The sequence below is a fragment of the Aureimonas sp. Leaf454 genome (assembly GCF_001424685.1).
In the GTDB taxonomy this organism is placed as follows: domain Bacteria; phylum Pseudomonadota; class Alphaproteobacteria; order Rhizobiales; family Rhizobiaceae; genus Plantimonas.
Window position 1 is genome coordinate 1 of sequence record NZ_LMQT01000004.1, and the last position, 56,812, is coordinate 56,812.

Sequence of the window (56,812 nt, forward strand, 5' to 3'; positions counted from 1 at the left end):
CCCGGTTTCGAGGGGCCGGGCATCGCGGTGGAGATCTGGTCGCTCGATCCCGCCGGCTTCGGCCGCTTCGTCGCCGGCATCCCGCAGCCCCTCGGCATCGGCAAGCTCGTGCTGGACGACGGGCGCGAGATCTCCGGCTTCGTCTGCGAGCCCGCAGCCCTCGCCGGATCCGTGGAGGTGACGCAATTCGGCGGATGGCGCGCCTATGTCGCCTCCCGCGCCAGGGCGGCCTGACCACCACGGCCGCGCCGTGCCGTGCCGGGCTGCGCTGCCGCGGCGCGGGGCTGGCGCGGGGTGAGACGACGTCCCAGGAGGCGCGAGCGCGACGGACGGGCGGGTTTCCCCCGGCGGACCGCCTCGCCGCCCCTGTTCAGGCTGCGCCAAGCCGCTACAACCTCTGGCATGGCCCGCCGTCCCACCTCTACCCCGCCCCCCTCCAAGCGCACCACCGCCGAGATGATCCGCGAGGCCCTGTCCGACCGGATCGTCCACGGCATCCTGCGGCCCGGCGAGGCGCTGGACGAGACGAGCCTCGCCCTGGAGTTCGGCGTGTCGCGCACGCCGATCCGCGAAGCGCTGCGGCAGCTGGAGACGATCGGCCTCGCCGCGTCCCGGCCGCATAGGGGCGCGATCGTCGCCAATCTCACGCCGGACGAACTCGACGAGGCCTTCGTCGTCATGGCGGAGCTGGAAGCGCTCTGCGCGCGGCTCTGCGCGGCGTCGATGACCGGCGAGGAGAAGGCGGCGCTCGCCGCGCTGCACGAGACGGGGGCCGTTTGCGTCGCCGAGAACGACATCGACGGTTTCCGCGACCACAACGAACGGTTCCACAATGCGATCTATCGCGGGTCCGGCAACGGTTTCCTCGAGGAAACGACGCTCGGCGTGCGGCGGCGCCTCGCTCCCTTCCGCAAGATGCAGTTCGAGCTGGAGCGGCGCATCGAGGGCTCCCAGGCCGAGCACGACAGGATCGTGCGCGCCATCGTCGAGGCCGACGGCGAGACCGCCGCCACGGCCATGCGCGATCACATCCTGATCGTGCGCGACAAGGTGGACGAAGTCGCCGCCCCCGATCCCGCCGCCCCCGAACCCGCAACGCCGGATGCCGCGCCCGGCATCCCCGCCCCCGACGTTTTCGCGAAGGCCGGGCGTTGACGCCGCGCCGCCTTTCCCTCGGCCGGCCTCTCCTCTAGGTTCCCGCTCGGCTCGAGGGAGGGCATCATGACTGCGACAGGTCCGAAGCTTTCGGTGAACGTCAACGCGATCGCCATGTTGCGCAACCGCCGGGACCTGCCCTGGCCCGATCCCGCGCGCCTGTCGCGCATCGCGCTGGAGGCCGGCGCGCACGGCATCACCGTCCATCCCCGGCCGGACCAGCGCCATGTCCGCTTCTCCGACCTTCCCGTCCTCTCGCGCCTCGTCGCCGAGCATGGCGAGGGCGCGGAGTTCAACATCGAGGGCTATCCCTCGCCGGACTTCCTCGATCTCGTCCTCGCCAACCGGCCCCATCAGGTGACGCTGGTGCCGGACGATCCGACGCAGTCGACCTCCGACCACGGCTTCGACTTCGCCGCCCGGCGCGCGTTCCTGACCGAGACCGTCGCGCGGCTGAAGGATGCGGGCCTGCGCGTGTCGCTCTTCGCCGACCCGACGCCGGACGGGCTGGAGATCGCCGCGCAGACGGGCGCGGACCGCGTGGAATTCTACACCGGTCCCTATGGCGCGACGCATTCGGACGACGGCGCGGCGGCGCGGGCGCTGGACGCTCTGGGACGGGCGGGCGACCGGGCGGTCGATCTCGGCCTCGGCGTCAATGTCGGGCACGACCTGACGCTCTCGAACCTTCCGCCGCTCGTGGAGCGCATGCCCTATGCGGCGGAGGCCTCGATCGGCCATGCCCTGACGGCCGACGCGCTGGAACTCGGGCTCGCCGGGGCGGTCCGCGCCTATGTCGAGGCGATGCGGGTCCGCTGAGGGTCCGCGCGGCTCACGCCGCGTCGAGCAGCGCCTCGGCGGTCTGCGTGTCGGTGGCGAGCGCCGATACGAGGCCGGAGCGCACCGCGCCGAGGATCGCGCCGACCTTGGCCGCGCCCATCGCGACGCCGATGACGAGCGGCGCGCGGCGGAGCTGGTCCGTCGACATCGCGATCATGCGCCGCTCGCCCTCCCAGGCCTTGGGCCGTCCGGCCGCGTCGAAATAATGCCGGATGACGTCGCCGGCGGCGTCCGCGAGCGCCTGCTCGTCGGGCGTCGCGGCGCTGGCGGAGGGCGCGTTCTCCGCGTGGGGCAGCCCGATGCCGACGACGGCCGCCTCGACCCGGTCCCACAGGGCGACACTGGCGGCAATGGTCGGGTCCTCGAGAAGCGCCTCGCGCGCGGCGGCGGAGGGCAGGTAGGGCGCGTGGATGAAGTGCGGCAGGCCGCCCATCCCCTCCGCCGCCATGCGCACGAACTCGTTGACCTGGAAATGCGGTGCGTGCTGCTGCATGCCGCCCGTCGCGGGGACGACGAGCGTGCCGGGAAGGCCCGGCAACCCCGCCTCCACCACCGCCCGCACCGCCCGGCCCCAGCCGATGGCGAGCACCGAGCCGGGTCTGAGACCGGCCTGGCGCAGGAGATCGCCGACCGGCGCGGAGAGGGCGTCGAGCCGTCCGCCGCTCGGCGTCTCCACCACGGCCGCCGCCTTCAGCGTCAGCCGCTCCTTGAGATCGCGCACGAGATCGCCGGGCGTGGCGAGGTCGCGAACCTCGATCCGCACGATGCCCTCGGTCCTGGCACGCTGCAGCAGGCGCGAGATCGTGGCCGCGGACAGGCCCATTCGCTTGGCGATCTCGACCTGGCTCAACTCCGCCTCGTAATGAAGCTTCGCCACCGTGTGCAGCAGGGTCCGGGACGCGGTTTGGTCGGCAGGTGGAAAGGCCAGCGTGTTATTCCTTCCAGAAAGCTTTTGCAGACTAAGGCGTTCGGGAACCGTCTTCAACCGCTTTCCGCGTCCCTTCCGGCGGTCGCGCGCCGTTCGGAAACTCAGGTAAACTTACGAAGTATGAAGATGTCGCAGGTCAATTGCCACGTTAACCATGCCCGTTGAGACATGCGTTACCGCTTCGACAATAGCATCACCTTATGTTTCTCACGCTTTCTCGCCTTGCCGCAGAGCATTCGATCGCGAGCGTCGTCGTGGCGCTCGCCATCTGTCTGGTCGCCGGCTCCCTCCTCGGTGAGCTCCTGCGCCGCTCGCGGCGGGTGGCCGGCCCGTCGCGGGCGGTCTGGCTGGCCGGCACGGCGATCGTCGCCGGGCTCGGCGTCTGGACGACGCATTTCGTCGCCGTCCTCGGCTACCGGCCGGACCTGCCGATCCGATACGGCCTGCAGCTCACCGCCGTCTCGGCGCTGATCGGCGTCGTCGCCGTCGGCGTGCCCCTGGCCGCCACCGTCTGCTTCCGGGACCGGCGAGCCGCCGCCGCCCTGGGGGCCCTGGCGGGTCTGGGCATCGGCGCCATGCACTTCACCGGCATGACCGCGCTCGACGGATGCGTCCAGGTCCAGTCGCCGGAAACCGCGATCCTCGCCTGCCTCGTCGGAGCCGTGATCCTCGGCGCCGGCCGCGGCGTCGCGCGGTTCGCCAATTCGAACCGGATGACCTGCCTTCTCTTCACCGCGGCGGTCTGCGGCACGCATTTCACCGCCATTTCCGGCCTGACGCTCACGGGCCGTGCCGGCTCGGACGGCAGGGCCGCCGATCACACGGTCCTTGGCCTTCTCGTTCTTCTCGGAGCGGTCGTGATCTTCGTCGGGGCGCTGATGGCCCTTCTCAGCGCCCGTCGCTTCGACGCGCAGGAGCGGGCCCATGCCACGATCCTCTCGACGGCGCTTCAGAACATGTCGAACGGCCTCGTCTTCGTCGACGGCGCCGGTCGGCTGGAGCTCTTCAACGAGCGCTTCCGCGAGATGTTCGCGATCCCGAGCGAGGATCTGCGGATCGGGATGTCGGTGCACCAGCTCATCGGCGCCATGGCCAAGGCGGGGAACTGGACGGGGGAGACGCGGTCCTCGTGTCGTCAGCGCATGCTGGGGCACCTGCGCTCGAACCCGCAGGACGCGGCCGATCATGTCCTGCCGGACGGCCGGATCGCGGCGGTCGACAGCAATCCGGTCCAGGGCGGCGGGGTCGTCATCACCTTCGACGACGTGACCGCCGCGCGCTCGGCGCAGCGCGAGCTGAGCCATCTCGCCTTTCACGACGCGCTGACCGGTCTCGGCAACCGCCGCGCCTTCGGCCAGCGTCTCGCGCAGGCCTTCGCGTCGGGCGCTTCGGTTCATCTCCTCGTGCTCGACCTCGATCGCTTCAAGATCGTGAACGACACCTACGGACACGCGGTCGGCGACCAGCTCCTGGTGCAGGCGGCCGAGCGGCTCGTCGCGGTCGTGGGCACGGAGGGCTTCGTCGGTCGTCTGGGCGGCGACGAGATGGCGGTGATCTCGATCGGCGACCTTCGGGCCGCGAGCGAGATGTCGCGCGACATCGTGGAAGCGGCCGCGACGCCCTTCCGGATCGGCGATCTCACCACGACGATCGGCTGCAGCATCGGCATCGCGGCCGGCGCGGACTGCCAGTCCTCCGACGAATGGATGCAACGCGCCGACATCGCGCTCTACGAGGCCAAGCGCCAGGGTCGCGGTCGGTTCGCGATCTATCGCTCCGGGATGCAGGAGGCCGCGGCCAAGCGCCATCGGATGATCCTCGACCTTCGCAGCGCCCTCGGGAACGGCGAGCTCCATCTCGCCTACCAGCCCGTCGTCTCGCTCGGCTCGAACGAGATCGTCGGCTACGAGGCGCTGCTGCGCTGGGACCATCCCGACCTCGGGTCCATCTCGCCGTCCGTCTTCGTGCCGCTCGCCGAGGAATCCGACCAGATCGTCACGATCGGCGCCTGGGTGCTCGAGGAGGCCTGCCGCACGGCGGCGGGCTGGAGCGACGGTCGCCATGTCGCGGTCAACGTGTCGACGGCGCAGTTCCGTTCGCCGCTCCTGCGCGCGCACATCGTCGGCGCGCTCGCCCGCAGCGGGTTGCCCGCGCACCGTCTGGAGATCGAGCTGACGGAAACCGCGCTCGTGGAGGACGGCGCGCAGATCGCCCATCTCCTGTCCGATCTGCGCCGGCTCGGCATCAAGATCGCCATGGACGATTTCGGAACCGGCTATTCCTCGCTCGCCCATATGCGCGACTTTCCCGTCGACCGCATCAAGATCGACCGCAGCTTCGTCGCCTCGGCCGAGGGCGATCGCCATTCGCTGGCGGTGATCAAGGCCGTCCTCCTGATGGGGCGCGATCTCGACATCGAGACGCTGGCCGAGGGCGTGGAGACCGAGAGCCAGTTGTCGCTCCTGCGCGATCTCGGATGCGGCTCGGTGCAGGGCTACCTGCTCGGGCGGCCGGCGCGGCTGGACGGCGCGCGCGCCGCGGCGGGGCCGGCCCGCGCATCCGCCTGACGGATCTTCGGCATCACTCGCAGCGGATCGTCGGCTTGGCGGTGTAGGAGCCGGAGGCGAAGACGCCGCTGGTCTTGGTCGCCGTCAGGTTGAAGGCGAGGTTGTAGACGCCGTAGAGGAGGACGCGCGAGCTGATCCCGAGGGACGTGCCGCTGTCGAAACTCGCGGCGAAGCCGACATCGGCGCCGACCGTCGCCGGCGCGGTGTCGAAGCCGGAGGGCGGCACGACGCTGACGGTGAAGCAGTTGATGAGAAGGTTCAGCGAGCAGAGAAGCGTCGGAACGATGATGCCGCCGCTGTCGGTCTCGACGCGTGCCCGCGCCGGGATGCCACCGGGATTGCCCGAGGACAGGGTCTTCAGCGCGCCGTTGGGCGTCAGCGTGCCCGCGTTCACGACCGTGATGGTGCACCGCCCGTACCCGGCCGCCGCAGCGCCGGACAGGGGAGCCGAGACCGCGAGCGCCAGAGCGAGGGCGCATCCGGCGAGCCGATGGCGGCCGTGCCGGGCCCCCTCCTGCCCGGCGACGCGGACGAGACCGCTAGTTCGCCGTTCCAGCGCGGCCATCATCCGACCATCCCTCTTTCATCCAGAGCCCGGCATCGCGCGTTTCGCCCTCCTTGGCCGGCGCTCCGCCGGACGGCAGGCCCATCTTCAGAAGCGAGAGCTCCATCTTCAGACGCTCCACCTCCAGCTCGTAGAGACGGGCGCAGTCGAGGCGCGAGGTCTGGCGGCCGAGGGGAATGACGACCCGCGCATAGGTCGCCACGTTGGAGGAGGACCGGAGATTGCCCTTGATCGCGCCGACGTCGAGATAGGTCCCGGTGCCCCCGACCGCGGAACGGCAGGTCGTGCCGTCGGCGGCATGGACCTCGTCCTGGCCCTGCGGCAGCGTGACGCCCGGCAGGTTGAAGGCGTTGTCGCCCCGGTCGACATAGAGGATGTCCTCGGCCCCGGCCGGACCGGCGAGGACGGCCAGCATCAGGAGCGACGACGCCCCAAGAACTTTCCACATACTTGCGTCCTTATCTGGGTCTGCTGGTTGGGGAAGGGAATGCTTTCCGTGCAGACGCGCACCTTGCGGTCGGCGACGCCGGCGAAGGGAACGACCACGGTCACCTTCCGCGAGGCCCCGGCGGCCAGGGTGAAGTCGGCCGGGCGGACGTCGGCCCTCACCTCGTGGAAGTCCTGGTCGTAGACCTTGATCTCCACGCGGATGCGCTGGTCGTAGGGATTGCTCGGATAGACCCGGAGGGCGAAGCCTTCGGTGAAGCTGTCGACGACGCCGCGCATCGGCGACATGGACTGGGCCCCCGCCGTCCCGGTCGTGGCGGCGAGCGCGAGCGTGGCGAGCAGTCCCGCCCGCGTCGCCGCGTCGAACCCGCTCCGATCCGTCACGGCTCGCACCGCACGGTCACGACGGCCGAGTAGGAACCGGTGACGAAGCTGTTGATGCCGCTCTTGGTGCCCGTGAGGTTGACGTTGATCGTGCCGGTGCCGGGCGAGGAGATCGTCGAGGGAAGACTGGTGTCGCTGACGGTGGAGACGCCGGACAGACTGTAGGAAGGCGTCCAGGTCGTCGCCGTCACGTCGCCCGTGGGCTGGATGAGGCTCGATGCCGCGTCGACGCCCAGGACCACGCCGCCGGTCGTCGTCACCGCGACCGTCCCGGCCGTGCCGCCGCCGTTCTTGGAGCTCAGCGTCTGGAGATTGCTCGACGGCGTCATGATGGCCGAGCCGTTCGTCACGGACAGGCTGCACGTCGCCGCGACGTTCCCGGTGAAGTTGATCGTTCCGACGGCGGCGGACGCGACCGCGCAGGAACCCATGGTGAAGGCGGCAGCCGCCAAGACTCGTCGCACGAAACTCTCCTGCTGTTGCTGTGAAGTGCAAAGACAAGATGCCCTTACGATATTGTGCGAACCTGTCTACGAGAGCATAAGCGTCGGAATTATCACGTGAATTTCTTCCATCCTGCGGAGGGCTTAGGATATCCTCATTCGGATATCCTATAGATTTGTCAGAGAGCATGGACTGATTGAACCGGTGGAATCACTCAATGAATACTTTGTATGGCAGTGTGTTGTGGTGGCGATCGGCTCGATAATCTTGGTCCCGCGACCGCAACAGGACTTGATCGCGATTGCATGGTTGGCCATCTATTGTGGTTCCAAACAGGGAGAGCGGAACCGGTGTCGCCAGCCTTCGAGGTCAAGCCCCTTTACGAACAGGTGACGGACGAGTTCGTGAGGCGCATCGTCTCGCGGGAGTGGAATGCGGGCTCGGTGATCCCGAACGAGGCGGATCTGGCGCGCGATCTCGGCGTCAGTCTCGGCACGGTGCGCAAGGCCTTCGGCGCCTTGTGCGACATGCAGATGGTGATGCGCGTTCCCGGCAAGGGAACGACCGTCGTCAACCAGTCCGAGAACAACAGCAATCACCGTTTCATCAACACGCGCGACGGCGAGGGGCGGCCGGTTCTCGGCACGCTCGCGGTCTGCGATCCCCGGATCGTCCAGGCGACGGCGGAGATGTCGGCGCTCTTTGGTTGTCCGATCGGCTCGCAGGTCCTGCGGTTCACGAGGACGCGCGCCTACAGGGACCGGATCTTCACGACCGAGATCGTCCATCTCCCGCTGTCTCCCAAGGACGATCTCACCATGGCCGAGCGCGCCAAGGCCCTCTGGTACGACTACGACATCACCGTCGAGAAGGCCGAGCGGATCTCCGTCACGCCCGCCGATGCCGACGATGCGCGGGAGCTCGACGTCGCGCCCGGCACCTCGCTGTTCCGCTCGACGCGCCTCATCTACGGTTACCGCGGGCGCGTTCTGGAACACCGGACCGGCAGCATCCATCTCGGCGATGACCTCAGCTTCGTGATCGGCCCGTCCGACAACCGCCTCAGCTTCGCGCAGCGCGGCGCAGCCCCGGGATTTTGAGATCGCCGCGGGCGACGCCGGCCGGGAACCGGCGTTCCCGATCGAGCCGATCCGCTCCGCGTGGAGCGCAGCAAGAGACGCGGCCTCACGTTTTGTTGCGCGATATTCCCGAGATCCGTCAACGCTTTGGGGGATGTCGAGCGTGGCGGGCCCGCCCTTGCGCGCGCCGTCGCGGCCCATGGCGTCACAAGATCGCCCATCTCCGGCGGCCCTGTCGCGCTCGTCCTCGAAATGGAGACGTGAACGTGCAGACCATCACCTGGAGAGACGCCGACTTCACCGTGGAGCCCGGCACCATCCGAACCAGCCGCTATGACGTTGCCGTCGAGAAGGAGCATGTGGAGCGCTGGCGGGACGATCCGGACGGACGGTTCCTCGTCGTGCCGCCCGCCCACGAGCGTGCGCCCGCGCGCCTCGAGAAGTTCTATCCGAGCCTCTGACGGAGCCGGCCTCCAACGACGAGGCCGCACCTGGAAAAGCCTTCGTCTCGAAATGACGGGACGAAGGCTTTTCCCCGCCCGGCGGTCCTTTCGCTCCTCACTTCACCTGCCGCTTCTCCAGCTTTCGCGCCAGCGTGCGCCGATGCATGCCCAGACGCCGCGCGGCTTCCGAGATGTTGAACTCGGTGGCGACCAGCACCTCGTGGATGTGCTCCCATTCCAGCGTCTTGATCGAGGTCGGCCGCTCCGTCAGCGGCACGGCCACGTCGCCCTCGGCCTTGGAGAAGGCGGCCTCGATGTCGTCGGTGTTGGAGGGCTTGGCGAGATAATGGCAGGCCCCGAGCTTGATCGCCTCGACCGCGGTGGCGATGCTCGCGAAGCCCGTGAGCACGACGATGAGGGTTGTCCGGTCGTGCGCGTGGAGCGTGCGCACGCAGTCGAGCCCGGACGTGGTGGCGAGCTTCAGGTCGACCACGGCGTAGCCCGGCGTGCGGCGCGCGAGAAGCGCCTCGAGCGCGCCTTGCGTCGGAGCGATCTCGACCGCATAGCCCCGCCGCTCGAAGGAGCGTTTCAGCGAGGCCGCGAAGACGGCGTCGTCGTCGACGACGACGAGAAAGCGCGGCTCATCCATGCCCGTCCGTCCCTTCCCGTCCCTCTGTGCCCGACCGGTTCGGCCCCTCGGCTTCGCCGTCGTCGTCGTCGATCGCAAGGGTTGCGAGCGGCAGGCGGATCTCGATCTCGGCCCCGCCGCGCGCAGGATTGCGCGCCGCGACCGTTCCGCCGAGCTTGCGCACGACGTTGAAGACCAGGAACAGGCCGAGACCGCCGGCCCGGCGCTCCTTGGTCGAGCGGTAGGGGCGTCCGATCTCGGCGAGGATCTCCGGCGGAAAGCCCGGTCCGGCATCCGACACCGTGAGGACGAGCACGTCCTCGTCCTGCGCCGCGATGAAGGCGATCGCATCCGGCGACACGTCGAAGGCGTTGTCGAGAACGTTGAAGACGCCCTGGCGCAGGGTCGATTCCGCGACGATCGAGATGTTCTCCGCGACGCGGTTCTCGTAGCGCAGACCCGCCTGCGGCCGCGTCGCGCCCCAGTCGGCGGTCAGACCGTCGAGAAAGGCGTGAAGCGTCGTCACGGCCGCCGACTCGCCCCGCGCCTCGCCGGCCGAAAGCAGGACGCCCGTCACGATCGACTTGCAGCGCGCGACCTCGCTCCGCATCGCGTCGATCTCGGCGCAGAGTTCGGGATCGTTGGTCAGAAGCGGCATCCGCCGCCAGTCCCCGAGGATGATCGAGAGCGTCGACAGGGGCGTGCCGAGTTCGTGCGCCGCGCCGGAGGCGAGCAGGCCCATCCGCACGATGTGGTCCTCCTCCGCCGCGCGCTGGCGCAGGAAGGCGAGCCGCTCGTCGCGCTCGCGCGCGTTGCGGTTGATCCGCGTCACGAAGACGACGAGGAGGACGGCGTTGAGGACGAAGCAGATCGTCATGCCGAGCGTCTGCGGATCGACGAGATGCGCGGCGTCGGCCGAGAGCAGGTCGAGCGGGCGGTAGAGCTGCGTCAGGCCGGCGAAGCAGAGGATCGCGAGCGCGACGAGCGCGCCGGTCCAGCGGGCTTCCAGGAGCACCGCCCCCACCGTCACCTGCAGGAGATAGAGCGGCGCGAAGGGATTGTCGGCGCCGCCGCTGAGATGGAGCTGCAGCGTGAGCGCGAGGACGTCGAGGACGAGCGAGACGAAGAGCTCGCCGTTCTCCACGCGCTCGCGCCGGGTGAGGCGCACGAGGCTGACGAGGTTCAGCGTCACGAGCCCCGCGATGACGCCCGCCATCGGCGCGAGCGGCAGATCCGAGCCGTAGCCGTAGCGCACGACGAGGATCGAGAGCACCTGTCCCGCCACCGCGAACCAGCGCAGCTGGATGAGGAGCAGGAGGTTCTTGCGGCCGGCCTGATCGATCGGCGCCGGGGTCGCGGTCCGGTGATGCGTCGGACGCACGAGCCGTCCGAGCCGCACATGCCATCCCGCGAAGGTCCGCGCCATGCTCAACGATGCCCCCTCCCCGCCCGGCTCCGCCGCCACTCGTCCCGCACGGCATAGGCCATTCCCCCGGCCAGCAGCAGAGCGAGCCCGTACCAGGTGAGCGCGTAGACGAGGTGGTGGTTCCGGAAGGCGACGACGGTGAGGCCGCCGACGGGCAGGCCGCCCGGCACCGGCGTCGCGTCGGCATCGACGAAATAGGGCGCGACCGCCTCGCCCGGCAGCACGCTCGCCGCGATGGCGGCGACGTCGCGCGACGTCCAGCGCCCGGCCGCGGGATCGTTGGCGCGCAGGAACCCGCCGCCGGGTTCGGTGAGGCGCAGGAGGCCGGTGACCGTCGTCTCGCCCGTCGTCCGGCCGAGGGGCCGCGTCGCGGGATCGCGCCGGTCGTTCGGAACGAAGCCGCGATTGACGAGGAGCAGCGTTCCGTCCGCACGCCGCAGCGGCGTCAGCACCCACCATCCCGCGCCGAGCGCGGTGACCGCCTGGACCAGCGTTTCGCGCTCGTGCAGGAACGTGCCGGTGGCGACGACGCGGCGATAGGCGTCGCTCGGGCGGGGTGTCCATCCCGTCGCGCCCGGCGCCGGCTCGGGCGCGGCGGAGAGGTTCGCCGAAACCCGCGCGATGAGGTCTTCCTTCCAGGCGAGCCGCTCGACCTGCCAGGTGCCGAGGCCGATCAGCGCCGCGAAGACGACGGCGGCGGCGAGGCCGAGGAGGATGCGAACCCCAAGGGACCGCGGCGCCCGTTCGCGAGCCGCCGCATCCGGCGGCGTCGGCGGCGAGGGGAATCTCCTGCCGCCGTCGTCCATCAGTTCGGCTGGCCCGGCATCGCATGGCCTTCCATGCCCGGCATCGCGTGGCCGTCCATCGCCCCGCCCGGCATCGCTCCGCCCGGCATCGCTCCGTCCTGCATCGCTCCGTCCTGCATCGCTCCGTCCTGCATCGTGTGCCCACGCATCGAGGCGCCGGGCGTCGCTTCGCCGGTCGTGTCCTGCATCTCCATGCCGATGCCGTTGCCGGGCATCGGCATCATGTTGGTGTTGAGATGGTACATGACCCAGAGCGAGCCCGCGATCGTGATGACGACGAGAACCACGGTGAAGATGAGGGCCAGCATGTTCCAGCCCCCTTCCGACTTCGTGTTCATGTGCAGGAAGTAGACCATGTGGACCACCATCTGCACGGCGGCCAGGCCCATGACGAGAAAGGCGGTCAGGCGCGGGCTCTCGAAGACCTCGCCCATGACGAGCGCGAAGGGGATCACGGTCAGGATCACCGCCAGCACGAAGCCGGTGACGTAGCCCTTCATCGAGCCGTGGCCGACCTGGTGTTCGTCGTGGAGGACGTGGACCTCGGCATGGCCGGCGGGCGTTGTCGCGGTTTGTCCGCTCATCACAGCACTCCGAGGAGATAGACGAAGGAGAAGACGCCGATCCAGATCACGTCGAGGAAGTGCCAGAAGAGCGAGAGGCAGAGGAGACGGCGCCGGTTCTCCGGCCGCAGCCCCGTCTTCGCCACCTGCACCATGAGGACGACGAGCCAGACGATGCCGAAGGTGACGTGGAGCCCGTGCGTGCCGACCAGCGTGAAGAAGGCGGACAGGAAGGCCGAGCGCTGCGGCCCCGCGCCCTCGGCGATGAGATGGGAGAACTCGTAGAGCTCCAGCCCGAGAAACGCCGCGCCGAAGAGGCCGGTGACGCCGAGCCAGATCAGCGTGCCGCGCCGGTTCGCCTTGTCCATCTCCAGCATGGCGAAGCCGTAGGTGATGGACGAGAAGAGCAGCATCGCCGTGTTGACGGCGACCAGCGGCAGGTCGAAGAGGTCGGCCGGCGTCGGGCCGGCCGCATAGGAGCGTCCGTAGACGCCGTAGACCGCGAAGAGGACCGCGAAGATGAGGCAGTCGCTCATCAGGTAGATCCAGAAGCCGAGCATGGTGCCGCCTTCGGCGTGCCCGTCCTCCTGCGCGACGTAGAACCTCAGCTCCTCGTCGGACGTGTTCGCGACCGTCGTCGATGCGCTCGCCATGGTCTCAGGCTCCCGCCATCAGGGCGCGCGTGCGCCGGTCTTCCTCGGCCACCACGTCCTCGACCGGGATGTGGAAGTCGCGGTCGTCGTTGAAGCTGTGGGCGATGGCGGTGACGACGATGGCGAGGAAGGCGAGCGCCGCCAGCCACCAGATGTACCAGATCATCGCGAAGCCGCAGACCACGCTGAGACCCGCCAGCACCACGCCCGCGCCGGTGTTCCTCGGCATGTGGACGGCGCGGAACCCCTCCAGCGGACGCTTGTAGCCGCGCTTCTTCATGTCCGACCACGCGTCGTGGTCGTGCACCATCGGCGTGAAGGCGAAGTTGTAGGCTGGCGGCGGGGACGAGGTCGACCATTCCAGCGTGCGCCCGTCCCAGGGATCGCCCGTCGTATCCTCCAGCTGGTCGCGGCGCACGAAGGCCATGACGATCGAGAGGATGAAGGACACGATCCCGCACAGGACGAGGAAGGCGCCGAAGGCCGCGATCACGAACCAGATCTGCAGCGAGGGATCCTCGAACTGCTGCACCCGGCGCGTCACGCCCATCAGGCCGAGGATGTAGAGCGGGGCGAAGGCGAACCAGAACCCGGTCAGCCAGAACCAGAAGCTCGTCTTGCCCCAGAACGGGTCGAGCTTGAAGCCGAAGGCCTTGGGGAACCAGTAGACCGTGCCGGCGAACATGCCGAACAGGACGCCGCCGATGATCACGTTGTGGAAGTGGGCGACGAGGAAGAGCGAGTTGTGCAGCACGAAGTCGGCCGGCGGAACCGCGAGGAGCACGCCCGTCATGCCGCCGATCGTGAAGGTCACCATGAAGCCGATCGTCCAGAGCATCGGCACCTCGAAGCGGATGCGGCCGCGATACATGGTGAACAGCCAGTTGAAGATCTTGGCGCCCGTCGGGATTGAGATGATCATCGTCGTGATGCCGAAGAACGAGTTCACGGACGCGCCGGACCCCATCGTGAAGAAGTGGTGCAGCCAGACGAGGTAGGAGAGGATGGTGATGACGACGGTCGCGTAGACCATCGAGGCGTAGCCGAAGAGGCGCTTGCCGGAGAAGGTCGAGACGACCTCCGAGAACACGCCGAAGGCCGGCAGGATCAGGATGTAGACCTCGGGGTGACCCCAGATCCAGATGAGGTTCACGTACATCATCGGATTGCCGCCGAGATCGTTCGTGAAGAAGTTCGTGCCGACATAGCGGTCGAGCGACAGGAGCGCCATCACCGCGGTGAGCACGGGAAAGGCCGCGACGATGAGGACGTTCGTGCAGAGCGATGTCCAGGTGAAGACCGGCATCTTCATCATGGACATGCCGGGCGCGCGCATCTTCACGATGGTCACGATGAGGTTGATGCCCGACAGGAGCGTGCCGACGCCCGCGATCTGCAACGCCCAGATGTAATAGTCGACGCCGACGCCCGGCGAGTAGGCCGCTCCCGAGAGCGGGGGATAGGCGAGCCAGCCGGTGCGCGCGAACTCGCCGACGAAGAGCGACATCATCACCGTCACCGCGCCGGCGGCCGTCATCCAGAACGAGAAGTTGTTGAGGAAGGGAAAGGCGACGTCGCGCGCGCCGATCTGCAGCGGCACCACGAAGTTCATGAGGCCGGTGACGAAGGGCATGGCCACGAAGAAGATCATGATCACGCCGTGCGCGGTGAAGATCTGGTCGTAGTGGTGCGGCGGGAGATAGCCCTCGACCTGCCCGAAGGCCATGGCCTGCTGCGCGCGCATCATCAGCGCGTCGGCGAAGCCGCGCATCAGCATGACGAGCGCGAGGATGATGTACATGATGCCGATCTTCTTGTGATCGACGCTCGTGAACCATTCCTTCCAGAGATAGGTCCAGAGCTTGAAATAGGTCAACGCGCCGACGACCCCGATGCCGCCGATGGCGACCACCGCGAAGGTGACGAGGAGGATCGGGTCGTGCAGGGGAATGGCGTCGAGCGTCAGGCGCCCGAAGATGAGCTGCTGAAGATCCGTATTGCCGAACATGGCGTGATCCGTTCTTTCGCGGGCTTAGTTCTGGTTGAGCTGTGCGGGCGCGGGGGAGGACGAACCCGTTTCCGTGGAGGGCGCCGCCGGAGCCGGCGTGGTTCCGGCCGCGGGCGCGTCGTGCGTCATGCCGGGCATGGTCTCGCCCGAGGGCATGGTGTGGCCGGCATGCGGATCGGCGGCGGGCGCCTGCCCCTGCCCCTGCCCCTGTCCGGCCGGAGCCGCGGGGCCGCCTTCGTCCGGCTGCATCCCGTCGGGCTGGTCTTCCGACTTCGAGTCGCGGCCGGATGCCGGGAAGGTCGCACCGGGGGCCTCCTCGGCGGCCATGCCCGTGGCGGGCGCATGCCCGCTGCCGTAGCCGAAGCCCTCGTGCGAGCCGGTGCGGTCGTGGACGAGGCGCTCGCGGTTGACCTCGTGGTTCTCCGCGACGCCGCCCTGTCCGTCGATCATCATCATCTCGTGCATGCACATCTTGCCGGGCTCGACGCACATGCCGAGGATCGCCTCGTAGAGCGACGGGTCGACGGTCGCGTAATGATGCACCGGCTCGCCCTCGCTCGGCTTCTCCACTTCCAGATAGCGCGCGCGGTCGAGCGTCCCGCCCTCCGCCCTCACCTTCGCGACCCACTGGTCGAAGCCCGCTTCGTCGAGCCCGTGGAACTTGAAGCGCATCTTCGAGAAGCCCGCGCCGCTGTAGTTGGCGGAGAAGCCGTCGTAGATTCCGGGCTTGTTGATCACGGCATGGAGCTTGGTCTCCATGCCGGGCATGGCGTAGATCTGGCCGGCCAGCGTGGGAATGAAGAACGAGTTCATGATCGCGGCCGAGGTGAGCTTGAAGGCGATCGGCCGGTCGACGGGCGCGGCGAGTTCGTTCACCGTCGCGATCCCGAGCTCGGGATAGAGGAACATCCACTTCCAATCGAGCGCCACGACCTCGACCGTCAGCGGCTTCATCTCCGCCGTCACCGGCCGCGCCGCGTCGAGCCGCTCGATCGGGCGATACGGATCGAGAAGATGCGTCGAGATCCAGGTCAGGGCGCCGAGCGCGATGATGATCATCAGCGGCGCGGTCCAGATCAGCACTTCGAGACCCGTCGAATGGTGCCAGTCGGGATCGTAGGTCGCGCTCTTGTTGGAGGCGCGGTAGCGCCACGCGAAGAGGAGCGTCGCGGCGATCACCGGCACGATGATGATCAGCATCAGGATCGTGGAGGCGACGATCAGCTGGCTTTGCCGGTCGGCGACGTCGCCCGACGGGCTCATCACCACGAGGTTGCAGCCGGCGACGAGGCCGAGGAGGGGCAGCATCCCGAGGATGCGCAGAGCGTTCGTGCGCAAGGCGACCATCTCCATTCCAGTACCGCGCGGTTTCGATCCGGTGCGCTCCCGAGGGAACGCTTCCTACCGCACGCTTGCGAATCTGCGCATCGGACCTTGGGAAAATCGAGTCCGAATTTCGAGAAGACCCCATGCCGCGGGTCTCGGTCGATCCTCGGATCGTCGCCGCGGACCTGCTCCGGGTTTCCCGACCGGCACGAGAGAGTCCCGTCCGTCGCGTGAGCCTCGACATAAGGGGGCGGTGCAGCAAAGGGCATTGGACGTTTTGTCCAAGCCCGGGCGTTTGACGCCGCACCGTCCGGGGCCTTATTCGAAACGGGAGCGAAAGTCGCACGCCGCCGTCCCCGCGATCGCCCGGACGGCATGGACGCGACGCAACGGCCGAGAGGATGCCGTCATGGCTGCGACAATCCAGGAGATGCCCTCCTCGAGCGGCATCGAAGACGATGCGAGGCAGGTGTCCTCCGACGGGCATGTCTCTCCCGCCGAGATCGCCATCGGCGTCGTGATCGGGCGCTCGGCCGAGGCCTTCGACTTCTTCGTCTACGGCATCGCCTCGATCCTCGTCTTCCCCGCTTTGGTCTTTCCCTTCGTCGACCAGCTCACGGGCACGCTCTATTCCTTCGTCATCTTCGGTCTCGCCTTCATCCTGCGGCCGATCGGCTCGGTCCTCTTCATGGAGGTCGACCGGCGGCACGGACGCGGCGTGAAGCTGACCATCGCCCTCTTCCTGCTCGGGGGCTCCACGGCGGCCATCGCCTTCCTGCCGGGCTACGAGACGATCGGCGCCTGGTCGATCGTCTCGCTGATCGTCTTTCGCGCCGGCCAGGGCTTCGCGCTCGGCGGCGCCTGGGACGGTCTCGCCTCGCTGCTCGCCCTCAACGTCGCGGAGAACAAGCGCGGCTTCTACGCCATGCTGCCGCAGCTCGGCGGGCCGATCGGCTTCATCGTGGCGAGCGCCCTCTTCGCCTTCTTCGTCCTCAATCTCTCGACCGAGGACTTCCTCGGCTGGGGCTGGCGCTATCCGTTCTTCGTCGCCTTCACGATCAACGTCGTCGCCCTCTTCGCGCGGCTTCGCCTGATCGCGACGGAGGAGTTCGTGCAGCTCTTCGACAGCCGGGACCTCAAGCCCGTGCGCGTGATGGAGCTCCTGCGCGAGCAGGGCCGGGCGATCCTCCTCGGCGCCTTCGTGCCGCTGGCGGGCTTCGCGCTGTTCCACCTCGTGACGATCTTCCCGCTCTCCTACATCGACATCTTCTCCGACCGCTCGGTCGGCGAGTTCCTGCTGACGCAGCTCGGCGGCGCGGTTCTCTGCCTCGTCTGCACGGCGCTGTCGGGCCTCGTCGCGGACCGGATCGGACGGCGCAAGCTGCTCGGCATCTGCGCGGTCGCGATCGCCGTGTTCTCCGTCGCCGCGCCCTTCCTGCTCGGCGGCGGGTCGGTTGGCCAGACCGCCTTCGTCTATATCGGCTTCGCCCTTCTCGGCTTCGCCCATGGCCAGGCCGCCGGCTCCGTCGCCTCCAACTTCACCAGCCAGAACCGCTACACCGGCTCGGCGCTGACCTCCGATCTCGCCTGGCTCCTCGGGGCCGGCTTCGCGCCGCTCGTCGCGCTCGGCTTCTCCGCCCAGTTCGGCCTCGGCGCGGTCGGCGTCTATCTGTTCTCGGGCGCGGCCTGCACGCTCGCCGCCCTCGCCTACAACAAGCGCATGGGCCTGCGGGATTCCGGGGCGTCCTGACGGGGCGGACGGGTTTTTCTTCCGTCTCACGGGGGCGCCGTCGAGCGCCCCCACGATCTCGATCTCTACTGGAACAACACCAGCGCCTTCGAGAGCGTCGTCCAGACGCCCCAGGCGATGGGCAGGCCGATCGCGGTCCAGGCGAGCGCCGCGGCCGGCGTGAAGCCGCCCTTGCCGATGCCGTAGGAGCCGCCGGAGACCGGGGTGCCGGTCGCCGCGGCGGGTCCCGTGCCGGTTTCCGCCATGAACCACTTCGCGGCCAGCGGGCGCACCAGGAGGTTGGCGGCGAAGCCGGCCACGAGGAGCGCGGCGAGCACGTAGAAGATCGTGTCGTAGACCTCGGTGCGCGGAACGCCCGCCGCGATCTGCGCGTCGCGGAGATAGGCGACGATCAGCGGTCCGAGCACGCCGGCCGTCGACCAGGCGGTCAGCAGCCGCCCGTGGATCGCGCCGACATATTGCGTGCCGAAGATGTCGGCGAGATAGGCCGGGATCGTCGCGAAGCCGCCGCCATACATCGAGGCGATGATGCAGAAGGCCGCGACGAAGAGGAACAGCGCCTGCGAGGCCGCGAGGGTCGGCGCGGCGAGGTAGAGCGCGGTGCCGAGCGCGAAGAAGATCGCATAGGTCGCCTTGCGCCCGAGCCGGTCCGAGAGCGAGGCCCAGGCGAAGCGCCCGCCGATGTTGAAGAGCGAGATCAGGCCGACGAAGCCGCCCGCCACCGCCGCGGCGGCGCTGCGCTGCGCATCGTCGAAGGCGGTGAAGGCGACGCCGGGCTCGCCGAAGAGCGCGCCGCCGAACAGCTCCTGGATCATCGGCGCGGCGACGCCGATGATGCCGATGCTCGCGGAGACGTTGAGGCAGAGCGCGGACCAGAGCAGCCAGAACTGCGGCGTCTTGTGCGCGTCCGAGAGGGCGACGTTGCCGGCCGCGATCATCTTCGTCGTCCCCGCCGGCGGCGTCCAGCCTTCGGGTCGCCAGTTCTGCGGGGGCACGCGGTAGCCGAGCGAGCCCGCCAGCATGAAGAGCGCATAGACGACGGCGAGCGTCAGGAAGGTCTGCCAGACGCCGACGCTGTCCGGCGTCTTGAAATGGTTCATCAGGATGTTGGCGAGCGGCGAGCCGATCATCGCGCCGCCGCCGAAGCCCATGATGGCCATGCCGGTCGCCATGCCGCGACGATCGGGAAACCATTTGATGAGCGTCGAGACCGGGGAGATGTAGCCGAGCCCGAGGCCGATGCCGCCGATGACGCCCGAGCCGAGCCACATGATCCAGAGCTGGTGCGTGTAGATGCCGAAGGCCGAGACGGCCATGCCGCCGCACCAGCAGAGCGTCGAGACGAGACCCGCCTTGCGCGGGCCCGCCCGCTCCAGCCAGCCGCCGAAGATCGCCGCCGCCGCGCCGAGGAAGACGAAGAACAGCGTGTACATCCACACGAGATCGCTGACGCGCCAGTCGCAGGTCGTGGTCACGAGCGCTCCGAGCAGCGTCATGTCCGGGCAGGCGCGCGCCTCCGAGACGCCGATCGCGCGCGACAGCGGCAGCCAGAAGACCGAGAACCCGTAGGCCATGCCGATGCACAGATGCACCGCGAGCGCCGCCGGCGGCACGAGCCAGCGGTTGAAGCCGGGCTCGGCGACGATCCGCTCGCGATCGAGGAAGCCGCCCCTCGGCGCGCCCCTCAGGGCCATATCCTGTGTCATGTCTGCTCCTTCTCCCTGCACGGCCGCCCCGAAAGGCCTGGCCGCGCGGCACCTTAAGGACGTGATCCCGCAAGGGTCAGTGCGCAAAACGCACAGTCCACAATGATTACGAGCGCCGGACCCGCGCGACGCCGCGAACGGGCGCGACGTCCCGACGGCCGGGGCGAAGCGTACTGGCGGCGCGTACTGGCGGCGCGGCGCGCCGCTCGACCGGGGCGACGCGTCCCGATAAACGCCGCCACAGCCCTGCCGAAACGAGGTCGAACCGTCCGGCGGCGTCGGTCGCATCCGGACGGGATTGCAGACGGCACCACCCGCCGCCGCATCCGTTGCGGGCGGTCGGTGCCGGGTCCGTTCCCGCTCGAACCGCCCCTCGGGGCGGCGGGACGGGGACGACATCAAGGCGACATCAGCGCGACGCCGCACCCGTCCGAACGAGCCCGGACGCGGCCGAGGGGAGCGCGGCGGACCGCGAGCGCAAGGATCCGGTGAGATCCGACGATGGCCCGGCGGGCGTTCGGCGGTCCGATGTCGGGAGGAAGGGTGGGGCCGCGCTCCCGGACGTTGCCGGAAACGAGGAGCGCTTCGACCGGTTCGGCGAAAGTCCACCCGACGGTCCGTCGGGACAGCCGCCCGGGCGCGCTTGCCTGCGACGTCGACCTCGCCTGCGATGTCGAGCTCAACTGGACCCGGCGCCGTCGCGGCGGTCTCCACGCGGTTCCTTATCGTCGCCAGCGGCCGAACCGGGCCGATCCGGCACGCGACGCACAGGATCCGTCCAGCGCTGCGATCCTCGGCCGGGACCGTCGTTCCCGGCGGGGCCGCAGACAGGGCCACAGACAGGGCCGGACCATTTGACGCGCGGTGGCCCTGGCTGCCGCCGTGTCCGCTCTCGTCATCGGCGTCTCGATCGCTCCCCCGCGCTTCCTCCCGGCCTCCGGTCGTGCCCTCCCCTCCCCTTCTCGTCTCTTCTCTTCTCTTCTCTTCTCGTCTCGCCCGATCGCCGCCCGATCCCTGCGGCGTTCGCCGCGTGTCCCCGGCGTGGCCTCCCGATCCTCGGCCGATCAAGTTTCGGCCGCTCGCGTCCGGGCCGTTGGCGCGGGTCCGGACGGTTCTTGTCTGGACGGTTCGTGTCCAGGCCGCTCGTGTTCGGGCGCTTCGGATGGCGGACGCGTTCGCGCCCGACGCCGTCATCCTCCGCGTCGAAGATCGCTCCCGGGGGGAACGGGTGTCGTCGAGCGCCTGCCTCGATCAGACCCGCGAGGAGGCCTCGGCGGCATCCGATGCTTCGGCGGCCGCGATGACGTCGATCAGCATCAGGATGTTCTTCTTGATCTCCAGTTTGCCGATCCGCGACAGCTTCTCGATGATGCGAAGATCGGTCTCCTCGATGAACGGCGCGTCCCGGGGTGTCGAGACGTCGCCCGTCTTGTCCGCCGTTTCGATCTCGGCGAAGAGCGCCATGATCTCGACGTCCAGCGTGCGGGCGATGTCGTGCATCATGCTCGCGCTGATGCGGTTGGTGCCCTTCTCGTATTTCTGGATCTGCTGGAACGTGATCCCGACGGAGGTGGCAAGGGCTGTCTGGGACATGCCCCGCCGAATGCGGATTCGGCGAACATTTTGCCCGACCCTCAGATCGACAGGGTGAATGTCGTCGCTCATATCCGAACCTCGCACGATGGGACCTCCCTTCAGGAGTGGTGCGAAATCCTACACGCATTTGTGTTCTATTGAAGCCGGCTGATGATCGGGCGGGTGCGAGGCCCGATCTCCTTGGTTGCAACGGTTAATGCCGCGGATCGGCGCGGGCTGTCCCGCGATTTCAGATTCCGTTCCATCTCCTCGATCGCCAGCGAGACGATATAGGCCACGGCCGGAAGACTCTCCTCCTCCGCCTCGCGCCGGGCGTAGATGAGCATGGAGAGAAGGGCGTCTCGATCGGTCATTCAGTCGATCCCGGCAGATGCTGTCGCGTTCCTGTCCTCCAAAGAGCGGAAACGGCGTGACTGCAACGTGACGCAATCTAAAATTGTTATCATGGCCGTCTTGACGCACGCGAACGCGGTGGCCGGCGAGCCGGCATCCGGCCTCCGCACCGGGGAGATCCGCGACCTCGTGCCTTCGCCACCGTCCGTAAACCGACTTGCCCTCAACGGCTTAGCACCACGAACGGGCCGTCGCGGCCATGCCGGCGCGCGAAAGATCACCGAAACGATTCGGCGCGAGCGTCGCCGCGGGCTCCGTCCTCTGGCGGTGCGATCGCGCGGCTCCCGCTCGATCCCGTGCCGATGACGTCTCATCCGCGCACCGCAGGGCCGCCTTATGGTTGTAGGGACGGCAGGTCCGTCGTCACCGGTCCCGAACCCGCAACGGCCGTCGCAAGGCTGCGGGAAAAGGCCGCCGGTCGCGACAGGGTCCAGCCGGGCCGGACGCTGCGGCGGGCATCGGGCAGCGCGAGCATCGCTTCGACCAGTCGAAGCGCGTCCCTCTGCTTGAGGCGGGGTCCGAGGGCTCCGACGGCCGCTTTGATCTCGAGACCGCGCTCGCGGGAGAGGCCCGCTGTCTCGGCGAGACGCGCGTAGGTCCGCTCCTTGAAGAAGGTCGCGCGGGCGGCGGCCAGCAGCCGCGATGCCTCCGCCGGCGATACGGCGCTGCGCCGTCGCAGGTCCGCGACCGCCGCCTCGACGTCGACCAGAGCCTCCGTCACCGCCTGGAAGCCGAGCTCGGCGGGGGCGTGGAGCTGGGCGACGGCGGCATCGTCGTCGAGTTCGCCGCCGATATAGCGTTGCGCGATCCAGCCGACGGGGACCATGCCGAAGGGCGCGCATTCGGCGGCGCGCAGAGCGCCGAGCGAGGCGGCCCCGAGGACCTCGACGCCTTCCGCGAGGGCGAAGAGGATCTCCTTGTGCCAGACCGAGGCCACCGTTTCGAACAGGCCATCCACGAGCCCGATCACGGTCGCCCCGTCGTGGACGGCCGCGAGGAGATCGCCCTGTCGCGCGGGCGCCCGCCGCTCGATGTCGGCGGGACGTTCGGCGACGCCGTGGAGACTGGGGCCTGCGAACAGCACCTTCACCATGGCGTTCCCCGACCCGACCGCCGCGCCGTCACGCAGAGAGCATCGCCGCGATCCATCGCGGGCCCGGTCGCCAGTGCGGATTCGCCGGCCTGTCCTCCAGCTGCGGAATGAAGACCTTGACGACCGAGATGCCCTCCCGCGCGCCACCGAGGCGGGCGACGATCCCCTCCTCGACGCCGGCGGCGGCGAGACGCGCCAGCACGGCCGCGAGAAGGGCGCCGGGCGAGCCGTCCGCGACGTCGAGCGAGGCGGGCGCGGCTCCGGACGCGGCGCCGGCGGCGGGATCGGGCGCCAGCCCTGCGCGCAGAAGCTCGCCGTATTCGGCGGGATCGATGTCGTCCCGCGCGCCGGCGATGTTCGTGATCCGCGTCTGCGCCGCCTCCGTCAGCGCGCGAAGAGCCGCCTGGGAGGCGAGCGGATGGCATCCGATGCCGCCGGCGAGATCGAGCTGCCGTCGCGCGGGCAGACGCGCGTCGCGCAGCACCGCCTGGATCACGGGCACGCCGATCGTCGTCGTGAGGTCGTGGAGATCCACGCAGAAGCCGGCCGCCTCGATCCGGTCGGTCAGGTCGCGGACGGCCGGATGGGCGAAACGGCCGGGGTCGATCCGCAAGGCTGCCGCCCGGTCGGGGGAGCGATAGGCATGGAGCGTCATCGCGTCGCGCTCGATCAGCTCGCAGACGGCGTGCAGAATCGCTTCCTCCTCGTCATTGCCCGATGCGAGGCCGTTGGAAGAGCGCTGGAGATCGCCGAAGGCGCGTTCCGTATGGTCGAGACGGGCGGCTTCGAGCGGCACGAACACGGCGGCTCCCGTCGCGAGCGTCCGGCCCGTCAGCCAAGGGATCGGCGCGTCGGTTCTCCACCGCAGGTCCGCCCGCATCTGGCGGACGGGCTCGAAGACGCGCTCGCCCGCCGCGAGGAGATCGGCGGGCGCCGCGACGAAGGTCGGCGCGTCCGGCTGCTCTGCGATCGCATATTCCGCCGCTTCCATCAGAGCCGATGCGCTCGCGGCGTCGTCGTCGGTCCCCTTTCCCTGGTTGACGGCGAGCGTCAGGGCATTCGGCCGGATCGCCGCGAAAACCGGGATGCCGAGACGGTCGAGCCCGGTCTGGCGCGCCAGTCGCGTGATCCCGAGACGCGCCCAGTGCGGCCGGAGGCGGCGCACCGTCTCGCCCGGCGCGCAGATCCGCCCGCCGTTCGGCAGGACGTCCGCAAGCGCCGATCCGACCGAAGCGGGATGCGTCGACGATCCCGCGGGTTCGCCGGGCCGCTCGCGCCCGCCGACCAACGAGGTCAGTGGCGCAGAGCGGAGGGCAGCGTCAGGACACGGCTCGTCGCGCTCGCCGCCGCGCTGACGGCGATGGCGACATCGACGTTGCGCGAGATGTCGATCCCGCTCTTGCGCATCGCGCGCACCTTCGCGATCAGCTCCTTCTGCGCGGTGTCATCCACCATGTCGGTGACGGGCCGCACGGTTCCGGCCGCCGTATCGACGAGCCAGAGCTGGGGATTGCCGGTTTCCGCGACGATGAAGATGGTGGACAAGGCGTCTCTCCTGGTCAGCGGAATCCCGCTTCGTTGAGGGCTTCGGCGTAATGCGCCAGATGATCCGGCGATCTCAGCGGGATCGTCGCGATCCACTCGCTGATCTGGAAATTGGGTTGATCCTCCAAGGCCTTCTCGACGTAGAACGCCGCCTCCTCGCGGCGTCCGGCCCGCGCGAGGCAGGCCGCGGTCAGGCGGTAAGCCGGCTCGCCTTGCTTCATGCGGCCGAGATAGGCGAGCGCCTCGTCGTAGTTTTCGAGAAGAAACAACGTGCCGCCGGCCTTCCAGAGATAGTCGTCCGGGGGCAGCGGATTGAGTTCGATCGCCTTCTCGATCCGGCGCAGGGCCGGCAGCAGTTCGGAGGAATGGGTCAGCGCGTCGGCGTGCTCGGCGAGAATGTCGGCATGATGCGGCGCCAGCCGCTCGGCGTTCGCAAGGCCGGCCAGGGCCTCGTCGAGACCGCCGAGGAACAGGGATGCGCTGGCCAGTTCGCGCAGCGCCTCCCCGCTGAAGGGATCGAGGTCGACGGCGCGGGCGGCGATGCGGCGCGCCTGCCGCAGGAGGTCCTGCTCCGTTCGCGCCAGAAGCAGCCATTCCAGGACGAGCGTGCGGGCCAGACCGTTCAGCGCGGGCACGAAGTCCGGCGCGAGGTCGGCGGCGCGCGAAAAGGCGTGGCGCGCCCGCCGAACGGCGGGGAGATCGAGCCGGTGCAGATGCCGGCGCCCGCTGAGATATTGATGATAGGCGCTCGGCTCTCGCGTCGTCTCGAACCGTTGGAACTCCGCCTGTTCGACGCGGTCCGCCAGCGCCAGCACCAGCGAACGCGACAGCTCGCGATGGTGGTCGGCCGGCGCGCCGGCCGCGATGTCGAACTCCTCCGCCCACAGCGTCACGCGATCGCCGACGCGCAGGAGGCGCACCGACAGCCGGACGCGGCCGGCGAGGCTGCGAAGGCTGCTTTCGACGAGGTAGCGAATGGCGAACCGGTCCGCCGCGTCCGAGGTCCGGTCGATCTGCCGAGCCGTGTGCGGCGCGATGACGGCGATGGAGCGCAGCCGGCAGAGGCCGAGCGTCACGTCCTCGATCAGGCCCTCGGCGAACTCCGCGAACATCGGATCGACCGCCCCGACCTCCGGCCGCAGGAGGCAGAGCTTCGGCGCGATGGTCGCGAGCGCCGCGATCGCGCCGTTCGGACCCTCGCCGCGCGGCGCGGACTTGTCGCCGTCCGGCGGAGCGCTCCCGCCCCGGCTTCCCGTGGAGGCGCGCGTCGCATCGGGCTTTGGCGTTTGCGTGTCCTGCGCACCCGCGCCGAGGGACCTCGGAGGCGCGGCGCGGCCCTCGAACCGGGCGGCGAGACCCTGGAACGGCGGATCGAGGAGGCGGACGAAGCGCCGGTCTCCCGATGCCTCCGCATCCCGCGAGGACCGCGCCGGACCCGCCCGGCGGCGCAGCCCGTAGAGGAGCTCGGCGGTCTTCGCGTCGGGCTCGGTGCCGAGTTCGGCGTCCAGCCGCTGACGAAGGTGCTCGAAGGTCTCCTCGGCCGCGGCGAGGCCCTGGCTCCTGCCGCGCAGGGTGATCAGAGCGCGCCAGGCCTCCTCGCGATAGGGATCGACCTCGATGAGCCGGCGCAGCGCGTCCTGTCCGACGCTGCCGCCGAGCGCCGTCGCTCCACCGAGGACCAGTTCGCCGAACCGCTCCCGCAGGCGGCCGCGCTGGACGCCGATCCACGCGTCCAGCGTTTCCCCCTGCCCCGCGATCCCGTCGAGGAGATCGCCCCGGTAAAGGCTTGTGAGCGAGGCGAGCGAGGCGGCGTCCCGCGGCACCTCCGCCCGCAGCAGCCGATCGACATCGCAGGAACCAGCGGCCGGCGCTCCCGTGCGGGCGCGGGCGAAGCGCACGTCCTGGCGCGAGACGGCGAAGAGATCGAGCCCGAGCGCGGCCTGCCGGTTCTGGATGCGGGAGAGAAGCTGCCGGAAATTGGCGAGCGCGCCGGTCTCGCCCGTATCGCCGTAGATCCAGTCGGCGAGGGCGGCGCGCGGCGCGCGGCCGTCGAAGGCGAGGCGAAGCAGGGCGGCGAGAACGAAGCCCTTCTGCGGAAAGGCGACCGCCCGGTCGTCCTCGCCGCATTGCAGCATCGGCGAGCCGAGAAGGATCAGCGTGTGCGGTCGGTCGACCATGCGGCTTGCGACTTTCCTGACGGCGTCAGGGGAAGACGTAGCAGCAGTTTCGACCTCTCGCCAAGCACGCGTCGCGGTCGATCGCGACCGTTTGTCACGATCCTGTCACAAGCGGACCTTCCCCAGCGGCACGTGTCCTTCGGGACGCCCCGTCGCAGCCATGCGAACCCGGCGTGGAAGGCGGTTTCGATGGAGGTCGACGACAAGCGAGCCCCGGCGCCGGCGCCCGGGGACGACGGACCGTCAGGCTTCGGCGAAGACGTAGAAACCGGTGAGCCAGATCGTCTCGCGGGCCGCCTCGCGGTGCACCGGCGCCTGGCCCGACAGGTCCTCGGCGGTCTTGCCCTCGAAGGTCCAGCGCCCTCTCAGGAAGGTCGGGATCGGCGAGGCGTCGGGGATCAGGCAGACGATCGACGGGTCTTCGGACTTGCGGAACACATTCAGCATCGTGGACCTCCCGCTTCGGTGAAGTCCTTGTCCCTCCACAACACGGCAAAGCGAGGGCCGATTCGTCTCCGATCGTGCCGGCCGATGTTTTTTTGTATCGGCTGCGAAGGATCTCCCGGCGCGGCCGTCCTGCCCCCTCCCCTCGGCGTTCCGCAACGCTTCCCGGTTGGCCGCGACGCCTCCCGCCCGGCCTTTCCGTCAGCCCATGCGCTCGGAGGCGTAGCCGCCGGGGCTGGCGGGGAAGACGACGGTGCGGTTGCCGTTCTGGAAGACGCGGTGGTGAATGTGGGCGTGGATGGCGCGCGAGAGCACCTGCGCCTCCACGTCCCGCCCGATCGTCACGTAGTCGGCGGCCGACTGCGCGTGGGTGATGCGGGCGACGTCCTGCTCGATGATCGGCCCCTCGTCGAGATCGGCGGTGACGTAGTGCGCCGTCGCCCCGATCAGCTTCACGCCGCGGCTGTAGGCCTGCTTGTAGGGATTGGCGCCCTTGAAGCTCGGCAGGAAGGAATGGTGGATGTTGATGATCCGGCCCGACATGTCCTGGCACATCTGATCGGACAGGACCTGCATGTAGCGCGCCAGCACGATCAGCTCGGCCCCCGTCCCCGTGACGATGCCCATGATCCTCGCCTCGGCCTCGGGCTTGTTCGCGGGGGTCACGGGAATGTGGTGGAAGGGAATGTCGTGGTTCACGACGACCTTCTGGTAATCGAAATGGTTCGACACGACCGCCACGATGTCGATCGGCAGCGCGCCGATCTTCCAGCGATAGAGAATGTCGTTGAGGCAGTGTCCGAAGCGCGAGACCATCAGCACGACCTTCATCGGCGTCTTGGAATCGTGGAAGGCGTAGGTCATCGCGAAAGGCTCGGCGATCGGGGGCAGGCCCGCTTCGAGCTCGGCCAGCGGCACGCCTTCCTCGGAATTGAAGCCGACGCGCATGAAGAAGTTGCCGGTGTCGAGATCGTCGAACTGCGCGGAGTCCACGATGTTGCAGCCCTTGCCCGCGAGATAGGTGGAGACCGCGGCGACGATGCCGCGGGTCGACCGGCAGGTCACGGTGAGAACGTACTGGCTCATGGATCTTCCCTCGGGATGGAGCGCGGCGCGCATCGAGGACGCGGCGCTCCTTTGGATCGCGGTGACGGACCCTGTCACCCCCGCCGGGGCCAAGGCTGCTCGATCGGCGACATCGCCGTGACGGGCGGCGACGCCCGCGCCTCCCCTCGTCCGATCCGCCGCCCTTTTCAAGCGGAAATCCGACGGGCGGACGCTCCCGCGCTCAGAGCTGGTGGATGCGCACGCCGGGTTCGACCAGCCGCGCGATGTCGCAGAGATGGCGGTGATGGGTGAAGTAGACGACCTGCCCGATGCGCGAGAGTTTCGCCAGACGCCGGAGGACCTCTTCCGACCGGGGCTCGTCGAAGGTCTCCATGATGTCGTCGGCCAGGAAGGGAACCGCACGCCGTGCGCTTGCGAACTCCTCGTAGCCGGCCAGCCGCAGCGCGAGATAGAGCTGGAAGCGAGTGCCCTTGGACATGGCGGTGGCCAGTTTCGAGCCGCCCTCGCGGGGCAGGCCGATCAGCGTCTCCCGGTCCTTGTCGGGGCGCGCGGACAGGCCGCTATAGGCGCCCCGCGTCATGGCGGCGAAGGCCTCGGAGGCTCGGCCCATCATGGTCGAGCGGTGGCGGTCGCGGAAGCGGCGCAACGCTTCCTCCGCGACGAGCGCCCCGGCCTTCAGCCGGAGATGCCGGCGGGCCGCCTCCTCCATCTCGATCAGCACGGTCTGGCGCTCCACCTGGAGCCGCGCGACCTCGTCGCCGCCTCCGATCGCCTCCAGGGCTTCGGCCGCCCGCTTCTGGTTGGCGAAGAGCTCCCGCGCATGGGTCTCCAGATCCTCCTGCCGCGCCGCCAGCTCGCCCGCCGCCCGCTCGGCCTCGCCGAGATCGGCAGCGGCCAGACGCGCCAGCGCGTCCTCGACGCCAGCGGCTTGCAGGTCGGCGACGAGCGTGCGGCCGAGTTCGCCGAGCCGGCGTTCGAGCCGGGCGCGCTCGGCGACGCGCTCCAGCGCCTCTGCCACCTCGGCCAGCGTCTCGACGCCGAACAGGGCGGTCATCTCCTCCTTGCGCGCGGCGGCGTGGCGCAGCTCCTCAAGGAGCGCCAGCGTCCTTGCCTCCTCCGCCTCGCGCTCCGCGCGGCGATCGCCGAGAAGCGCCGCCACCTTCTCGGCCTCATCCAGCCGGGCGGCGAGAGCCTCCACCAGACGGGGCGGCGGCGTCTCGTCGGCCGTCTCGCCGAGGCGGCGAAGCAGACCGTCGCATCGCTCGGCGAGCGCGGCCTGATCGGCGAGCATGGTCTCGACGCGGTGGCCCATCTCGTCGCGCTCGCGCAGCGCCGCGGCGAGTTCGCCGAGAACGTCGAGGATCTCCCGCACCGCGCCGATGCCGGCGTCGGGATCGATCCAGCGCCCGGCGAGCGCCGCCGACCAGTCCCCCTGCCAGCGCCGCAGCGCCTCGGCCGCTTCGCGGCGGGCCTCGCGCCGGCGCGTCAGCTGCGCCTCGCTGTCGGCGAGGGCGGCCGTCGCCTGCGCCGCCTTGACGCTGCCGGCCCGCCGCTCTTCGATGAGGTCTTCCGCGAGGGCAGCGAGCTCGGCGATGGGGATCGTCTCGCCCGCCTCGTCGCCCTCTCCGCCCGCCATCGTGCCGACCGCGCCGCAGAGGCGGCAGGCCTGCGCCAGCGCCCGGCCGTCGGCTTGCGCCTCCGCGCGCGCGGCCGCCTCGCCGGAGACGATCGCGCCGAGCGCGGCGGCGGCGGCGAGCGCTTCCGTCCGGCGCAGCGCGAAGGCGGSGAGCCGGTCGAGAAAGGCGCCGATCCGGCCCGGCGCGGGCAGCGCGATGCCCGGAGGCACCGCATCCGACATCTCCGCGAGAAGACAGGCGACATCGACCTCCACCGCGGCGAGCGCGGCGTCTTGCACGGCACGCCCGGCTTCGGCGACCGCCAGCGCGGCCTCGAACTGGCGAAGCTCCGTCAGGTCGCGGGCGCGGGTGAGGCGCGCCTCGACGATGCGGTCGTCGGCTTCGAGCGCGGCGGCGAAGACGGCGGCGCTCGCGGGATCGAGGCGGTCGCTGTGGCGCGCCCAGGCAGCGTCGCGCGCCGCGCGCAGACGCCGCGCCTCGTCGTCGCCGATCGCGCCCGCCGCTCCGCGCAGGGCTTCGAGGCGCGCCGTCGCGGCGGCGGCCTCGGCCTCGAGGTCCCGATGCTTCTCCCGATGGCGGGCGCGGCGGCGATCGAGCTCGGCGAGCGCCGCGCGCCAGGCCTCGACGCGCGTCTCGTCCGGCGGAACCAGCGCCGCCAGAGCCTTGGGATCGGCGGCGAAGGGCGCGTCGACGCCGAAGCCGGCGAGCTTGTCCATCGCCTGTTCGAGCTTTCGCTCGGCCTGCGGGCGCTCGCGCTGGCACAGACGCAGGCGCACCGGCGCGTCGCTGTCGCGGACCCGGCGCAGGGCCTGCGCGAGATTGCTGAGGGCGCGCTCCTCGCCCTCGGGACGGTCCGGCCGCTGTCCGGACGCGGTCGGATCGTCCGCCTCGGACTCCGCTGTCCCGCGCCCGGCCGCGCGCTGCGCCGCCTCGACGGCCTCGCCCGCCCGCCGGAACTCCTCGTCGGCGGTGCGCAGTCGCGCGTCGACGCCGGAGCGCGCCTCGATCAGCTCGCGCAGCCGCCCGGTGACCGGGGCCGGCAGGATGAGCGCGGCGGGGTCGGCATGGTCCCCCTGCCCCAGCCGGTGGAGCAGCGCGGCCACCCGCGCCTCGTGCGCGGCGAGCGATGCGCGCCGGCGCGGCAGATCCTCCTCGGCGGTGGCGTAGCGGCCCATCGCGTCGCGCATCGCGCGGATCTCGCCGGCGAGCGACAGCACCGCCTCGTCCGGCACCAGCGCGTCGATCTCCTGGAGAAGAGAACCCGCCCGCTCCCGGCCCGCTTCGATCAGCGCGCCGAGCCGCGCTTCGGCATCGCGCAAGGAGGGCAGGTCCCGCCCATAGGCTTCGGGCGCGCGGGGCAGGCCGGCATAGGCGGCGAGCGTCTCGGCGGTCGCGCGATAGTCGGCGGCGACCGGGGCCGCCTTGAGGAGACGCGTCGCGTGCTCGAGATCCGCCTTCACCCGGCCGAGTTCCGCCAGACCCGTGCGATAGGCCTCGCCGGCGCGCGTCGCGGTCTGGGACAGAGCGGCATAGGCGGAGGCGGCGGTGTCGAGGGCCTCGCGCCGCGTCTTCAGTTCGGCGAGACGGGCCTTCAGGCCCGCGATCACGGTGGAGCGCGCCTGCTTCTTGTGGAGCGCGTCGGCCTCTTCGCCGGTCTTCGCCAGCGCGGCGCCGATCTCCGCCAGACCGGCGCTCGCGGAGAAGAGAAGCTCGCCGAGATCGCCCTTGCTTTGGAGGATCGCGTCGCCGCCGCGCTCCAGCGTCTCGTCGTCGAGCGAGAACATGTTGCGGAAGGCCTCGCGGCCGATGCCCGACAGAGCGCCCGCGATCACCGCGTCGCTCGCCGGGCTCTGGTCGGCGTGGAAGAGCGAGGGATGCCCGGCCCCGCGCTTCAGCCGGACGAGATCGTGGAGCGCGCCGTCGATCTCGAGCGCGGCGCCGATCTCCATCGAGGGATAGGGATGCAGGAAGCCGTATTCGGACTTGTGCTCGATGCCGAAGAGGAGATCGAGCGTGGCCGACAGCGCGGTCGACTTGCCCGCCTCGTTGAGGCCGTAGACCACGTGGAGGTCGCCGCCCTCCGCCGGCCGCTCGCCGAAATCGAGGCTGGTGCCGGTGAACTTGCCGTAGCGCGTGAGGTCGAGGCGGCGGATGCGCATCAGGCGGCCTCGCCGTCGCCGGAGACGAGACGGGCGAGGACCTCCTCCGTGCCCTCCCCGATCAGCGCGTCGAGAAAGGCGGAGAAGCCCGCCTCGTCCTCGCCGGCAAAGCCCCGCGCCTCCTGCGGCAGGGCGTCGAGCACCTCGCGCGCGAGACGGGCGACCTCCTCGCGGATGCCGTGGCTCTGCGCGATCTCGCCGCGCATGAGCTGGCCGAGCTCGCGGACGGGATCGCCGCCCGTCCGCCCGTCCGCCGCCGGCTCCTCCGGGGGCGGCGCGTCGTGCGCGTCCTGCGAGATCGCCTCGATCCAGACGCGGCCGATGCGCTCGCCGCGCAGCGCGGCCTCGGCCAGGAGGAGGTCCGCGTCGCGGCGCAGGCGGAAGGCCAGGGGCGTGCGGCCGGTCAGGCCGAGCCGGGCGACGAGATGGGGCGAGGTCGCCGCGTCGCGCGCCGTGCCGAGCGCGGTCTCGATCGCGTCCACCGCCTGGCTCCAGGTGAGCGCGCCGGTGAGGTCCACCCCGACGCGCCGGAATTCGGCAAGGCTGGTGCGGCGCTCCTCGACCGCGATCGCTCCATCGTCGGCGACGGTGACGAGCGAGACGCTTTTCGGCCCGGCCTCGTTGATGTCGCGCCCCTGCGGGATGCCGGGCATGACGACGGTCGCCGCGCCCCGGTGTTCGGAGCGGGCATGGATGTGGCCGAGCGCCCAGTAGCGGAAGCCGGACGCGTTCAGCTCGGCAAGCGTGCAAGGGGCATAGACGTCGTGGCCGCGGACGCCGCCGAGGCTCGTGTGGAGAAGGCCGATATTGACGGCGTCCGGCACGGGCGGGGCGAACTTGGAGAGGAGGCTGTCCGGCGCATGCGGCTTGGCGAAGCTGATCCCGTGGATCGCGAGATCGAGGCCCGGCCGCTCGATGCGCACCACGTCCGGCCGCTCCCCGAAGATCGTCACGCCCTGCGGCAGGACGAGCTGCCGGGTGATCTTGGAGAGCGCGTCGTGATTGCCGCGGATCTTGAAGACGAGGATGCCGGCCTCGGCGAGCCGCGCCAACTCGCCCGCGAGGAACCGCGCGGTCTTCATGGAGGTCTGGTCGCCGTCGTAGAGATCGCCCGCCACCAGCAGCGCGTCGACGCGCTCATCGAGGCAGAGATCGACGATCGCGGTGAAGGCCGAGCGCGTGGCGTCCCCGACGAGATCGGCCAGTTCGGCATGGCGCAGCGACAGCGAGCGAAGCGGGGAGTCGAGATGGAGATCGGCGGTGTGGACGAAACGAAAGGCCATGCTCGGCTCCTAGCAGCGGCGCGTCTTCGGCACCAGCCGACACCGGCCGGCCGCGGTTTCGGCCGCCCTGCGGGGCGCGGCCGCGCGGGCGAACCGAGCGCGTTGACAGCTGTCAACGCGGCGAAGTTTGAGGCGACGCCCGCGACGGGGGAGGGTTGACTCGAATCAGATGAGTCCGCAACCCTCCATTTACGCATCTGCGCCGTGGACGCGGCAAAGAGCGTAACCGCGCGAGGTCAGCGCAAGTCAGGACTTCTAGCCTGGGTCAAAGATCCAGAATCGGAGAATGACGGCGATGCTCGCACGAGCCAACGAGAACGGACAGACCGAGGTGACACGGACGACCAAGGAACCGGCGCTCCCGGCCGACCTGCAGATCGCGGAGGACGCGCGGCTTCTGTCGAGCCAACTCTCGGCCATGCGCCAGCGCCTGTTCCCGCCATCCGCCTTCAAGACGCTGCGCTCCTTCACCTCGGGCGAGGCGGCCAAGCTGATCGGGGTCTCCGACGGCTATCTGCGTCAGCTCTCCATATCGGGCGAGGGGCCGCAACCCGAGATCGGCCCCGCCGGCCGCCGCTCCTACACGCTGGCCGACATCAACGCGCTGCGCCGCCATCTCGCCGGCCAGCACGAGCCGGGCAGCGCCAAGTCGCGGCAATATCTCAAATGGCGAGACGAGGCGGCGGGCGAGCATCTCCAGGTCATCGCCGTCACCAATTTCAAGGGCGGATCCGGCAAGACGACGACGGCCGCCCATCTGGGGCAGCACTTCGCCCTCAAGGGCTATCGCACGCTCGCGATCGACCTCGACCCCCAGGCCTCCTTTTCCGCGCTGCTCGGCTACCAGCCCGAGCTCGACCTCACGGGCAACGACACGCTCTACGGCGCGATCCGCTACGACGAGAAGCGTCTCGCGATGTCCGACATCATCCGCCCGACCTATTTCGACGGGCTGCACCTCGTGCCCGGCAATCTCGAGCTCCAGGAGTTCGAGCACACGACGCCGCGCCAGCTGGCCGGCGTGGAGGACGAGGGCGGCGTGCCCTTCTTCGCCCGCGTGCAGGATGCGATCGCCTCGGTCGCGGACCGCTACGACGTCGTGGTGCTGGACTGTCCGCCCCAGCTCGGCTTCCTCACCCTCGGCGCGCTCTGCGCGGCGACCTCGGTCATCACGACCGTGCATCCCCAGATGCTCGACGTCGCCTCGATGAGCCAGTTCCTGTTCATGACCTCCGATCTCCTCGGCGTCGTGCGCGATGCCGGGGGCACGCTGAACTTCGACTTCCTGCGCTATCTCGTGACGCGCTACGAGCCGCATGACGGCCCGCAGGCGCAGATCGCGGGTTTCCTGCGCGCCCAGTTCGGCTCGCGCGTCCTCACCAACGCCATGCTGAAATCCACCGCCGTCTCCGATGCCGGCCTCACCAAGCAGACCCTCTACGAGGTCGGGCGCGAGAACTTCTCCCGCCTCACCTACGATCGCGCGATGGAGGCGTTGACAGCTGTCAACGAGGAGATCGAGGCGCTGGTCGTGGACGCCTGGGGGCGGGCGGCATGAAAAGCCCTCTGTCCCGCACCGACCTTTCTTCCGCGCGGCCGAGGCATCGGCCCGCGACTTATCCCCCTGTCGCCGGACGGCCGCATGATGGCGCTCGTGCGGAAGCGAACGGAGGGCGGGCATGAGCAAGCGAAAGGACGAGTTGCGCGCGCTGCTGATGGGCGGTCCGGCCGCGAGCCCGGCGCCGACGGCCAAGCCCGCACCGGCCCCTTCGGCCGCGTCGCCATCGACGACGCAATCGACGACGCCCTCGGCAACGGCAACGCCGTCGCCGTCCCGCTCCCCCTCACGAACGGCCGCGAGGGCGGACCGGGAAGCTGCGGAGCCTACCGGCGGTCCGTCCGCGAGCGAGGGGCGGGCCCCGGAGGTCCGGGGCGGCGAGACGCCGCCCGGTCTTGACGGGCCCGGCGGGGGCGATCATGCCGGAAACGGCCGCGAAGACGCGGGACCGGACGCGATCCAAGCGACGGGATCCGCGATCTCTCCCGGCGCGCCCGCCGCATCATCCCCCGGTGCAGCCCTTCCCGAGCCCAAGCCCCTGCCGGAGCGCACGACCTCCGGCGCGGTCAAGGCCATGGGCCTTGCGCTCGGTTCGCTGCGGTCGGGCGCGGAGGAGGCGAGGGCGCTTCGCGAGAGCATCGCGCGCGGCGATCAGGTCGTCGAGCTCGATCCCGCGCGGATCGAGCCGGCCTTCGTCGCCGATCGCCTCAGCCGGGGCGGGGAGGGCGACGAGAGCTTCGAAAGCCTGAAGGCCTCGATCTCGGAGAGCGGCCAGACCGTGCCGATCCTCGTTCGGCCCCATCCCGATCCCGCCAAGGCGAAAGCCGGCCATTATCAGGCCGCCTACGGTCACCGCCGCATCTCGGCGACGCAGGCGCTGGGCCTGAAGGTTCGCGCCGTCGTCCGGCCGCTCACCGACGAGGAGCTCGTGCTCGCGCAGGGCAAGGAAAATTCCGAGCGGCGCGACCTCTCCTTCATCGAGCGCGCGCTGTTCTGCCGGGCGCTTCTGGAGCGCGGCTTCGAGCGCCGCACGGTGCAATCGGCGCTCTCGCTCCACAAGGCCGAGCTGACGCGACTCCTGCAGGTCGCGGACCTCATCCCGCATCACATCGCGGCCGCCATCGGCCCGGCCCCGCGCGCGGGCCGTCCGCGCTGGATGACGCTGGCCGAACGGATCGGCGCCGACGCGGCCAACCGGCAGAAGGCCGAGGACGAGATCGGACGGGACCGCTTTCGGCTCGCCTCCAGCGACGATCGCTTCGCGCTGGTCTGGGCCAGGCTCGCCCGGCCGAGCGCTGCGGCGGCGGAGGAGGCCCTGCTGTCGCCGGACGGCGCGCGGATCGGCGCGCTGAGGCGCTCGGGCAAGGGCGCGGTGATCGAGATCGGCGAGGCGGATTTCGCGGCCTTTCTGGCCGGCCGGATTCCCGAGCTTCACGCCGCCTTCGCCGCCGCCCGAACGGACGGCCCGCAGGAGGAGCGAGAGATCGACGGCGCGCGGGACAAGAAGCCGCGCCGACGCTGACCATCCGGGTCCGGATGCCCTCGACCGAGGGGACCGGAGCCGCGACGAACCCGAAACGCAACAGGAAAGGAACGAGATCGGAGACGAAAAAAAGGCCCCCAGAACGTCACCGCCCGGAAGCCTCTTTCTCGATGTAGCAATCTGAAAGAATCATCTCCGGTCGTCTCTGTCAAGAGTCGGGCGCGTTCCGGCAACGGCTTTGCTTTGCCTTCGCATCGGTTTGCGAACCATGACCGGACATTTATGGACCTCGCCCTTCGGCGCGAGACCGATTTCGGCTGCCCTGGTGGTGGCGGAAATTCGGCTTCGCGAGCGACAGGGGCAGATGGCGCTCGGCCGTGAAGCCGAGGCCTCGAACGCGGCCGGGCGCGCCGCGGGCACCGGCGGAACGGGCGGATCGGGCGCCGGCTCGAACGACGACGGGCGCGTCGCCGACAAATGGCAGCTCCTGCGCGCGCTCTCCGAAGCGCGCGAGCGCTTTCGCCTGTCGGACCGCACGATCTCCGTCCTGGAGGCGCTCCTGTCGTTCCGGCCGGGCAAGACGCTGGACGGAGCCGCTCCGATCATCGTCTTTCCCTCCAACCGCGAGCTGTCGCTGCGAACGCGCGGCATGGCGCCCGCGACGCTGCGTCGGCACATCGCCGCGCTTGTCGCCGCCGAACTGGTGTTTCGCCGCGACAGTCCGAATGGCAAGCGCTTTCGCCGACGCCCGAGGGACGGGGAGGGGGACACGGACGACGGCGCCGGCGGCGACGCCTTCGGCTTCGATCTGTCCGCCCTCGCGCTGAAGGCCGGCGCGATCTTCGAGGCCGCCGAGATCGAGCGCCGGCAGGCCCGGATCGCCGCGCGCCTGCGCCAGGCCATCTCCCTCCATCGCCGCGACATCCGCAAGATCGTCGAGGCCGCGCTTTCGGAGGAGCGTGCCGGACCCTGGCCGGCCGTCCTCCAGCGCCTCGAGGCTCTTGCCTTGCCCCGTCACGCCAAGGCCCCGCTGGGCCTTCTCACGATGGCGCAAGCCGATCTCCTGCGCCTTCGCGCCGAAGCCGAGACGGCCTATCTCGACGCCCTGACGCAGGCCGAGATGGAACACCAGGAAATGAGCGCCAATGACGCTCGTTCTGAGCGCCACCATCAGAATTCAACGACAGACCCATCCACTGAATCCAACGGCCATGAAGGGTGGAAACGGCAAAGCGGCGGAATGCGCGGCACGCCGGCAGGGACCCGATCGCGAGCCGAAGCGGACGAGCGAAGCGGCGAGACCGGCGGTGACGGGGGCGGCGATGGGAGCGATGGGGGAGGGGCGAGCCGAACCGCGGAGGAGACTGACCCGTCCATTGGCGCCGGAGCGGGCGTTGCCGGAAGCGGGGCTGGGGAGGGTGGGCGTGCGCCGGAGGTGCGGGGCATGAGCTTCGACCTGTCGACGGTGTTGCGGCTCTGTCCGGAGATCACGGCCTATGCGCTTCAGCCGGTGCGGGACTGGCGGGCCTTCGTGCAGTTGGCGGGGCTCGTGCGCGGGTTCCTCGGCATTTCGGAGGATGCCTGGCGGCAGGCCTGCCGGACCATGGGCGAGATCCCCGCCGCGACCGTCGTCGCCGCGATGCTCCAGCGCTCCGACCGCATCACCTCGCCGGGCGGATATCTGCGCAGCCTGACGGCCAAGGCCGCCAAGGGCGCGTTCCGCGTCGAGCCGATGCTGCGGGCGCTGGAATGAGGCCAGCGGCGTGCGTCGAGACGAGGAACCCGGCGCTCTCCGCGCACCGTGCGGCACGGTCAGGATCCGCGGACGGTCTCTCCGAAAAAGCAGGTGCGGCAGCGTCCGCCGACCCAGATGCGACCGTCCGCCTCCTTCGTGACGAAGACGCGTCCGGTCCGGCCGAGCCGGGTGCCTTGCGCCGCGACATAGGGGCCGCTCGCGCGCCCGCTGGCGTAGAGCCATTGCGCGACGGAGGCGTTGAGGCTGCCGGTGACGGGGTCTTCCATCAGGGTTCCCCTGGCATCGCTGAAGATCGCGCGGATCTCCCAGTCGGCGTCGTGGCCGGGGGGATGGCGGCCGACGATGCCGATGTCGATCCCCCGATGATGGGAGCCGGCGGGCGACACCGCGAGCACGGCCTCGGCCGAGCCGAGAAGCACCGCGACCCAGCCCGGTCCGTTGTCCACCCATTGCGCGGCCAGAACCGCCTCGCGCGGCAGGCGCAGGACCTCGAGGATCTCGGCGATCTCCGCCTCGTCGGCGGGACCGGAGCGCATCAGCGGCGGCGCGGCGAAGGCGAGGCGCGTGTCGCCGTTTCCGGTTGCATCCCCGTTTCCGGACACCTCATCGTCGCTTCGGCGGATCGGCACGAGGCCGACGCCGCATTCCTGCAGGATCGTCTCCCCCTTCGGCTGTCCGCCGAGGGCGAGAAAGGCATGGGCCGCGCCGAGCGTGGGATGACCGGCGAAGGGCAGCTCGCGCGCATGGGCGAAGATGCGCACGCGATAATCCGCCGCCGGCTCGGTCGGCTCCAGGAGGAAGACGGTCTCCGACAGGTTCAGCCAGCGCGTGATCGTCTGCATCTCCTCGGCCCCGATCCCCTCGGCCGCGGCGACGACGCCGAGCGGATTGCCGGACCAGGGACCGGAGGCGAAGACGTCGACGAGGAGGAACGGGCGGGACATCGGGGGCTCCGGACGAGGGGAGGGGATGGCAAAGGGTCTGGTTCGGGGGCTTGCCGTCGCTCAAGACGGGTCGCCGGCGCCGACGGCGACCGGAGCCCTCGGCAGTCCCACCCGCATCCTAGCCCGAATTCCGGCCCCAATCCTGGCCAAAACCCGGGCCCGGATTTCGGCGCCGAGCCCGCGCGGGACGTTCGTCGCGGCCCGGACGACGCCGAAGGCCGCCGCGTGCCTCGACGGGCGGCACGCGGCGGCGTTCTTTCAGGATTATTCTCCTATTCCGCGGCCGCCTCCAGCGGCAGGCGCGGCACGGTGCGGCCCATCTCGCGCTCCACCGCCATCGAGGCCGAGACGAGGGAGTCCGCCGAGAGCTCCGAGATCGTCCGGGCGCCGGTCAGCGTCATCGCGACGCGCATCTCGGCGGCGATGAGGTCGAGAAGCTTGGCGACGCCCGCCTCGCCGTGGACGGCGAGCGCATAGACGAAGGCGCGGCCGATGAGGACGCCGTCGGCGCCGAGCGCCAGCATGCGCACGACGTCGAGCCCGCTGCGGATGCCGCCGTCGGCGAGCAGCGTGAGGTCGCCCTTCACCGCGTCCGCAATCGCGGGGAGGGCGCGCGTGCTGGACAGGACGCCGTCGAGCTGGCGGCCGCCATGGTTGGAGACGACGATCCCGTCGGCGCCGAAGCGCACGGCGTCGCGCGCGTCCTCGGGATCGAGAATGCCCTTGATCACCATCGGCCCGTTCCAGTCCTGCCGGATCCATTCGAGATCGCGCCAGGAGATGGAGGGATCGAAGTTCGTCCCGAGCCAGCCGATATAGTCGGCAAGGCCCGTCGCCTCCCCGCGATAGCGCGAGACGTTGCCGAGATCGTGCGGGCGGCCCTTGAGGCCGACATCATAGGCCCAGCGCGGATGAAGCGCGGCCTGGATCATGCGGCGCAGCGGCGCGTTCGGCCCGCTCATGCCGGAATGCGCGTCGCGATAGCGCGCGCCGGGCACGGGCATGTCGACCGTGAAGATCAGCGTCTTCACGCCCGCCGCCTTCGCCCGCTCCAGAACGTTGCGCATGAAGCCGCGATCCTTCAGCACGTAGAGCTGGAACCACATGGGCCGGTCGATCGAGGGCGCGACCTCCTCGATCGGGCAGACCGAGACGGTGGAGAGCGTGTAGGGAACGCCCCGGCTCGCGGCCGCGCGGGCGGCCTGCACCTCGCCGCGCCGGGCGAACATGCCGGTGAGGCCGACCGGCGCGAGCGCCACCGGCATCGCGGCGGTCTCGCCGAAGAGCTTCGTCGAGAGATCGAGCGAGGTCATGTCGCGCAGGATGCGCTGGCGCAGCGCGACCTCGGCGAGATCGGAGACGTTGCGCTTCAGCGTCGTCTCGGCATAGGCGCCGCCGTCCGCATAGTGGAAGAGGAAGGGCGGCAGGCGTCGGCGCGCGGCTTCGCGGTAGTCGGTCGAGGCGGAGATGATCATGGCTCGGGCTCCTGTCGGGCGACGGACGGGGCCGGCGCGGGGCTTCTCAGGGGATCGCCGGACCCCTCTCCCCGACGAGGGGAGGGGCGGGACGGCGGCGGATCAGGTTTCGGCGCGGGTCCGGCTGCGCGCGGCATCCTCGGCTCCCGCGGGCGCGGCGGGCGCCGCTTCGCTCGACGCGTCGGGCCCCGCCCCGTTCGGCCCCGGCGCGTTCGGCCGCGACGGGTTCGGCCGCGGCCTGTCGGGCTCCGGCAGGGGGGGCCCCGGCATGGGAGACATGGAGCGCGCGCGCGCCCGGCGCGCGGCATCCTCGTCGAGGGAGCGCAGGCTCGACTGCACGAAGGCGAGGTGACGGTCGGAGGCGGCCTCGGCCGCCGCCGCGTCGCCCGCCACCACGGCGTCCATCAGCGCGCGGTGCTGCTCCTCGAGCGGCTCGCGGATGCGCGGCAGGAGATAGAGCTGTTCGAGATTGCGCGTCGTCGTCGCCTGCAGGAGATCGAACATGCCGCGCAGGACCTGGAAGAGGACGACGTTGTGCGAGGCCCGCGCGATCGACAGATGGAAGCGCGCGTCGGCCTCGGCCTCCGCGGCGGCTTGGCTCGAACCGGCGGCGGGCTCCGGCCCCGTTTGCCCCTTCGATCTCGGGCCGGGCGCGGTTCCGCGCCGCATGGCCGCGAAGGCCTGCGCGATCCCGGCCTTGTCCTCCGGCGTCGCGCGAAGCGCCGCGGCGCGGGCGGCGGCGCCCTCGAGCGACTGGCGGATCTCGAGGACGTCGTAGCGATAGGCGGGGTCCGCGCCGAGAAGGCCGCCGAGCGGCGCCATCATCGCGCCTTCCGACCAGACCGGCGCGTCGGATCTCGTGCCTGGGGCCGCGCCCGCCGGCCCGCCCCTTGCGCCGGGCACCGTCCCGCCGCCGGACACGCCGCCGGTCTGGCCGCGGGGCTGGCCCGGGCCGACATAGGTGCCGCCGCCGCGCCGGGTGGCGAGACGCCCGTTGGCGGTGAGCTGCCCGATGGCCTCGCGCAGCGACGAACGCCCGACGCCCATCGCCTCCGACAAGGCTCGCTCCGCCGGCAGTCGGTCGCCCGGCTGCAACGCCTGCTCCGCGATCATCGCCACCAGCCGCTCGGCCACGCGGTCGGACAGGCGCGGGGTCACGGGTGGGGGATCCCGGCGGCGCGAGTGGAGACGGCTGGGTGCATTGGTCGGACCAGATCGCGAAAAACACCGCGGATCTAGCACCGAAGCGTTGATCCCGTCAAGATCGATCCGGCTATTCCGGCTGTTCTGGTCGGACCAATTCGACGCGATCGCGACGCCAATCCCGGCTGTTCGACGGCGCCGCCCGCCGGGAGGACGCGGTTCCTCGGGTGACCGGCGGAGCCTCGGATCGAGGATCCCCACGCAGCGCTCCGTCTCCCGGCCCCGTTTCCGTCGGCCACGACCTTCTGTCTCCCCGCAAGGCCGCCGCGTTTGGCCGTTCCCCGTCGATCCGTCCCGATGATCGCCCGGAAGAACCCGCGCGCCGGTCGAGGGGAGGGGGAGAAAGGGAAGAGGGGGAAAGGGAGAGCGAGCGTGAGAGGCTCCGCCGCGACTGGCGGACGGGGACCCGCGCTCCATCTACCGCACGGCCGCGTTGGCCCGGCCGCGACGGTTCGGGCGCCGTCCGGGGAATCCATGCCATGTCCGAGCCGCGCCCACCGTTTCCACCCTTCGACGCCGCGAGCGCCGCCCTGAAGGCGCGCCGCGCCGAGGATGCCTGGAACCGCAAGGATCCCGTTTCCGTCTCTCTCGCCTATACCGAGGACAGCGTCTGGCGGAACCGCTCGCAGTTCCTGAAGGGCCGTCCGGCCATCGTCGCCTTTCTCGACGAGAAATGGCGGCGCGAACTCGACTACCGGCTGATCAAGGAGGTCTGGGCCTTTCACGAGAACCGCATCGCCGCGCGCTTCGTCTACGAATGGCACGATGCCGCCGGCGACTGGTTCCGCTCGCATGGCAACGAGCAATGGGAGTTCGACGAGACCGGCCTGATGCGCCGCCGCGAGGCCTCGATCAACGACGTCGCCATTTCCGAGACCGAGCGCCGCCTCGTCTGGGACGGCGACGTGCGCCCCGAAGGCCATCCCGGCCTCACCGATCTCGGCCTCTGAAAGGCCTCGTCCCGTCCGGGCGGCGGCCGCGCCGCGCCTGGATCGCGCCGCGCGGCGGCCGGTGACGCACCGAACCGCCCGCCGGTCCCCGCTCTCGCGCGCCGTCGACGCGGAGCGACGCCACCCGGTCCGGACCGCCTGCGCCGCGGGACGCGGACGGGGGAGGGCGCCGCCGCGACCCGGACGGCCCGCATCGGGACGATCCGTTCCGCGCCGCTTCCGCACATCTCATCGCATCGAAACGGCCGCTTCCCTGCCGGCGCGCCGGCCCATCCGGGCCGGTCCGCCTCCGCGGAGGATCGGGCGGAAACCGCGCCGATCCCCCGCGACATCCCATGAGGATGGGTCGATTCGCTCGCCTGACGAATGGTTAACAAAGATTTAACGGCACCGGCTCCTGAGACGCCATGCGACTTAACTGATCCGCAATGAGTGTTAATAAAGCGATTTTTTCAAGTATAGAAATTAAGCTCCCGTTAAGCTTCAAAGTCGAAAATCCACATCGAAGCAAGAAGTTCTAGATAAAACCGGCGTCATGATGATGTCCGTACAAAATGCTTCATGTCATTTTCTGAAGTTGCTTCTCACGGAGAGCAAAAATGACGAGCATCAACACAAATTCGTCGGCGACCACGGCCCTGCGGACTCTGCAGGCGACCAGTAAAGCTTTGGAGACGACGCAGGGCCGCATCTCGACCGGCCTCAAGATCGGCGAAGCCAAGGACAACGCGGCCTACTGGTCGATCTCCACGACGCTGAAGTCCGACAACAAGTCGCTCGCCACCGTCAAGGACGCGCTCGGCCTCGGCGCCGCGACCGTCGACACCGCCTATCAGGGCCTCAACAAGGCCAAGGAAGTTCTCGACGAAATCAAGTCGAAGCTGACCGCCGCCACGCAGGACGGCGTCGACCGCTCCAAGATCCAGACCGAGATCTCCGAACTGCAGAAGCAGCTTCAGTCGATCGCCTCCTCCTCGACCTTCTCCGGCGAGAACTGGCTGTCGGTCAATTCCTCGGCTGCCGGTTTCACTTCCGCCAAGACCGTCGTGTCCTCCTTCTCCCGTGATTCCGCCGGCTCCGTCGCGATCGGCACGATCGACGTCAACATCGGCACCGTGAAGCTCTACGATTCCGCACTGGGCTCGGACGGCATCCTCGACGGCGCGGTCCAGCTCAAGGCGACCGACGGCACCAACCTCACCTTCGGCGGCGCGGCCTCGGTCTCCGGCTCGACGGTTCCGGGCGCGATCACGTCCGGCGGCATCGCCAACGGCGCGGGCGTCGGCGGCAATGCGACAGACGCGGCGACGTCGGCCTACCTTCCCGGAAGTCCGCTGATCTTCGATGACATCGCCGACGTCCTGACCTTCACGGTCGCGGTCGACGGCGCATCGTCCAAGACGGTCAACATCCGTCGCGGCACGGTGCAGAACGCGCTCAGCGACTCGTCCAACACGATCCAGATCTCGTCGGCGGCCGACCTCGTCAGGGTCGTGAAGCAGGGTCTGTCGGATGCCGGCGTCACCGGCGTCGCCGTCTCGCTCGATGCCTCGGGCTTCCTGTCCTACACCTCCACGGCCTCGCTCAGCACGACCGCGATGGGTACGCGCGGCGTCGTCGTCGCGGGTGCCGCCTTCACCAACACGGCCGGCGCTGAAACGACATCGACCGTCCTCGGGACCGTCTTCGACGCCGCCGGCGGCTCGACGACCTATGCTTCGGCCGTCGCCAAGACCGGCATGTTTACCGGGCCGATGCTCTTCACGGGCGACGCCAAGATCGAGTTCTCGATCAATGTCGACGGAGCCGGCGCCGTGCCGGTGACGATCAACAAGGCGAAGATCGACGCCGCTCTCGGCACCACCGACGGCAAGATCAACTCGGTCGCCGAGATGCAGCAGGTGATCATCAGCGCGATCGAGGTCGACACGGCGCTCGAAGTGGGCTTCGCCAGCGGCGACGACCTCCTGGTCGGCGCGCTGTCGGACGGCTCGATCACCTTCACCTCCCGTGGAACGGGCGCGACGTCGGCCGTCGCCGTCACCGCAACGACCGTGACGCAGGACACGACGTCTCCCGTCGTCGTCACCGGCACGTCCTCGATCGGCGTCTCGACGATCGACATCACGGACGCCACGATGAAGGCGCGCGGCGCGACGACGGACGGCCTGCCGGGCAGCGCGCTCGACGGCGCGAAGGTCCGCACGGCGATCACGGCCTACATCACGGTCGTGAATGAGGCGATCAACAAGGTCACCACCGCGGCCTCGACGCTCGGCGCGATCGCCAAGCGCATCGACCTGCAGACGACCTTCGTCGACACGCTGATGGACACGATCGAAAAGGGCGTCGGCAACCTCATCGACGCCGATCTCTCGGAAGAGTCGACCCGCCTTCAGGCTCTGCAGACCAAGCAGCAGCTCGGCGTGCAGGCGCTCTCGATCGCCAACCAGTCCACCCAGCAGATCCTGCGTCTCTTCCAGTAAGACGCCCCGCCCCTTCGACCGGCCATTCCTCGGGATGACCGGTCGGCACGGACGGCACCTTCGAGCGCTCCCGGCCACCGCGGCCGGGAGCGAAACCGTGACGACAGGCCCGACTTCGCGCCACATCCCCCGCGTGTTCCCCTGGGGAAGCCGGAACCTTCCGCGGACCGGTCCATTCCATACTAAGTATATCTTGCTAGCGGCCGCGCCAACCCGCTGGCACGACAAGGGCTTCCGGCCCGATCGCTGTCGATTCGGCTGCGCCTCGTTCGGCACCGGATTGAGATCGACGACGGTGCTTCAGCGCTTGCGCCGTCATGTTACCGCAACCCCGACTTGTCCCACCAGGACTTCCGATGCCGTCGTTGATCCGACACGACTTCACTGCTCCGGATCGGCCGGACGAACGCTGGGAGGCCTGGCGCAGCCATGTCGAACCCGCGTTCGACCTCGCGCCGAAGCCGGAGACGGATCTGACGACGCCGCCCGCCATGACCACGCTTCTCGTCGGCAACATGATCCTCGGCGACATCGCCGCGCCCGCCCAGATCCAGGAGCGCAGCCTGCGCCGGACCGCTCTCCAGGGCGTCGACCATCTTCTCCTGCGCTTCTACACGAAGGGCCGCAGCCGCGTCGAAGCCAACGGCCTCACGCGTCAGGTCGGTGCCAACGACGTTCTCGTCCACGATTTCGGTCAGCCGATCCTCGTCGACAGCGATAGCCCCGTCGAGAGCATCAGCGTCCTATTCCCGCGCACGCTCCTCGGAGACCGGCTCGGCGCGCTCGACGCGCTGCACGGCACCGTCTTCGGCTATCGAACCGATCCCGTCGCGCAGATGCTCTTTTCCTATCTCGCCGGCATCATCGCCAACGGCAATGCGCTCGCCCCGCACCAAGTGCAGCCGATGGCCGAGGCGGCGGCGAAGCTCTGCACGGCCTGCCTGCCCGCCACCGGCGCTGCGGAGCGCACCGGCGATCTCGCCGCCTCGATCGAGGTGCGCGGCTTCATCCAGAGCGCGCTCGGCGATCCCGGGCTCGACGTGGAAAGCCTCGCCGCGCGCTTCGCCATGTCGCGCGCCTCGCTCTACCGGCTCTTCTCCGAGGAGGGCGGCGTCCAGGCCTATATCCGCGAGCGCCGGCTGATGAAGGCCATGCGCCTCCTGTCGCAGCCGGTCGAGGGGGTGCGTCCGCGCATTTCCAGCGTCGCCTATGCCTGCGGCTTCGCCGACGCCAAGACCTTCAGCCGCGCCTTCACCACGCGCTTCGGCATCCTGCCGAAGGACGCGCGGGCCGGCGAAAGCGAAACGGCGACCGGCGAGCGCGCCGACGACGTCCTGCACGGCTGGATCAACCGGCTCGCGGCCTGAGGATCGGGCGACCGGGGCCGGACATGTCCGCCCGGCGCGATGCGCTCCCCCAGCGGACCGGCCTCGCACTTCCCCGGCATCCCGCTCCGCCAGCATCGCGCCGGACCCCGTCCGATCTCGGACGCCACGCTCAATCGAGGCGGCGGCGTCGTCAGGCGGCGAGGCGCTGCGTCTCGTCGCGGATGAGGGCCGCGAGGCGGGGGATGCCGTCGCTCACCGCGCGTTCGTCGGCGAGCGTGAAGGACAGGCGCAGCGTGTTGCGCCCGCTCCCGTCGGCATGGAAGGCCGCGCCCGGCACGAAGGCGACGCGCGCCTCCGCGATCGAGCGGGCGAGCAGCGTCGCGGCGTCGATCTCGGGGGGCAGCGTCACCCAGACGAACATGCCGCCCTCCGGCTTCGACCAGGAGACGCCCGCCGGCATGGAGGCTTCGAGGGCTTCGAGCAGCGCGTCGCGGCGCGCGCCGTAGACGCCCCGGATCCGAGCGACCTGCTCGGCGAAGACGGTCTCGGCGACGTGGTGGATGGCGAACTGGTTGATCGAGGGGCTGTGGAGATCGGCCGCCTGCTTCATCAGGACGAGCTTGTCGACGATGCGGCGGGGCGCGCAGACCCAGCCCATGCGCAGCCCCGGCGCGAGCGTCTTGGAGAAGGAGCCGCAATAGATCGTGCGGGCCTCGTCGATGCCGCCCGAACGCGCGGCGTCGATGGAAAGGATCGGGGGGACGGGCGTTCCGTCGTAGCGCAGCGCCTGATAGGCGGCGTCCTCGATGACGGCGATGTCGAGGTCCTCGGCCAGATCCAGCACCGCCTCGCGCTCGGCGAGCGTCAGCGTGCGTCCGCTCGGATTGTCGAAATCGGGAACGAGATAGGCGAACTTCACGCGCCCGCCCGCGGCCTCGGCCGCCGCGCGATAGGCGTCCGGCGTCATGTTGCCCGTGCCGGGCGAGAGCCGGTCGTAGGTCGGCTCGTAGGCGTTGAAGGCCTGGAGCGCGCCGAGATAGGTCGGCCAGGTGACGAGCGCGGTGTCGCCGGGCGACAGGAACAGCTTGCCGAGATAGTCGAGCGCCTGCTGCGAGCCCGAGGTGATGAAGACGTTGCCCTCGTCGCAGGGAATGCCGATCCGCCCCATCTCGGCGGCGATCCAGGTCCGCAGCGGCTTGTAGCCCTCGCTCACCTGATACTGGAGCGCGGCATTGGCGTTCGGCCCGTTCAGGACCTCGGCATAGGCCGTGCGGAAGGCCTCGTGCGGGAAGAGGGCGGGATCGGGAATGCCGCCGGCGAAGGAGATGATGTCGGGCTGGTCGAGGAGCTTCAGGAGCTCCCGGATTTCGGAGGCCTTCATGCGCGCGGCGCGCGTGGCGAAGAGATCGGCGAGTTCCATGGGGCGTCCTCCTGGCCCCTCCATCGCACCGAACGGCGATTTATGTCAACAATGCTGTCCTATTCTCGCGCCGCAGCGAAGGGCGCCGGGCCGGCATCGGACGGGGCCGCCTGACCGTCGTCCGATGGCCCGTCCTCGTGGCGCGAGGCGCTGGTGCGGTCGCGCTCGTAGCGCCGGTCGATCGGGAAGGGCGGCAGCAGGGATTCGCGCCGCTTCGTCCAGGACTCGTAGGGCGGCGCCAGCAGGTCCGGTGCGTCGAGCGCGCCGAGCATCACCTCCGTCTCGTCGCCGCTGCGGGCGAAGACCGAGGAGCCGCAGCGCGGGCAGAAATGGCGACCGGCGAAGTCCCGCGTTTCGCCGAGGATCGCGACGGCCTCCTCGGGAAAGATCGCGGAGGCCTGGAAGAGCGCGCCGTGATGCTTGCGGCAGTCGAGGCAATGGCAGAGGCCGACCCGGTAGGGGCGTCCGCGCGCTTCCAGGCGAACCGCGCCGCAGAGGCATCCCCCGGTGAACCGTTCCATGCTGCGACTCCTTCGTTCGAACCCTTCGCGTCAACATTCCCTGCCGGTCGGGCCCGGTCCAGCCCCGCCGGCCATCGCTCCCGCGCCACGAGGGGGACGGGAACGGGCCGGATGCCTCACTTGGCGGGATCGTGACCCCAGTTCATCAGGGAATAGCGCCAGCGCGTTTGCGTGATGTCGCCCTTCGGCCGCTGCGCGAGATGGCGGTGGACGTAGGAGACGACCTTGTGCATGTGCGCGATGTCGTCCGCCGTGCGATCGGCCACCTTGCGCCGCTTGATCTCCACGATGCGGCGGCCCGAATGATGGCCGACGGATTCGGACGCCTCGCCGCCCGACTTGAAGCCGACCTCGCCGCTTTCCTCGGTTTCGAGCCAGGATTCCAGTTTGGACGGCGTCATGTTGACCGCCTCGTCGAACGACGCCGCGATCTCGGCCTCGTCGCCCGCCGCATCCGTTTGCTTCGCCGTCATGCCAGCGCCTCCGCGAGTTCGGCCTTGGAAAGTTTCGAGCGGCCCGCGATGCCGCGACGCTTGGCCTGCGCATAGAGCTCGGCCTTCGTGCGGCCGTCCGCGCCGGCCGTCTTCCGGTCCTGGGCGGTTGTCTTGGCGATATCGGCGGGCTGCGCGGAAAACTGCAGGCCTTTGCGCGTGTCGCTGCGCTTCTTGGCGGTGGTCCGTCGATAGGCCGCGTCGGTCAGATGCTCGCGGGCCTTGCGGGGCAGGTAGCGCTCGCCGGTCTCGTCGCTGTCCCGTCCCGACTTCGTGCCCCAGTCCTCTTCGGTCCATCGGCTGAGGCTGTTGTCCTCGCTCCGGCCGCCGACGTAATCGCCGCCGCGTTCCTGGTATTCGTGGGTCGCGAGCTGGGCCTTTCGCGCAGACCACTGGCCCGCCTTGCCGCCCTTCGTGCCCTTCGTGACCTCCGCCTTCACCTGGTCCCAGAGGGCGGGATCGGTCTTCTCCGCTGTCGCCATCATTTCGCGTCGTCCCTGCGGTTGAACATGCGGAGGACAACGAGGCACCGGCCCGAACGTGTCCCGCGACCTTTGCGCCGAAACGCTAGCCGCCGAAGCAGCGGAGCCCCGCCGGATCGGCGGGGCCTTCGACGCCCGGAGCGTCAGTTCGACGCCACCAGAGACTTGACGTGCATCGCATGGCCTTCCAGCACCGGAAGGGTCGCCTTGGCGAAGGCGACGACCTCGGCCGTGTCGCCCGAGCCGGCATAGGTGCGAAACAGCGCGACGGCCTCGCGATGCGCCTGCGCCTGCATGTCGATGTAGAGCGTCTGGAAATCGCCGCCGTCCGCGGCTTCCAGCTGCTTCAGCATGGCGGCGTGCTTGGGGGCGAGCTCGGGCGCGGCCGGGGCGTCCGCGCCGAGCGCCGCCTTGAGGTCGGCCTCGGCCTTCTCGTGATCGCGGATCATCTCGGCCGCGAAGGTCTTCACCTCGGCGCTCTGCGCCTTGGTCTCGGCCATGCGGCTCGACTGGATCTCGAATTGGTCGGAGCTCATCACCGTCTTGGCGAAGTCCGGCGTCGCGACCGTCATCATCGCTGCCGCGGCATCGGGCTCCCGGGCCGGCTCGGCGGCGAGGGCCGCCGGCGCGGCGAGGGCGAGCATCAGGGGAAGGGGAAGAGAAAGGGAAAGGGAAAGGGAAAGGATCTTCATGTCGGTCGGTCCCGTCTTGGCGGATGAAAAGGAGGAGGGGCTGGACAGAAGGAGAAGGGGGGATCGGACGGGCACGGCACCGGTCCTCGCCGATGCCGCGCCGACGCCCGTTCCCAGAGAACTTACGGAGCCGTCTTGGCGAAGGCCTGCTTCAGGTCCCCCGTCGCCATCTCCATGGCTTCCTTCGCCTGCGGCAGGATCTTGGCCATGCCGAAGAACTCGTGCGTCACGCCGGAAAAGGTCTTCGCGTTGACGGAAACGCCGGCGGTCTTCAGCTTCTCGGCATACTCCTCCGTCTCGGAGCGGAGCGGGTCGATCTCGGCCGCGATCACGGTCGCCGGAGGCAGGCCCGACAGATCGGTCCGGCCGACGAGGTTCACGCGGGGATCGGCGGTCTCCGCCTTGGCGGCGAAGACATGGTCGACGAACCAGCCGATATCGGGCGTCGACAGCGGCGCGGTGTCGGTGAAGGCCTTCTTGGACGGGGTCTCCATGCTGTTGCTGGCGATGGGGTAGACGAGGAGCTGGTGGACGGGGAGCGTCGCCTTCATCTCCTTGGCCATCAGCGCGACGTCGGCGGCCAGATTGGCGCCCGCGCTCTCGCCGGCGACCGCGATCCGCCGCGTGTCGCCATTCTCCGAGCCGATGTTCTCCACCGTCCAGACATAGGCGTCGTAGGCATCCTGATGCTGGGCGGGGAACTTGTGCTCGGGCGCATGGCGGTAGTCGACCGAGACGACGATTGCGCCGGCGCCGAGTGCCAAGCCGCGCGCGGAGGCGTCGTAGGTGTTGATGTCGGCGATCACCCAGCCGCCGCCGTGATAATAGACGATGACGGGGAGGGGACCCGCGCCACCCTCGGGGATGTAGAGGCGGGCCGGCAGGTTGCCGCTCTTGGCGGGGATCGCGATGTCCTTGGTGGTCACCTTGGATTCCGGGGCCGGCGAGATCTTCCGGTCGCGCTGCACGGCCGCGGCGGCATCCGCCGCGCTCGCCTGCATCCGCGCCTGCGGCACGGTGAGCGTGGAGACCGGCTGGGCCTGCAGCTCCTTCAGCTTGTCGAGCACGGCCTGCATCTCGGCGGTGGGCTTGGGCGCCTCCTGCGCGAAGGCCGGGGCCGCGGGAAGCATGAGCGCGGGAAGGACCAGGACGAGGGCGAGCGCATCCTTGCGAAGATGGGAGGGGATCATTGAGCACCTTTGATGGGGGGATGCCGGGAGAAGGCCCCACCACCTCGGCGTGTTCCGACAGACGATCCGAACAATACGGTCGCGCGAAGGAAGATCGTCGACCGGCGACCCCGGTGCCGACGCGGCAACGACCGAGTTGATCGTCTAAGCCTCGGAAAGATCTGACGATGACGCGGCGATCAAAGGCTTGAGAGCAAGAGCGGATCGACAGGCGATGGACGGGCTTGGCCGGGAGCGATCCTCTCGGACGATGCGGCCGACGTTTTGGGGCGAGGGTTCCGCGCCCGCGACTGCATCGGCCGGGGAACGAAGCCTGCGAACGGCGGATTAAGATCGCGACAGGAGATCGTCTCATGATCGCTCCACCGCAGAGGCTGGCCGTGCGGCCGACACGCTTTCGCCCTGTCGTCGCCGTGCCCGCGCGCGACGAGGAGCAGCGGCTGCCGCTGCTTCTTTCCGCCTTGGACGGGCAGAGCTGGTGCCGCGCCGGAGACCGGCTCGACGTCGTGGTGGTGCTGAACAACGGCGAGGACGACACGCGCGGCGTGGTCGAGCGCGGCCTCGCCCGCTGGCGCAACCTCGCCATCGATCTCGTCGAGGTCCGCTTCGCCGCGGCGCAGGCCCATGTCGGGTCGGCCCGCCGGCTCGCGATGGAGCGGGCGCTGGCTTTGCTTCCCGATCCGGCGCGGGGCGTGATCCTCACGACCGACGCCGATGCCGTCCCGTCGCCGGACTGGGTGTCGGCGAACCTTCGGGCCGTCGAGGCGGGGGCCGATCTCGTCGGCGGCAAGCTCATCGGCAATCCCGAGGAGGAGGCGCTCCTCGGTCCCGGATTTCAGCAGCGGGCGAAGGCCTTCCTCGCCTATGCCGACCTCTGCGACCGGCTGGCGAGCCTTCTCGATCCGCTCGACCACGATCCCTGGCCCCGGCACGGCGACCACACTGGCGGGAGCCTCGCCATCCGCGGCGATCTCCACCGCGATCTCGGCGGCCTGCCGCCGCTGCCCTTCCGCGAGGATCTGGCGCTGGTCTCGAAGGCGCGCGCCGCCGGGGCGCGTCTCGTGCATCCCCTCGACGTTCGCGTCGAGGTCTCGGCGCGGCTGGCGGGCCGCGCGCCGGGCGGCATGGCGGATTGCCTGAAGGCCTGGCTGCGGGCGGAGGCCGAGGGCGTCCCGCTGCTCGTGGAGGACCCGGACGTCGTCGCGGCGCGCCTGGGGCTGCGCCGGGCGATCCGGTCGCTCGACCGGGCAAGGCCCGCCGAGCGCCCAGCGGCGGCGGCCCGGCTCGGGATCGACCCGACGGACCTCTTCGACGAGGAGGGCCGGTTCGTCGGCGGCGCGGCGCTGGTCGAGCGTCATGCGGCGGAGCCGCCCGACGGGCCGGCCACGGTGCCGGTGGACGCTGCAAGCGTGCAGCTTTCCGCCCGGATCGCCGCGCTGCTGCCCGACCGCAAGGACGCGGCCGAGGCGGCCTGACGGGTCCGCCGCCGTCGCGGCGCCGTGCCGTCCGGCTCGGCCCCTCGCCTCAGGCCCCCTCGCCTCAGGCCCCCTCGCCTCAGGCCGCTTGCCGCGCGACGAGCTGCGCGCCGAGGCGGATGGCGTTCTCCAGCGCGCCGGTGTCGGCGACGCCGCGCCCCACGATGTCGAAGGCCGTGCCGTGGGCCGGCGTCGTGAAGACGGTCTTCAGGCCCGCCGTCACCGTGACGCCGCGGTTAAAACCGCGCATCTTCGTCGCGATCTGCCCCTGGTCGTGATACATCGAGAGGACGCCGTCATAGGCGCCGGCGAAGGCCTTGAGATAGACCGTGTCGGAGGGGAAAGGCCCCTCGCAGGCAATGCCGCGCGCCTTCATCGCCTCCACGGCGGGGCGGATGATCTCGATCTCCTCCATGCCGAACAGGCCGCCTTCGCCATTGTGCGGGTTCAGGGCGGCGACCGCCAGGCGCGGGTTCGGGATGCCGGCCTTCGCCATCATGTCGGTCGCCAGCGTGATCGCCGCCTCGATCGCCGGGCGGTCGATGAGGTCGAGCGCCTGGCGCAGCGAGACGTGGGAGGTGACGCGCGACATCCACTGGCCGTCGAGCACGTTCATCTCGCTGAAATAGCCGCGGTGCCCGAGGAGATGGGCGAACATCTTGTGCTCGTCGGGAAACCTCCAGCCGCCGTCGAACATCGCCCGCTTGTTCAAGGGCGCGAAGGCGATCGCGTCGACCTCGCCGGCCGTGGCGAAGGCGATGCAGCGCGCGAGCGTCTCGCCGGTGAGGCGGCCGGATTCGGCCGAGGCGATGCCGGGGGGAAGGAGCGCGGGATCGGTGTTGCCGAGATCGACCAGCGCCGTGGCGGGATCGTCCCAGTCGACCGAGGCGGGGCTCTCGTAGCGGCGAAAGGGGAGGGAGACGCCGGCCTGATCGGCGCCGAGGTCGAGAACGCGGGCATCGCCGACGACGACGAGGCGCGCGGCCTCGGCCATGCGCCGGTCGGCGAGGATGCGCGCGACCTGTTCGGGGCCGATGCCGGTGCAGTCGCCCATGGTGAGCGCGATGACGGGAAGGCGGGAGCGCATAGAAACCTCGCTCAGCGGGAGAGAAGACGGTCGGCGATGGCCTTGCCGGCGGTCGCGGTGTCGGCGCTGCCGCCGAGATCGGCGGTGCGCGTCGCGGGGTCGGCGAGCGCGGCCTCGATCGCGGAGACGATCGCGGCCCCGGCCTCGGGATGGCCGAGATGATCGAGCATCATCGCACCCGCCCAGATCTGCCCGACGGGATTGGCGATGCCCTTGCCCGCGATGTCCGGGGCCGAGCCGTGGACGGGTTCGAACAGGGAGGGGAAGCGCCCCTCCGGATTGATGTTGCCGGAGGGCGCGATGCCGATCGTGCCGGTGCAGGCGGGGCCGAGATCGCTGAGGATGTCGCCGAAGAGATTGGAGGCGACGACGACGTCGAACCGGTCCGGGTTCAGGACGAAATGCGCGCAGAGAATGTCGATGTGGTACTTGTCCCAGCGCACCTCTGGATAGCGCCGCGCCATCTCCTCCACCCGCCCGTCCCAGTAGGGCATGGTGATCGAGATGCCGTTCGACTTGGTGGCCGAGGTCAGGTGCTTCTTCTCGCGGCTTTGCGCGAGGTCGAAGGCATAGGCGAGGATGCGGTCGACGCCGACGCGGCTCATCACCGTCTCCTGCATCACGATCTCGCGCTCGGTGCCGGGAAACATCACGCCGCCGATCGAGGAATATTCGCCCTCCGTGTTCTCGCGCACGACGAAGAAGTCGATGTCGCCGGGCTTGCGGCCGGCGAGCGGGGAGGGCACGCCGGGCATCAGGCGCACGGGGCGAAGGTTCACGTACTGGTCGAACTCGCGGCGGAACTGGAGAAGCGAGCCCCAGAGCGAGACGTGGTCGGGCACCGTGTCCGGCCAGCCGACCGCGCCGAAGAAGATCGCGTCGTGTCCGTCGATCCGCGCCTTCCAGTCGTCCGGCATCATCTGCCCGTGGCGGGCATAGTAGTCGCAGGAGGCGAAGTCGAACGGGGTGAAGGCGATGTCGAGGCCGAAGCGTTCCGCCGCCGCTTCGAGGACGCGGATGCCCTCGGGCATGACCTCCGTGCCGATGCCGTCGCCGGGAATGGAAGCGATCCGCATGCGCTTCATCGGTTCGGTCCTTGCAGGTTGAACGAGCGTCGAGGCCCCGTCTTTCCATCCGGATCTCCAATTGTCAATTATAAACTGTTGACAATTCAACGGCAGGAGCGTGACGTGCCGGCGGTGGGTTCGGGCCGCGAGGACCGGCGCGTTCCCGACGGTACGGCATGGGGCGAACGCCGCCGGCCGACGGGCAGGATACCCGTCGCGGTTCGCCGGGCGACCCGTGTGCCGGGCCGTAAACGGGAGAACAGAGCATGTCGCAGCTGACGCATCCGGGACCGTCGGACTTGTCCGCAACCGTGCCCCCGTCGCCCGGCCCGGCCCCGTCCGAGGCCTCTTCCTCCGAGGCCTCTTCCTCCGGTGCCGCCCCGTCCGGCGCCTTCCCATCCGGCGCGGCCGCGCTGATGCCGGGCTTTCGCTACGAGCGGGTGACGACGCGGGGCGCCGAGATCAACGTCGCCATTTCCGGGGACGGGCCGCCGCTGCTCCTCCTCCACGGCAATCCGCTGACCCATGTCAGCTGGCACCGCGTCGCGCCGGACCTTGCCCGGCGCTACACCGTCGTCGCGCCGGATCTGCGGGGCTACGGCGACAGCTCCAAGCCGGACGGCGGCGAGGATCACGCGGCCTATTCCTTCCGCGCCATGGGCGAGGACAATCTCGAGGTGATGCGCCATTTTGGCTTCGAGCGCTTCGCCGTCGCCGGCCACGACCGGGGCGCGCGCGTCGCCTTCCGCATGGCGCTGGATGCGCCGGACGCCGTGACGCGCCTTTGCGCGCTCGACATCATCCCGACCTACAACCTCCTCTCGAACGTCACGCTCGGCTGGGGGCTGGAGAGCTATCACTGGTTCTTCATGGCGCAGAAGGCGCCGTTTCCCGAGACGCTGATCACGGGAGATCTCGACTATTACATCAACTACAAGCTGAACAAGAAGGGCGTCGGCCTCTCGATCTTCGCGCCCGAGGCCTTCGCCGAATATGCCCGCTGCACGACGCCCGAGCAGATCCACGCCGTCTGCGAGGATTATCGCGCGACCGTGACCCTGGATTTCGCCTTCGACCGGGCGGATGTCGAGGCGGGCCGCAGGATCGCCTGTCCCGTTCTCGTCCTCTGGGGATCGAACAGCCATGTCGGCCGGCACCTGAAGCCGATCGAGGCCTGGAGCCAGTGGGCGGACGACCTGCGGGGCTTCGCCATCCCGACCGGGCATTATCCCGCCGAACAGCGTCCCGATCTGGTCCTGAGCGCGCTTCTGCCCTTCCTCGAGGGGAACGAGCCGGCACGCGATCCGGGGCTTGGCGCCGACGACCGGGCGGGAGACGCGGCCTGATGGCGGGTCCGGTTGACGCCGCGAGCGCCAAGGCGCGGCTGGACGGGTCGGAAGAGGTCGCCTGCCTCGACATCCGCGAGCACGGGCTCTACGGGGAAGGCCATCCCTTCCTGGCCGTGCCCTGTCCCTATTCGCGCCTCGAACTCGACGTCGCCGGCCTCGCGCCCCGCGCGGGCGTGCCCATCATCCTCGTCGACGACGGCGACGGGCTGGCGGAGCGGGCGGCAGAGCGGCTGACCCGCATGGGCTACCGCGACGTTTCCTGGATCGCGGGCGGCGCGCCGGCCTTCGCCGGCGCGGGCTTCACGCTCTTCAAGGGCGTGAACCTGCCGTCCAAGACGCTCGGCGAACTCTTGGAAGAGACCTGGCACGTGCCCCGCATCTCCGTCGACACGCTCGCGGACTGGCGGGAGGAGGCGCGCGACTTCCGTCTCTTCGACACGCGCCCGGCCTCCGAACACGCCAAGATGACCGTGCCCGGCGCTGACTGCGCCCCGAACGGCGAACTCGGCCACCGCGCGGACGTGCTGCTGGCCGACGGCCAAACGCCCGTCGTCGTCCATTGCGCGGGCCGAACGCGCAGCATCGTCGGGGCGGCGAGCCTCGCGCTGGCGGGCCTGCCGAACCCGGTCTTCGCCCTGGAGAACGGCACGCAGGGCTGGGCCCTGTCCGGCCGGGCGCTGGAGCACGGACGCCGCGCGCCGCCGCTGCCCGCCCTCGGGCCGGCGGGCCTCGCGGCGAGCCG

General features: G+C 69.9%; 48 protein-coding genes and 2 pseudogenes (1 of these 50 cut by a window edge). 16 read left to right on the forward strand and 34 right to left on the reverse strand.

Features of this window, described 5'->3' with window-relative positions:
- The 3 genes and pseudogenes from ASG43_RS23065 to ASG43_RS06420 form a co-directional block, all read left to right on the forward strand.
- Window positions 1-234, forward strand: a pseudogene (locus ASG43_RS23065) (allophanate hydrolase); the annotation flags it as partial.
- 168 nt (window positions 235-402) lie between these two features.
- Complete coding sequence (locus ASG43_RS06415) at window positions 403-1,155, forward strand: GntR family transcriptional regulator (RefSeq protein WP_156386534.1); 753 nt, start codon at window positions 403-405, stop codon at window positions 1,153-1,155.
- 66 nt (window positions 1,156-1,221) lie between these two features.
- The gene (locus ASG43_RS06420; protein ID WP_056501980.1) at window positions 1,222-1,974 is read left to right on the forward strand and encodes a pyridoxine 5'-phosphate synthase; all 753 of its coding nucleotides are present in this window, start codon (window positions 1,222-1,224) and stop codon (window positions 1,972-1,974) included.
- Between the two features lie 13 nt (window positions 1,975-1,987).
- Here ASG43_RS06420 and ASG43_RS06425 read toward each other — a convergent pair whose 3' ends face one another.
- The gene (locus tag ASG43_RS06425; RefSeq protein ID WP_056502186.1) at window positions 1,988-2,884 is read right to left on the reverse strand and encodes a sugar-binding domain-containing protein; all 897 of its coding nucleotides are present in this window, start codon (window positions 2,882-2,884) and stop codon (window positions 1,988-1,990) included.
- Between the two features lie 239 nt (window positions 2,885-3,123).
- Between ASG43_RS06425 and ASG43_RS06430 the strand changes: the two genes are divergently transcribed.
- On the forward strand, window positions 3,124-5,490 hold the full coding sequence (locus tag ASG43_RS06430) for an EAL domain-containing protein (protein WP_056501982.1): 2,367 nt from the start codon (window positions 3,124-3,126) through the stop codon (window positions 5,488-5,490).
- 13 nt (window positions 5,491-5,503) lie between these two features.
- Here the strand turns inward: ASG43_RS06430 and ASG43_RS06435 are convergent, their stop codons facing one another.
- Genes ASG43_RS06435 through ASG43_RS06450 form a run of 4 tightly spaced genes read right to left on the reverse strand, consistent with a single transcriptional unit; the run spans window position 5,504 to window position 7,350 of the window.
- Window positions 5,504-6,058 (reverse strand): hypothetical protein, encoded by a 555-nt coding sequence (locus ASG43_RS06435; RefSeq protein ID WP_156386536.1) that lies wholly within the window; start codon window positions 6,056-6,058, stop codon window positions 5,504-5,506.
- Window positions 6,030-6,503 (reverse strand): hypothetical protein, encoded by a 474-nt coding sequence (locus tag ASG43_RS23240; RefSeq protein WP_056501987.1) that lies wholly within the window; start codon window positions 6,501-6,503, stop codon window positions 6,030-6,032. The genes ASG43_RS06435 and ASG43_RS23240 overlap by 29 nt, the downstream gene beginning before the upstream one ends.
- Window positions 6,470-6,844, reverse strand: coding sequence for a hypothetical protein (locus ASG43_RS06445; RefSeq protein WP_056502189.1), 375 nt, complete (start codon window positions 6,842-6,844; stop codon window positions 6,470-6,472). Before ASG43_RS06445 ends, ASG43_RS23240 begins: the two co-directional genes overlap by 34 nt.
- A gap of 38 nt (window positions 6,845-6,882) precedes the next feature.
- Window positions 6,883-7,350, reverse strand: coding sequence for a hypothetical protein (locus ASG43_RS06450; protein WP_244488005.1), 468 nt, complete (start codon window positions 7,348-7,350; stop codon window positions 6,883-6,885).
- Between the two features lie 330 nt (window positions 7,351-7,680).
- Here ASG43_RS06450 and ASG43_RS06455 point away from each other — a divergent pair, with 330 nt between their 5' ends.
- On the forward strand, window positions 7,681-8,430 hold the full coding sequence (locus tag ASG43_RS06455; RefSeq protein ID WP_056501992.1) for a GntR family transcriptional regulator: 750 nt from the start codon (window positions 7,681-7,683) through the stop codon (window positions 8,428-8,430).
- A 245-nt stretch (window positions 8,431-8,675) separates the two neighbouring features.
- Window positions 8,676-8,870, forward strand: coding sequence for a hypothetical protein (locus tag ASG43_RS06460; protein ID WP_156386538.1), 195 nt, complete (start codon window positions 8,676-8,678; stop codon window positions 8,868-8,870).
- 97 nt (window positions 8,871-8,967) lie between these two features.
- On the opposite strand, the gene ASG43_RS06465 is transcribed toward ASG43_RS06460, so the two are convergent.
- From ASG43_RS06465 to cyoA, 7 genes and pseudogenes are all read right to left on the reverse strand, one after another.
- Window positions 8,968-9,501: a response regulator transcription factor gene (locus ASG43_RS06465; RefSeq protein WP_056501996.1), complete on the reverse strand. Its 534-nt coding sequence runs from the start codon at window positions 9,499-9,501 to the stop codon at window positions 8,968-8,970.
- A complete protein-coding gene (locus ASG43_RS06470) occupies window positions 9,494-10,906 on the reverse strand; it encodes an ATP-binding protein (RefSeq protein WP_082490691.1) in 1,413 nt (470 codons plus the stop codon). The genes ASG43_RS06465 and ASG43_RS06470 overlap by 8 nt, the downstream gene beginning before the upstream one ends.
- 2 nt (window positions 10,907-10,908) lie before the next feature.
- A complete protein-coding gene (locus ASG43_RS06475) occupies window positions 10,909-11,712 on the reverse strand; it encodes an SURF1 family protein (RefSeq protein ID WP_082490692.1) in 804 nt (267 codons plus the stop codon).
- A 212-nt stretch (window positions 11,713-11,924) separates the two neighbouring features.
- Window positions 11,925-12,296, reverse strand: a pseudogene (cyoD, locus tag ASG43_RS23475) (cytochrome o ubiquinol oxidase subunit IV); the annotation flags it as partial.
- Window positions 12,296-12,928, reverse strand: a complete 633-nt coding sequence (cyoC, locus tag ASG43_RS06485) for a cytochrome o ubiquinol oxidase subunit III (protein WP_056501999.1) — start codon at window positions 12,926-12,928, stop codon at window positions 12,296-12,298. The pseudogene cyoD and the gene cyoC, both read right to left, overlap by 1 nt.
- Window positions 12,929-12,932: 4 nt before the next feature.
- A complete protein-coding gene (gene cyoB / locus ASG43_RS06490) occupies window positions 12,933-14,936 on the reverse strand; it encodes a cytochrome o ubiquinol oxidase subunit I (RefSeq protein WP_056502000.1) in 2,004 nt (667 codons plus the stop codon).
- A 24-nt stretch (window positions 14,937-14,960) separates the two neighbouring features.
- Entirely contained in the window at window positions 14,961-16,283 is a 1,323-nt protein-coding gene (cyoA, locus tag ASG43_RS06495) for a ubiquinol oxidase subunit II (RefSeq protein ID WP_082490704.1), read from the reverse strand.
- Window positions 16,284-16,671: 388 nt separating this feature from the next.
- On the opposite strand from cyoA, the gene ASG43_RS06500 reads away from it, so the two are divergent.
- The gene (locus tag ASG43_RS06500) at window positions 16,672-18,012 is read left to right on the forward strand and encodes an MFS transporter (protein WP_056502003.1); all 1,341 of its coding nucleotides are present in this window, start codon (window positions 16,672-16,674) and stop codon (window positions 18,010-18,012) included.
- A gap of 65 nt (window positions 18,013-18,077) precedes the next feature.
- On the opposite strand, the gene ASG43_RS06505 is transcribed toward ASG43_RS06500, so the two are convergent.
- From ASG43_RS06505 to ASG43_RS06560, 11 genes are all read right to left on the reverse strand, one after another.
- Window positions 18,078-19,718, reverse strand: a complete 1,641-nt coding sequence (locus ASG43_RS06505; protein WP_056502006.1) for an OFA family MFS transporter — start codon at window positions 19,716-19,718, stop codon at window positions 18,078-18,080.
- A gap of 1,251 nt (window positions 19,719-20,969) precedes the next feature.
- On the reverse strand, window positions 20,970-21,383 hold the full coding sequence (locus ASG43_RS06515) for a helix-turn-helix transcriptional regulator (protein WP_082490694.1): 414 nt from the start codon (window positions 21,381-21,383) through the stop codon (window positions 20,970-20,972).
- A 65-nt stretch (window positions 21,384-21,448) separates the two neighbouring features.
- The gene (locus ASG43_RS06520; RefSeq protein ID WP_056502015.1) at window positions 21,449-21,667 is read right to left on the reverse strand and encodes a hypothetical protein; all 219 of its coding nucleotides are present in this window, start codon (window positions 21,665-21,667) and stop codon (window positions 21,449-21,451) included.
- Between the two features lie 374 nt (window positions 21,668-22,041).
- Entirely contained in the window at window positions 22,042-22,800 is a 759-nt protein-coding gene (locus tag ASG43_RS06525) for a TfuA-like protein (protein ID WP_056502017.1), read from the reverse strand.
- Between the two features lie 28 nt (window positions 22,801-22,828).
- Entirely contained in the window at window positions 22,829-24,088 is a 1,260-nt protein-coding gene (locus ASG43_RS06530) for a YcaO-like family protein (RefSeq protein ID WP_056502020.1), read from the reverse strand.
- Window positions 24,089-24,093: 5 nt separating this feature from the next.
- Window positions 24,094-24,345: a hypothetical protein gene (locus tag ASG43_RS06535; RefSeq protein ID WP_056502022.1), complete on the reverse strand. Its 252-nt coding sequence runs from the start codon at window positions 24,343-24,345 to the stop codon at window positions 24,094-24,096.
- Between the two features lie 14 nt (window positions 24,346-24,359).
- Complete coding sequence (locus ASG43_RS06540) at window positions 24,360-26,522, reverse strand: BTAD domain-containing putative transcriptional regulator (RefSeq protein WP_056502027.1); 2,163 nt, start codon at window positions 26,520-26,522, stop codon at window positions 24,360-24,362.
- 243 nt (window positions 26,523-26,765) lie between these two features.
- Window positions 26,766-26,969, reverse strand: coding sequence for a hypothetical protein (locus ASG43_RS06545; protein ID WP_056502028.1), 204 nt, complete (start codon window positions 26,967-26,969; stop codon window positions 26,766-26,768).
- 198 nt (window positions 26,970-27,167) lie between these two features.
- Entirely contained in the window at window positions 27,168-28,052 is an 885-nt protein-coding gene (gene purU, locus ASG43_RS06550) for a formyltetrahydrofolate deformylase (protein WP_056502198.1), read from the reverse strand.
- Window positions 28,053-28,254: 202 nt separating this feature from the next.
- A complete protein-coding gene (locus ASG43_RS06555; RefSeq protein ID WP_056502031.1) occupies window positions 28,255-31,830 on the reverse strand; it encodes an AAA family ATPase in 3,576 nt (1,191 codons plus the stop codon).
- Window positions 31,830-33,113 carry a DNA repair exonuclease gene (locus tag ASG43_RS06560; protein ID WP_056502034.1) on the reverse strand — a complete coding sequence of 428 codons (1,284 nt, stop codon included), beginning with the start codon at window positions 33,111-33,113 and terminating at the stop codon, window positions 31,830-31,832. The genes ASG43_RS06555 and ASG43_RS06560 overlap by 1 nt, the downstream gene beginning before the upstream one ends.
- A gap of 295 nt (window positions 33,114-33,408) precedes the next feature.
- Here ASG43_RS06560 and repA point away from each other — a divergent pair, with 295 nt between their 5' ends.
- From repA to repC, 3 genes are all read left to right on the forward strand, one after another.
- Entirely contained in the window at window positions 33,409-34,671 is a 1,263-nt protein-coding gene (gene repA, locus ASG43_RS06565; RefSeq protein ID WP_082490705.1) for a plasmid partitioning protein RepA, read from the forward strand.
- Between the two features lie 121 nt (window positions 34,672-34,792).
- Entirely contained in the window at window positions 34,793-36,193 is a 1,401-nt protein-coding gene (repB, locus tag ASG43_RS06570) for a plasmid partitioning protein RepB (RefSeq protein ID WP_056502039.1), read from the forward strand.
- 229 nt (window positions 36,194-36,422) lie between these two features.
- Window positions 36,423-37,907, forward strand: coding sequence for a plasmid replication protein RepC (gene repC / locus ASG43_RS06575; protein ID WP_082490696.1), 1,485 nt, complete (start codon window positions 36,423-36,425; stop codon window positions 37,905-37,907).
- Window positions 37,908-37,966: 59 nt separating this feature from the next.
- Here repC and ASG43_RS06580 read toward each other — a convergent pair whose 3' ends face one another.
- The 3 genes from ASG43_RS06580 to ASG43_RS06590 all read right to left on the reverse strand — a co-directional run bounded on the left by ASG43_RS06580 (window position 37,967) and on the right by ASG43_RS06590 (window position 41,487).
- Window positions 37,967-38,854: a PhzF family phenazine biosynthesis protein gene (locus tag ASG43_RS06580; RefSeq protein ID WP_056502044.1), complete on the reverse strand. Its 888-nt coding sequence runs from the start codon at window positions 38,852-38,854 to the stop codon at window positions 37,967-37,969.
- A 272-nt stretch (window positions 38,855-39,126) separates the two neighbouring features.
- The gene (gene lldD, locus ASG43_RS06585) at window positions 39,127-40,329 is read right to left on the reverse strand and encodes an FMN-dependent L-lactate dehydrogenase LldD (RefSeq protein WP_056502047.1); all 1,203 of its coding nucleotides are present in this window, start codon (window positions 40,327-40,329) and stop codon (window positions 39,127-39,129) included.
- A gap of 102 nt (window positions 40,330-40,431) precedes the next feature.
- Window positions 40,432-41,487 carry an FCD domain-containing protein gene (locus ASG43_RS06590; protein ID WP_056502048.1) on the reverse strand — a complete coding sequence of 352 codons (1,056 nt, stop codon included), beginning with the start codon at window positions 41,485-41,487 and terminating at the stop codon, window positions 40,432-40,434.
- Window positions 41,488-42,011: 524 nt separating this feature from the next.
- On the opposite strand from ASG43_RS06590, the gene ASG43_RS06595 reads away from it, so the two are divergent.
- From ASG43_RS06595 to ASG43_RS06605, 3 genes are all read left to right on the forward strand, one after another.
- Entirely contained in the window at window positions 42,012-42,482 is a 471-nt protein-coding gene (locus ASG43_RS06595; RefSeq protein WP_056502050.1) for a nuclear transport factor 2 family protein, read from the forward strand.
- 599 nt (window positions 42,483-43,081) lie between these two features.
- Window positions 43,082-44,968, forward strand: a complete 1,887-nt coding sequence (locus ASG43_RS23480) for a flagellin (protein ID WP_082490698.1) — start codon at window positions 43,082-43,084, stop codon at window positions 44,966-44,968.
- Window positions 44,969-45,324: 356 nt separating this feature from the next.
- Window positions 45,325-46,335, forward strand: coding sequence for a helix-turn-helix domain-containing protein (locus ASG43_RS06605; RefSeq protein WP_162244686.1), 1,011 nt, complete (start codon window positions 45,325-45,327; stop codon window positions 46,333-46,335).
- Between the two features lie 151 nt (window positions 46,336-46,486).
- Here the strand turns inward: ASG43_RS06605 and ASG43_RS06610 are convergent, their stop codons facing one another.
- The 6 genes from ASG43_RS06610 to ASG43_RS06635 all read right to left on the reverse strand — a co-directional run bounded on the left by ASG43_RS06610 (window position 46,487) and on the right by ASG43_RS06635 (window position 51,092).
- Entirely contained in the window at window positions 46,487-47,716 is a 1,230-nt protein-coding gene (locus ASG43_RS06610; protein ID WP_056502059.1) for a PLP-dependent aminotransferase family protein, read from the reverse strand.
- Between the two features lie 59 nt (window positions 47,717-47,775).
- The gene (locus tag ASG43_RS06615) at window positions 47,776-48,237 is read right to left on the reverse strand and encodes a GFA family protein (protein ID WP_082490700.1); all 462 of its coding nucleotides are present in this window, start codon (window positions 48,235-48,237) and stop codon (window positions 47,776-47,778) included.
- Between the two features lie 116 nt (window positions 48,238-48,353).
- Complete coding sequence (locus ASG43_RS06620; protein WP_056502063.1) at window positions 48,354-48,710, reverse strand: DUF3140 domain-containing protein; 357 nt, start codon at window positions 48,708-48,710, stop codon at window positions 48,354-48,356.
- Window positions 48,707-49,213, reverse strand: a complete 507-nt coding sequence (locus tag ASG43_RS06625; protein WP_056502065.1) for a DUF5872 domain-containing protein — start codon at window positions 49,211-49,213, stop codon at window positions 48,707-48,709. Before ASG43_RS06625 ends, ASG43_RS06620 begins: the two co-directional genes overlap by 4 nt.
- Before the next feature lie 140 nt (window positions 49,214-49,353).
- Window positions 49,354-49,902, reverse strand: coding sequence for a DUF4142 domain-containing protein (locus ASG43_RS06630; RefSeq protein WP_156386539.1), 549 nt, complete (start codon window positions 49,900-49,902; stop codon window positions 49,354-49,356).
- A 122-nt stretch (window positions 49,903-50,024) separates the two neighbouring features.
- Entirely contained in the window at window positions 50,025-51,092 is a 1,068-nt protein-coding gene (locus tag ASG43_RS06635; protein WP_056502072.1) for an alpha/beta hydrolase, read from the reverse strand.
- A gap of 353 nt (window positions 51,093-51,445) precedes the next feature.
- Here ASG43_RS06635 and ASG43_RS06640 point away from each other — a divergent pair, with 353 nt between their 5' ends.
- Window positions 51,446-52,567 carry a glycosyltransferase family 2 protein gene (locus ASG43_RS06640; protein WP_056502073.1) on the forward strand — a complete coding sequence of 374 codons (1,122 nt, stop codon included), beginning with the start codon at window positions 51,446-51,448 and terminating at the stop codon, window positions 52,565-52,567.
- A gap of 79 nt (window positions 52,568-52,646) precedes the next feature.
- Here ASG43_RS06640 and ASG43_RS06645 read toward each other — a convergent pair whose 3' ends face one another.
- Entirely contained in the window at window positions 52,647-53,654 is a 1,008-nt protein-coding gene (locus ASG43_RS06645) for a 4-hydroxythreonine-4-phosphate dehydrogenase PdxA (RefSeq protein ID WP_056502076.1), read from the reverse strand.
- A gap of 11 nt (window positions 53,655-53,665) precedes the next feature.
- Complete coding sequence (locus ASG43_RS06650; RefSeq protein WP_056502079.1) at window positions 53,666-54,739, reverse strand: tartrate dehydrogenase; 1,074 nt, start codon at window positions 54,737-54,739, stop codon at window positions 53,666-53,668.
- Window positions 54,740-54,987: 248 nt separating this feature from the next.
- Between ASG43_RS06650 and ASG43_RS06655 the strand changes: the two genes are divergently transcribed.
- The gene (locus ASG43_RS06655; RefSeq protein WP_244488006.1) at window positions 54,988-56,067 is read left to right on the forward strand and encodes an alpha/beta hydrolase; all 1,080 of its coding nucleotides are present in this window, start codon (window positions 54,988-54,990) and stop codon (window positions 56,065-56,067) included.
- Window positions 56,067-56,812, forward strand: partial view of a rhodanese-like domain-containing protein gene (locus ASG43_RS06660; protein WP_056502082.1) — the 5' portion only. It continues 841 nt past the right edge of the window; 746 of the gene's 1,587 nt are visible here — the first part of the coding sequence; its start codon is at window positions 56,067-56,069; its stop codon lies beyond the right edge, outside the window. Before ASG43_RS06655 ends, ASG43_RS06660 begins: the two co-directional genes overlap by 1 nt.

What these genes read in the sequence shown, in the direction of transcription:
- ASG43_RS06415 (WP_156386534.1), top strand. Translation starts at nt 403, where the DNA reads ATGGCCCGCCGTCCCACCTCTACCCCGCCCCCCTCCAAGCGCACCACC.
- ASG43_RS06420 (WP_056501980.1), top strand. Translation starts at nt 1,222, where the DNA reads ATGACTGCGACAGGTCCGAAGCTTTCGGTGAACGTCAACGCGATCGCC.
- ASG43_RS06430 (WP_056501982.1), top strand. Translation starts at nt 3,124, where the DNA reads ATGTTTCTCACGCTTTCTCGCCTTGCCGCAGAGCATTCGATCGCGAGC.
- ASG43_RS06435 (WP_156386536.1), bottom strand. Translation starts at nt 6,058, where the DNA reads ATGATGGCCGCGCTGGAACGGCGAACTAGCGGTCTCGTCCGCGTCGCC.
- ASG43_RS23240 (WP_056501987.1), bottom strand. Translation starts at nt 6,503, where the DNA reads ATGTGGAAAGTTCTTGGGGCGTCGTCGCTCCTGATGCTGGCCGTCCTC.
- ASG43_RS06465 (WP_056501996.1), bottom strand. Translation starts at nt 9,501, where the DNA reads ATGGATGAGCCGCGCTTTCTCGTCGTCGTCGACGACGACGCCGTCTTC.
- ASG43_RS06470 (WP_082490691.1), bottom strand. Translation starts at nt 10,906, where the DNA reads ATGGCGCGGACCTTCGCGGGATGGCATGTGCGGCTCGGACGGCTCGTG.
- ASG43_RS06475 (WP_082490692.1), bottom strand. Translation starts at nt 11,712, where the DNA reads ATGGACGACGGCGGCAGGAGATTCCCCTCGCCGCCGACGCCGCCGGAT.
- cyoC (WP_056501999.1), bottom strand. Translation starts at nt 12,928, where the DNA reads ATGGCGAGCGCATCGACGACGGTCGCGAACACGTCCGACGAGGAGCTG.
- cyoB (WP_056502000.1), bottom strand. Translation starts at nt 14,936, where the DNA reads ATGTTCGGCAATACGGATCTTCAGCAGCTCATCTTCGGGCGCCTGACG.
- cyoA (WP_082490704.1), bottom strand. Translation starts at nt 16,283, where the DNA reads ATGGTCGCCTTGCGCACGAACGCTCTGCGCATCCTCGGGATGCTGCCC.
- ASG43_RS06500 (WP_056502003.1), top strand. Translation starts at nt 16,672, where the DNA reads ATGGCTGCGACAATCCAGGAGATGCCCTCCTCGAGCGGCATCGAAGAC.
- ASG43_RS06505 (WP_056502006.1), bottom strand. Translation starts at nt 19,718, where the DNA reads ATGACACAGGATATGGCCCTGAGGGGCGCGCCGAGGGGCGGCTTCCTC.
- ASG43_RS06515 (WP_082490694.1), bottom strand. Translation starts at nt 21,383, where the DNA reads ATGAGCGACGACATTCACCCTGTCGATCTGAGGGTCGGGCAAAATGTT.
- ASG43_RS06520 (WP_056502015.1), bottom strand. Translation starts at nt 21,667, where the DNA reads ATGACCGATCGAGACGCCCTTCTCTCCATGCTCATCTACGCCCGGCGC.
- ASG43_RS06525 (WP_056502017.1), bottom strand. Translation starts at nt 22,800, where the DNA reads ATGGTGAAGGTGCTGTTCGCAGGCCCCAGTCTCCACGGCGTCGCCGAA.
- ASG43_RS06540 (WP_056502027.1), bottom strand. Translation starts at nt 26,522, where the DNA reads ATGGTCGACCGACCGCACACGCTGATCCTTCTCGGCTCGCCGATGCTG.
- ASG43_RS06545 (WP_056502028.1), bottom strand. Translation starts at nt 26,969, where the DNA reads ATGCTGAATGTGTTCCGCAAGTCCGAAGACCCGTCGATCGTCTGCCTG.
- purU (WP_056502198.1), bottom strand. Translation starts at nt 28,052, where the DNA reads ATGAGCCAGTACGTTCTCACCGTGACCTGCCGGTCGACCCGCGGCATC.
- ASG43_RS06560 (WP_056502034.1), bottom strand. Translation starts at nt 33,113, where the DNA reads ATGGCCTTTCGTTTCGTCCACACCGCCGATCTCCATCTCGACTCCCCG.
- repA (WP_082490705.1), top strand. Translation starts at nt 33,409, where the DNA reads ATGCTCGCACGAGCCAACGAGAACGGACAGACCGAGGTGACACGGACG.
- repB (WP_056502039.1), top strand. Translation starts at nt 34,793, where the DNA reads ATGAGCAAGCGAAAGGACGAGTTGCGCGCGCTGCTGATGGGCGGTCCG.
- repC (WP_082490696.1), top strand. Translation starts at nt 36,423, where the DNA reads ATGACCGGACATTTATGGACCTCGCCCTTCGGCGCGAGACCGATTTCG.
- ASG43_RS06580 (WP_056502044.1), bottom strand. Translation starts at nt 38,854, where the DNA reads ATGTCCCGCCCGTTCCTCCTCGTCGACGTCTTCGCCTCCGGTCCCTGG.
- lldD (WP_056502047.1), bottom strand. Translation starts at nt 40,329, where the DNA reads ATGATCATCTCCGCCTCGACCGACTACCGCGAAGCCGCGCGCCGACGC.
- ASG43_RS06595 (WP_056502050.1), top strand. Translation starts at nt 42,012, where the DNA reads ATGTCCGAGCCGCGCCCACCGTTTCCACCCTTCGACGCCGCGAGCGCC.
- ASG43_RS23480 (WP_082490698.1), top strand. Translation starts at nt 43,082, where the DNA reads ATGACGAGCATCAACACAAATTCGTCGGCGACCACGGCCCTGCGGACT.
- ASG43_RS06605 (WP_162244686.1), top strand. Translation starts at nt 45,325, where the DNA reads ATGCCGTCGTTGATCCGACACGACTTCACTGCTCCGGATCGGCCGGAC.
- ASG43_RS06610 (WP_056502059.1), bottom strand. Translation starts at nt 47,716, where the DNA reads ATGGAACTCGCCGATCTCTTCGCCACGCGCGCCGCGCGCATGAAGGCC.
- ASG43_RS06615 (WP_082490700.1), bottom strand. Translation starts at nt 48,237, where the DNA reads ATGGAACGGTTCACCGGGGGATGCCTCTGCGGCGCGGTTCGCCTGGAA.
- ASG43_RS06620 (WP_056502063.1), bottom strand. Translation starts at nt 48,710, where the DNA reads ATGACGGCGAAGCAAACGGATGCGGCGGGCGACGAGGCCGAGATCGCG.
- ASG43_RS06625 (WP_056502065.1), bottom strand. Translation starts at nt 49,213, where the DNA reads ATGATGGCGACAGCGGAGAAGACCGATCCCGCCCTCTGGGACCAGGTG.
- ASG43_RS06630 (WP_156386539.1), bottom strand. Translation starts at nt 49,902, where the DNA reads ATGAAGATCCTTTCCCTTTCCCTTTCCCTTTCTCTTCCCCTTCCCCTG.
- ASG43_RS06635 (WP_056502072.1), bottom strand. Translation starts at nt 51,092, where the DNA reads ATGATCCCCTCCCATCTTCGCAAGGATGCGCTCGCCCTCGTCCTGGTC.
- ASG43_RS06640 (WP_056502073.1), top strand. Translation starts at nt 51,446, where the DNA reads ATGATCGCTCCACCGCAGAGGCTGGCCGTGCGGCCGACACGCTTTCGC.
- ASG43_RS06645 (WP_056502076.1), bottom strand. Translation starts at nt 53,654, where the DNA reads ATGCGCTCCCGCCTTCCCGTCATCGCGCTCACCATGGGCGACTGCACC.
- ASG43_RS06650 (WP_056502079.1), bottom strand. Translation starts at nt 54,739, where the DNA reads ATGAAGCGCATGCGGATCGCTTCCATTCCCGGCGACGGCATCGGCACG.
- ASG43_RS06655 (WP_244488006.1), top strand. Translation starts at nt 54,988, where the DNA reads ATGTCGCAGCTGACGCATCCGGGACCGTCGGACTTGTCCGCAACCGTG.